Source organism: Kitasatospora sp. NPDC088742, assembly GCF_055584905.1.
In genome coordinates this window covers 1-57671 of sequence record NZ_JBVJLD010000015.1, presented here as the reverse complement: position 1 = coordinate 57671, position 57671 = coordinate 1, and the positions used below count along the sequence as shown (strand labels likewise).

36 protein-coding genes and 1 pseudogene (1 of these 37 running past the window's edge) are annotated in these 57671 nt (G+C 73.7%); 13 read left to right on the top strand and 24 right to left on the bottom strand.

The genetic code is table 11. From position 1 onward, the window contains the following. A protein-coding gene (locus ACZ6ZR_RS14650; protein ID WP_465642457.1) for an FtsX-like permease family protein crosses the window boundary here: on the bottom strand, positions 1-2089 show its 5' portion. It extends 1292 nt beyond the left edge of the window; only the first 2089 of its 3381 coding nucleotides appear in the window; its start codon is at positions 2087-2089; the stop codon falls past the left edge of the window. 372 nt (positions 2090-2461) lie between these two features. Between ACZ6ZR_RS14650 and ACZ6ZR_RS14645 the strand changes: the two genes are divergently transcribed. Next, positions 2462-3391 carry a hypothetical protein gene (locus ACZ6ZR_RS14645; RefSeq protein WP_465642456.1) on the top strand — a complete coding sequence of 310 codons (930 nt, stop codon included), beginning with the start codon at positions 2462-2464 and terminating at the stop codon, positions 3389-3391. 374 nt (positions 3392-3765) lie between these two features. Here ACZ6ZR_RS14645 and ACZ6ZR_RS14640 read toward each other — a convergent pair whose 3' ends face one another. The 6 genes from ACZ6ZR_RS14640 to ACZ6ZR_RS14615 form a co-directional block, all read right to left on the bottom strand. Continuing rightward, positions 3766-4218 carry a hypothetical protein gene (locus tag ACZ6ZR_RS14640; RefSeq protein WP_465642455.1) on the bottom strand — a complete coding sequence of 151 codons (453 nt, stop codon included), beginning with the start codon at positions 4216-4218 and terminating at the stop codon, positions 3766-3768. A gap of 196 nt (positions 4219-4414) precedes the next feature. Then, positions 4415-5788 (bottom strand): hypothetical protein, encoded by a 1374-nt coding sequence (locus tag ACZ6ZR_RS14635; protein WP_465642454.1) that lies wholly within the window; start codon positions 5786-5788, stop codon positions 4415-4417. Next, on the bottom strand, positions 5785-6792 hold the full coding sequence (locus ACZ6ZR_RS14630; RefSeq protein ID WP_465642453.1) for an ATP-grasp domain-containing protein: 1008 nt from the start codon (positions 6790-6792) through the stop codon (positions 5785-5787). The genes ACZ6ZR_RS14635 and ACZ6ZR_RS14630 overlap by 4 nt, the downstream gene beginning before the upstream one ends. 109 nt (positions 6793-6901) lie before the next feature. Then, a complete protein-coding gene (locus ACZ6ZR_RS14625; protein ID WP_465642452.1) occupies positions 6902-9304 on the bottom strand; it encodes an MFS transporter in 2403 nt (800 codons plus the stop codon). Next, on the bottom strand, positions 9301-10524 hold the full coding sequence (locus ACZ6ZR_RS14620; protein WP_465642451.1) for an ATP-grasp domain-containing protein: 1224 nt from the start codon (positions 10522-10524) through the stop codon (positions 9301-9303). The genes ACZ6ZR_RS14625 and ACZ6ZR_RS14620 overlap by 4 nt, the downstream gene beginning before the upstream one ends. Before the next feature lie 53 nt (positions 10525-10577). Then, positions 10578-11618 (bottom strand): pyridoxal-phosphate dependent enzyme, encoded by a 1041-nt coding sequence (locus ACZ6ZR_RS14615; RefSeq protein ID WP_465642450.1) that lies wholly within the window; start codon positions 11616-11618, stop codon positions 10578-10580. 200 nt (positions 11619-11818) lie between these two features. Here ACZ6ZR_RS14615 and ACZ6ZR_RS14610 point away from each other — a divergent pair, with 200 nt between their 5' ends. Continuing rightward, the gene (locus tag ACZ6ZR_RS14610) at positions 11819-13609 is read left to right on the top strand and encodes a non-ribosomal peptide synthetase (RefSeq protein ID WP_465642449.1); all 1791 of its coding nucleotides are present in this window, start codon (positions 11819-11821) and stop codon (positions 13607-13609) included. A gap of 57 nt (positions 13610-13666) precedes the next feature. Continuing rightward, the gene (locus tag ACZ6ZR_RS14605) at positions 13667-15664 is read left to right on the top strand and encodes a cytochrome P450 (RefSeq protein ID WP_465642448.1); all 1998 of its coding nucleotides are present in this window, start codon (positions 13667-13669) and stop codon (positions 15662-15664) included. A gap of 195 nt (positions 15665-15859) precedes the next feature. Here ACZ6ZR_RS14605 and ACZ6ZR_RS14600 read toward each other — a convergent pair whose 3' ends face one another. Beyond that, the gene (locus tag ACZ6ZR_RS14600; protein ID WP_465642447.1) at positions 15860-16528 is read right to left on the bottom strand and encodes a DUF1775 domain-containing protein; all 669 of its coding nucleotides are present in this window, start codon (positions 16526-16528) and stop codon (positions 15860-15862) included. A gap of 199 nt (positions 16529-16727) precedes the next feature. Continuing rightward, entirely contained in the window at positions 16728-17123 is a 396-nt protein-coding gene (locus ACZ6ZR_RS14595) for a hypothetical protein (protein WP_465642446.1), read from the bottom strand. A gap of 197 nt (positions 17124-17320) precedes the next feature. On the opposite strand from ACZ6ZR_RS14595, the gene ACZ6ZR_RS14590 reads away from it, so the two are divergent. After that, complete coding sequence (locus tag ACZ6ZR_RS14590; protein ID WP_465642445.1) at positions 17321-18334, top strand: cation diffusion facilitator family transporter; 1014 nt, start codon at positions 17321-17323, stop codon at positions 18332-18334. A gap of 116 nt (positions 18335-18450) precedes the next feature. Next, positions 18451-20067, top strand: coding sequence for an apolipoprotein N-acyltransferase (lnt, locus tag ACZ6ZR_RS14585; protein WP_465642444.1), 1617 nt, complete (start codon positions 18451-18453; stop codon positions 20065-20067). A gap of 222 nt (positions 20068-20289) precedes the next feature. Here the strand turns inward: lnt and ACZ6ZR_RS14580 are convergent, their stop codons facing one another. Then, a complete protein-coding gene (locus tag ACZ6ZR_RS14580; protein ID WP_465642443.1) occupies positions 20290-23337 on the bottom strand; it encodes an AfsR/SARP family transcriptional regulator in 3048 nt (1015 codons plus the stop codon). Between the two features lie 240 nt (positions 23338-23577). Between ACZ6ZR_RS14580 and ACZ6ZR_RS14575 the strand changes: the two genes are divergently transcribed. The 3 genes from ACZ6ZR_RS14575 to ACZ6ZR_RS14565 all read left to right on the top strand — a co-directional run bounded on the left by ACZ6ZR_RS14575 (position 23578) and on the right by ACZ6ZR_RS14565 (position 26312). Next, positions 23578-24663: an S-(hydroxymethyl)mycothiol dehydrogenase gene (locus ACZ6ZR_RS14575; protein WP_465642442.1), complete on the top strand. Its 1086-nt coding sequence runs from the start codon at positions 23578-23580 to the stop codon at positions 24661-24663. Beyond that, entirely contained in the window at positions 24663-25292 is a 630-nt protein-coding gene (locus ACZ6ZR_RS14570; protein ID WP_465642441.1) for an MBL fold metallo-hydrolase, read from the top strand. The genes ACZ6ZR_RS14575 and ACZ6ZR_RS14570 overlap by 1 nt, the downstream gene beginning before the upstream one ends. A 255-nt stretch (positions 25293-25547) precedes the next feature. After that, complete coding sequence (locus ACZ6ZR_RS14565) at positions 25548-26312, top strand: maleylpyruvate isomerase family mycothiol-dependent enzyme (RefSeq protein WP_465642440.1); 765 nt, start codon at positions 25548-25550, stop codon at positions 26310-26312. Positions 26313-26367: 55 nt separating this feature from the next. Here ACZ6ZR_RS14565 and ACZ6ZR_RS14560 read toward each other — a convergent pair. Further along, a pseudogene (locus ACZ6ZR_RS14560) lies at positions 26368-26706 on the bottom strand (short-chain dehydrogenase); the annotation flags it as partial. Positions 26707-27204: 498 nt separating this feature from the next. On the opposite strand from ACZ6ZR_RS14560, the gene ACZ6ZR_RS14555 reads away from it, so the two are divergent. Beyond that, positions 27205-27519, top strand: a complete 315-nt coding sequence (locus ACZ6ZR_RS14555; RefSeq protein ID WP_465642439.1) for a hypothetical protein — start codon at positions 27205-27207, stop codon at positions 27517-27519. 64 nt (positions 27520-27583) lie between these two features. On the opposite strand, the gene ACZ6ZR_RS14550 is transcribed toward ACZ6ZR_RS14555, so the two are convergent. Together ACZ6ZR_RS14550 and ACZ6ZR_RS14545 are read right to left on the bottom strand one after the other, a co-directional pair. Then, the gene (locus ACZ6ZR_RS14550) at positions 27584-28489 is read right to left on the bottom strand and encodes a GlxA family transcriptional regulator (RefSeq protein ID WP_465642438.1); all 906 of its coding nucleotides are present in this window, start codon (positions 28487-28489) and stop codon (positions 27584-27586) included. Next, positions 28486-29070: a cysteine hydrolase family protein gene (locus ACZ6ZR_RS14545; protein WP_465642437.1), complete on the bottom strand. Its 585-nt coding sequence runs from the start codon at positions 29068-29070 to the stop codon at positions 28486-28488. Before ACZ6ZR_RS14545 ends, ACZ6ZR_RS14550 begins: the two co-directional genes overlap by 4 nt. Positions 29071-29308: 238 nt before the next feature. Here ACZ6ZR_RS14545 and ACZ6ZR_RS14540 point away from each other — a divergent pair, with 238 nt between their 5' ends. Together ACZ6ZR_RS14540 and ACZ6ZR_RS14535 are read left to right on the top strand one after the other, a co-directional pair. Beyond that, positions 29309-30850, top strand: a complete 1542-nt coding sequence (locus ACZ6ZR_RS14540; protein ID WP_465642436.1) for a putative Ig domain-containing protein — start codon at positions 29309-29311, stop codon at positions 30848-30850. Between the two features lie 62 nt (positions 30851-30912). Next, a complete protein-coding gene (locus ACZ6ZR_RS14535; protein WP_465642435.1) occupies positions 30913-31485 on the top strand; it encodes a DUF6245 family protein in 573 nt (190 codons plus the stop codon). A gap of 14 nt (positions 31486-31499) precedes the next feature. Here the strand turns inward: ACZ6ZR_RS14535 and ACZ6ZR_RS14530 are convergent, their stop codons facing one another. The 7 genes from ACZ6ZR_RS14530 to ACZ6ZR_RS14500 all read right to left on the bottom strand — a co-directional run bounded on the left by ACZ6ZR_RS14530 (position 31500) and on the right by ACZ6ZR_RS14500 (position 43953). Continuing rightward, positions 31500-32147, bottom strand: a complete 648-nt coding sequence (locus ACZ6ZR_RS14530) for a 4'-phosphopantetheinyl transferase family protein (protein ID WP_465642434.1) — start codon at positions 32145-32147, stop codon at positions 31500-31502. After that, a complete protein-coding gene (locus tag ACZ6ZR_RS14525; protein ID WP_465642433.1) occupies positions 32144-33013 on the bottom strand; it encodes a metallophosphoesterase family protein in 870 nt (289 codons plus the stop codon). Before ACZ6ZR_RS14525 ends, ACZ6ZR_RS14530 begins: the two co-directional genes overlap by 4 nt. After that, entirely contained in the window at positions 33010-34764 is a 1755-nt protein-coding gene (locus tag ACZ6ZR_RS14520; protein WP_465642432.1) for a dipeptide ABC transporter ATP-binding protein, read from the bottom strand. Before ACZ6ZR_RS14520 ends, ACZ6ZR_RS14525 begins: the two co-directional genes overlap by 4 nt. Further along, a complete protein-coding gene (locus tag ACZ6ZR_RS14515; RefSeq protein ID WP_465642431.1) occupies positions 34761-35582 on the bottom strand; it encodes an ABC transporter permease in 822 nt (273 codons plus the stop codon). Before ACZ6ZR_RS14515 ends, ACZ6ZR_RS14520 begins: the two co-directional genes overlap by 4 nt. 3 nt (positions 35583-35585) lie before the next feature. After that, complete coding sequence (locus ACZ6ZR_RS14510) at positions 35586-36548, bottom strand: ABC transporter permease (RefSeq protein WP_465642430.1); 963 nt, start codon at positions 36546-36548, stop codon at positions 35586-35588. 1 nt (position 36549) lies between these two features. Further along, positions 36550-38220, bottom strand: a complete 1671-nt coding sequence (locus tag ACZ6ZR_RS14505) for an ABC transporter substrate-binding protein (RefSeq protein ID WP_465642429.1) — start codon at positions 38218-38220, stop codon at positions 36550-36552. 165 nt (positions 38221-38385) lie between these two features. Continuing rightward, positions 38386-43953: an FG-GAP-like repeat-containing protein gene (locus ACZ6ZR_RS14500; protein WP_465642428.1), complete on the bottom strand. Its 5568-nt coding sequence runs from the start codon at positions 43951-43953 to the stop codon at positions 38386-38388. 706 nt (positions 43954-44659) lie between these two features. Between ACZ6ZR_RS14500 and ACZ6ZR_RS14495 the strand changes: the two genes are divergently transcribed. Both ACZ6ZR_RS14495 and ACZ6ZR_RS14490 read left to right on the top strand, forming a co-directional pair. Next, a complete protein-coding gene (locus tag ACZ6ZR_RS14495; RefSeq protein WP_465642427.1) occupies positions 44660-51154 on the top strand; it encodes an RHS repeat-associated core domain-containing protein in 6495 nt (2164 codons plus the stop codon). 85 nt (positions 51155-51239) lie between these two features. Next, positions 51240-51599: a hypothetical protein gene (locus ACZ6ZR_RS14490; RefSeq protein ID WP_465642426.1), complete on the top strand. Its 360-nt coding sequence runs from the start codon at positions 51240-51242 to the stop codon at positions 51597-51599. Here the strand turns inward: ACZ6ZR_RS14490 and ACZ6ZR_RS14485 are convergent, their stop codons facing one another. From ACZ6ZR_RS14485 to ACZ6ZR_RS14470, 4 genes are all read right to left on the bottom strand, one after another. Continuing rightward, positions 51600-52001, bottom strand: a complete 402-nt coding sequence (locus ACZ6ZR_RS14485) for a nuclear transport factor 2 family protein (RefSeq protein WP_465642425.1) — start codon at positions 51999-52001, stop codon at positions 51600-51602. Between the two features lie 71 nt (positions 52002-52072). Beyond that, complete coding sequence (locus tag ACZ6ZR_RS14480; protein WP_465642424.1) at positions 52073-52495, bottom strand: ester cyclase; 423 nt, start codon at positions 52493-52495, stop codon at positions 52073-52075. A gap of 32 nt (positions 52496-52527) precedes the next feature. Further along, entirely contained in the window at positions 52528-53313 is a 786-nt protein-coding gene (locus ACZ6ZR_RS14475; protein ID WP_465642423.1) for an SDR family NAD(P)-dependent oxidoreductase, read from the bottom strand. Beyond that, the coding region (locus ACZ6ZR_RS14470; protein ID WP_465642422.1) for an SDR family NAD(P)-dependent oxidoreductase at positions 53295-57671 on the bottom strand (4377 nt) is incomplete at its 5' end. The genes ACZ6ZR_RS14470 and ACZ6ZR_RS14475, both read right to left, overlap by 19 nt.

The following is a 57671-nucleotide window of genomic DNA, read 5'->3' as shown; positions in this document are numbered from 1 at the left end:
GCTCGGTGCCGGAGAACGGGCGGCCCGCGGTGGCCTGGACGGTCACCTCGAGTCCGGTGGGACGACCCGGTAGGGGCAGGCCGCCGACCGACCCAGCCCCACCGGGCGCCGGGATCAGCGGGGCCAGGAGCTCAGCGGCCGGACGGCCGGCCTGGTCGGCGCGGAGCAGCGGCAGCCCGTGGGCCACGGCGGAGGAGGTGTCCACGGCGACGGTCTGCACGACCGTGCCGCCCACGTAGGCCGGCCGCTCCGCGACCGGGGTCACCCCCGTGACGCCCGGGAGCGCGGCCAGCGCCGCCTGACGCTGCGTCACCGGACCGGACACCCCGGTCAGCCGCAGGTCGGCGCCGACCGCGAAGGCGGCCTGGTCCCGGTCCCCGGCGGGCAGCGCGCCCAGCACTCCGGCGGCCAGGCTGCCGCAGGCCACCGCGAGCACCGTGGCCAGCACCGGCACGGCCTGCCGTCCGCTCTCCCGGCTCAACTGCCAGGCGCCGAGCGGCAGGACCAGGCCCCGGCTGCGGCGGGCGGCCCGCTCCAGCAGCCGCCCGGCCAGCGGGAACAGGCGGAGCATCAGGACCGCTCCGGCCACCGCCATCACCATGGGTGCGAAGACCAGCACCGGGTCCACCCCGGCATCGAGGCCGCCCCCCGGCCGGCGGGCCACCAGCCCTTGGTAGTGGCGCAGTTGGAGGAACCCGAGCACCGCCGGGACCAGCAGCGCCAGGTCCACCCCGGCCCTCTGCAGGCCGAGACGGCGCGAGCCGCCCCGCCGCGCGGCCCACCGGCGGGCCGGGCCGGCCAGCTGCACCGCCAGCGGCAGCAGCAGGGCCCCGCCGTGCACCAGCAGCGCGAACCCGGCGGCCCACCAGGCCGTCCGAGCGCCGTCCGCCGCCAGGGCGGCCAGCGCCGCCGCCGGCTCGGCACTCTCGGCGCCGTGCGCCCCGGAGGCGCGCAGCACTGAGGCGCGCAGCACGGCGGAGAGCAGCGGGCCGGCGAGCAGCAGCCCGACGGCCGCGGCCGGGACGGCGGCCAGCGCCCACTCGGCGGCCGAGGTGAGCAGCAGCCGGGCCGCCCCGGCGCCCCGGGAGTGCCGCAGGGCCCGTTCGGCGGCGAGCGAGTCGGCCAGCCGACGGGCCGTCAGGATCAGGACCAGGGCCGCCAGGGCCGCCAGCAGCGCGAGCGGGACGGCGGCCTCGGCCCGGGACTTCAGGGCGGGGACGGCCTCGCGGTCGACGGCGCCGGGGAACTCACTGCGCACCCGGGTCTCGGCCAGCGCGGGGGTGCCGCCCCGGTAGACCGACCGCGCGGTGCTCGATCCGGCGAAGGCGGCCACCCGGTCGCGCAGCCCGGCCAGGCCGGTCAGGGTGAGCCCGCCGGTGTCCGGCTGGGCCAGCCAGACGGCCAGGGTGCGGTCGGCGAAGGCGGGCAGGGTGGTGAGCTGGGCGGGGTCGGCGATCAGGAGTTCCGGGGCATCGCGGTCGGCGCCGCCGAGGTGGTACCAGATCGCGGCGGCCTCCGGGTCGGGCCGGTAGACGCCGGTCACGGTGAGCGGGAGCGGGCCGCCGGAGACCGGGTCGCGGACGGTCGCCGTGCCGCCGGTGTCCAGGCCGAGCCGGTCGGCGGCGCTCTCGGGGAGCGCCACCCGCAGCCCGGCCCCGCCGGCCGCCGAGGGCCAGGCGCCGCTGCGCAGCCGGGCGTGCCGGCCGGGATCGGGGAGGGCGACCGGGAGCCCGGGGAGGGTGGTCTCGGTGGCCTGCCGCCGTCCGGCGGGCGGGAGTTGGAGGTCGAGGGCGCCGACGGCGCGCACCGCGGTCTCGGTGCGGAACGGGGTGCCGCCCATCACCCGGGCCAGCGCGGCCCGCACCGCCCGGTCGGCGGCGGGCAGGCCCTGCGCGTTCCAGCGGGCGTCGACCTCCACCGAGTTGGCGGTGTCCCGGGCGAGCCGCTCGCGCACCCCGACCGTGGCGGCCGCCCCGGCCAGTCCGGTCACCGAGGCCAGCACGGCCACCGCCACCAGAATGCTCACGGCCGCCGAGGCCAGCACCAGACCGTGCTGCGCGACGCGGCGCCCGACCCCCGTCAGTGCCATCCAACTCCCCTCGCCGCCCTCCACGGCGGAGGGGCACGTGCCGGGTGATCCCCCCCTGCACGGAGCTGACGTTCTATCACAGCGATCACCCGGTGGTCTGTACCAATCCGGCCCTTGGGCAGGGCTTCCCGGAGAAGGCGGCAGCATGTCGGCGGGGGCGGTGCCGAACGGCCATCCCACACCTGCCCGAGCGGTCACCGCGGCCCCGTACGCGCGGGAACCTCCGGACCGCACCAGCGGCCCCCACCTCTGCCCATGGGCGCCCCCTCCGCCGCCGGCCGGTCACAACGGCCCATTGACACCGCGAAGTCCGGCGCCGGACGGGCGGAGCTCGGTACCGTCCCAGGTCCGAGCGATCCGTGGGAGGAAGCCGTGTACCGTGACCCCCGACCCGATCCCACCACCAACCTCCAGAGCGTCCTGCGCGGCCTGACGGAGGACCAGAAGGAGTACCTGCGCCGCCCGCCGGCCCAGCCTGGCGCCGCACCGCAGCAGGTCACCGACGCCGAGGCGCTGGCCGAGCTCGCGCTGATCGGCGGCATCGCCCAGCGGGCGCTGATCGAGCTCGGGCAGGACAGGCTCCTCAACGAGGACAGCCTGCCGGACACCCTCCGCCAACACCTCCAGGCGCTCTCCCGGGAGATCCGCCGGGTGACCGAGGGCCACGAGCGGCTGGCGCCGCAGGACGCGCGCACCGCCGTCCGCACCTGGTCCAGGGGCGAGGGGCTGGACGCCGCACGGGCCTACCAGGACCTGCGGCAGCGGCTGGCCGTCGTGCTCGCCGCCCAGGACGCCGCGACGCTGGCGGCCCAGCAGCCGCGGGTGCGCACCGCCCCGCCGCCGCCCGCTCCGCGCACCGACGCCGAGATCCTCCAGGACGAACTGTCGGAGACCCTCGGCCGCAAGGCCCCCAACGGGGACCACGCCGCCGTCAAGGCCATCCTGGTGCTCGGCGGCCGGGCCTACCGCGGCCACAACGACGGGTCCCGGGTCAGCCAGGCCACCTACGACCTGGTGGCGCACCGGGTGGACCGGCTGGAGAAGTGGACCCCCACCGGATGCGCCGAGGTGCACGCGCTGGACGCCTTCGTGGTGGCCCAGGGCTACGCCACCGAGGCCCAGGCGCTCGCCGCCTTCACCGGCAACCAGCCCACCCACCCCGGCGGTTGGATCGCCGCGATGGACGCCCGGGGCCGGACGCCGGACGCCCGCTCCTGGGAGAAGCGCATCCCGTGCGACAACTGCCGGCAGTGGCTGGCCGCCCTGAAGATCCAGGCGGACACCCGGGGCGCCCTCAGCTGACGCCGCTCAACCGGCGGCCGGCCGCCAGACCCTGAGGTGGTCGGCGTTCAGGACGATGGGGGTCGGACCGTCGGGGGCGGGGTGCCAGGCACCGGCGTCGATGGAGAGGTTGAGGATTCTCCGCCGAGTCCCGTACCCCGACGCCCAGTTCGTCCACCGTGAGGCAGCTCGTGGAGCGGACGGTGAGGGTGGCCGCCACCGGCGTGCCGGGGACGGCCCGCTGCGGGGTCAGGCTCTGCTGGCGCACCGGCGGCGCGGCGGCGGCCCCGGTGGCGGGGAGCAGTGGCAGCAGCAGGGTCACGGCGGCCACGGCTGCGCGGCGGGGCAGGGACAACGGTGCTCCGTTCCAGGGGTGTTGAGGGAGGGCGGCGGGCTCAGCCGACGTCGATCGAGAACGCCCGGCTGTGGAGACGGCCGGGCCGGTCGGGGTCGGCCACCGTGACCAGACCGCCCTCCAGCCGCTCGCCGTCACGGACGTCCTCCGCCAGCCGGACGGGGATCAGCACCGTCGCGGTCCGCAGCAGCGGCAGGCCGCCGCGGAAGGAGCGGCTCAGCTCCGCCTGCGCCAGGTGGCAGTTGCGCGGGAAGTACGTACCGGTGGCCAGTGCCCTCAGCGGCACCCGCACGGTGGCTGTGAAGTCCGAACCCACCGCCTCCGGACCGTGGTTGGCGATCAGCGCCCGGACGGTGGTGATCCCGTGCTCGCGGACCCGGTCCACCGAGACGTGCACCACTTCCAGCCCCTCGGGCCGCTCCCCGGCCTGCGGTGCCCCGGCCTCGGCCACCGCCGTCCCGGTCGCCGTCGCGCACACCACGACGGTCGTCACCGCCCGCCACCACCACGCCCGCATCCGCACTCCCCTGCACGACGACCAGTCCGTCCACAGAGCTATCCGCCGCCGGGCCCGGCCCTCCCCGCACACCACACCGTGCGGACCCGCCACCGCACCCGGACGGCGTACGCCCGGGGCCCCGGCCACCAGCCGACCGGGGCCCCGGAGCGGGGGGAGGACTGACGCGCGGTCAGCCCAGGGGTGTGGTGCGGCGGATGGTGAGGGCTCCGGCGGCCTCGGCTCCGCTGGAGGCGTTGATGGCGGAGTCGGGCTTGGGCGGGGCGTGCCGGACGAAGATGCCGGCCGGGCGGCCGCCGAACAGCAGGGGGGCGAGCACGAGTTCGCGTTCGGCGGTGGCGGTGCCCGGCAGGGTGAGGCGGGCCGGGGCCTCGCGGCGCTGGAGGACGTGGCGCTCACCGGGCGCTGCCACGCGGCGGTGCAGCTCCTCTGCCCAGGCGGCGTCGGAGTGGACCAGGCCGAAGGCGATGTCCTTGCCGCCGTAGGCGGCGGTGGGCTTGCAGACCAGCCTGGCCCGCTCGGCCAGCGCCCACTCCAGGGTGGCGGCGTCCAGCACCCTGGTCTCCGGGACGTGGGCCCGGACCAGCTCCCGTTCCTCGGTGGAGAGGAGAGCGGTGAAGCGGGGGTCGAAGAGCAGCGCCAGGTTGGCCTTGTTGTCGTAGAGGGCGGCGGCCGGCGAGCCGATGAAGTCGACCTTCCCGGCGGCGTCCAGCTGCATCAGGCGCCGGGTGAGCGCGGGCGGCACGAAGCGCCGGGTCTCGTCCCAGGTGTAGCCGGTGAAGACGGCGTGCACCCGCTCGCCGCCGAAGCTCACGCCCTCGTCGGAGAGTTCGAGGTCGTGGACCAGGCCGGAGCTGATCCGGTAGCCGGCCGAGCGGATCATGTCGGCGAAGAACCGGCGCCCGCCGGCCAGGTCGGCGGGGTTGGCCGCCGCCTCGAAGACGTGCAGCGGGCCGTCGCCGGTGGTGCGCAGCAGCGAGCCGAAGACCTCCAGCCAGATCCGCGAGGTGTCGGTGCCGTGCAGCCGCAGGCCCTGCCCGGCCAGGTAGCGCGCGTAGCCGGAGTCGGCGGCGGCCGCCGCGTAGGGGGCGCAGGTGCTCAGGCCGCCGAGCGAGACGGCCACGTTGAGCTCGACCAGCTTGAGGCCGTTCTCGCTGACCACCAGGTCGGGCCGCATGAAGGCGGTGGCCACCTTGGCCAGGTGCGGGTGGTCCAGCGCCTCGGCGATCAACTCCGCCTCCACGGACGGCAGTCCGAGGTGGGCGAGCCAGGCGGAGCGGTCCCCGCCGAAGGCCCGCTCGGGGAAGCCGGTGATCAGCTCGGCCAGCCGCAGCGCGGTGGTCTCGGCCGCCGTGACGGCCTCGCCGGTGAGGATCTGCGGCGGGTAGGTGTGCACCCAGCCGGGCCGGTGCAGCCGTTCGGCGAAGACGGCGCCGTCGGCCTCCGCCGCGCCCGTGGCCGCGTACTGCTTCCAGCCGGCCACCGCCCTCGGGTCCAGCCCGTCCCAGGCCACCAGCGGCGCCGATCCGGGCCAGTAGGCGGTCACTTCAGCTTCCCGGAGTCGCGCAGGACCGCCAGCAGGGTGTTGACCGCCTCGGAGGACTTGTCCTCCCCGGTGGCCCGCTTGTGGTAGCTGAGGCCGCCGGGGTTCACCATGTTGACCTCGATGACGTACGGGTAGGCGAGGTCGATGCCGGAGTAGTAGATGCCCTGCTCCATCATCCGGCGGCCCAGCCGGCGGACCAACGCCTCTTCCTCCTCGGTGAGTTCGAGCCGGGAGAACCGCGCGCCGAGGGTGGCGTTGGAGCGGTGGTCGTTCTCCGGGTGGTGGCGGTTGAAGCCGACCACGGGCTGGTCGCCGATGATGATGACGCGCTTCTCGTTCTCCCGGACGTTCGGGATGTACTCCTGGACGGCGGTGTGGCGCTTGGCCATGCCGATCACGTCGCGGCCGTAACGGCCGTACCGGGAGGCCGCGTTGCCGGTGGCGGAGGAGAGCACGGCGGAGCGGTTGCGGTCGGTGCGGTTGACCACGTAGACGTCGGCGCCGCAGCCGTCGCTGGTGGGCTTGACCACCCAGGAGCGCTCGCCGTCGGAGTCGACCAGCTCGTTGAGGTAGTCGAAGTCGTTGGTGACGTAGCTGACCGGGAGGTGCTCCGGCGGCACGATCGCACCCAGGTTGATCTTGGTGTTGAGGTAGAACAGCGCGGTGGCGTCGTTGACGAACGGCACCCGCTGGTTGAGCAGCCAGAGCAGGCGGAAGGAGTCGTCGCCGGACTCGGGGTGGGTACCGGTGAGCACCCAGACCAGGTCGAACTCCTCGGCGGAGGAGTAGGCCCTGGTGAGCGCGGGGAACTCGCCGCCGGCCGCGAACTCCTCGGTGAGCCGCACCCGGTCCACCACGACCACGTTCTCGTGCACGTTCAGGGTGTCGATGTCGCCGACGTGCACCTCGTGGCCCTCGCGGTGCAGCGCGCTGGGGATGATCGAGTGGTTGTTGAGCTCGACGGTGGACGCCTCGGACACCAGGATCAGGATCTTGTAGGACACGGGGTACACGGACCTCTCTGTGCGGGCTGCGGGGCTGCGGTGGAGGGGCTGCGGTGGAGGGGCTGCGGTGGAGGGGCTGCGGGCGGGGAGAGCTGGGGCTGACGGGTGCTCAGGCGCGGGCGCCGGCCACCGCCTTGGCGGTGAGGGTGCGGACGGCGCAGTCCAGCCGCGCCTCCAGCTCGTCCCGGGTGTCGGCGACGGCCAGCACGAAGCCGTGCCGGTCACCGGACTTGAGGATCGGCGAGGGCAGCTGGCCGACCGGGACGGTGATGTGCACCTCCGCCACCCCGGGCAGCGAGGCGACCAGCTCGGTGCTGGTCTCGGGCATCGGGAGGGTGCCGTCGAAGGTGACGTAGCGGATCCCGGCCACCCGGGTCCTGCGGTGCCCGGCGGGCAGCGGCAGGCCGAAGACGGCGGCCATGGCGAGGGCGAACACGTCCTCGCCGAGGGCGAGTTGCTGCATGTCGCTGATCCGGTCGCCACCCGGGCGGCCGTGCGACTCGACCAGCCGGGGGCCGTCACCGGTGAGGATCAGCTCGGTGTGCGAGGGGCCGTAGCGGTAGCCGGCGGCGTCCAGGGTGGCCCGGACCAGGGCGGAGACGGCGGCGTTCTCCGCCTCCGGGAGGCGGACCGGGAGGGTGTGGCCGGTCTCCACGAACTGCGGGGCGCCGGTGGTCCGCTTCTCGGTCACCGCGACGATCCGGTGGCGGCCGGCCACGCTGACCGCCTCCACGCTGTACTCGGGGCCGGTCAGGTACTCCTCGACCAGGTGCGGCCCGGCCCCGGCCTCCCGCGCCTCGCGCAGGAAGGCGGTGGCGTCCTCCCGGTCGGCCAGCAGCCGCACACCGGCGCTGCCGCTGCCGTCCACCGGCTTGACCACGCAGGGCAGGCCGATCCGCTCGATCCCGGCGGCCAGTTCGGCGGGGGTGCGGCCGAGCACGTGCGCCACCGGCTTGCCGGCCCGGTCCCCGACCAGGGCGCGCAGCCGGGCCTTGTCCTTGAACGCGGCCAGCGCCTCGGGCGGGTTGCCCGTCCAGCCGAGCTCCTGGTTGACCTCGGCCGAGACGCCCGAGCCCAGCTCGCCGAACCCGAAGCAGCTGACCGGCCCGGGGAAGGAGAACTCCCGCAGCCTGGCCACCAGTTCGTCCTTGGAGACGGTCCAGGCGGTCTCGATGACCGGCCAGTCGGTGGCCGGGGGCCTCGGCTGGGTGGGGTCGTCCACCACCACGACGGCCAGGCCGAGGGACTCGGCGGCGGCGATCACCGTGTCGCGGGGGCCGAGCAGCACGGCGGTGGGCAGGGTCTCGGGCATCGTCCCGGAGCCTTTCGGTAGGAGGAGGGCGGTGGCCGCGGCCAGGGCCGCCACCGAGCTGACGACGAGCCAGGTCCCGGTGCCCTCGCCCAGGGTCTGCAGCAGCAGCCCGCCGCCGCCGGCGCCGAGCAGGCTGCCCAGCGCGCCCGCCCCGCTCATCGCGCCGAGGGCCAGACCGGTGCGGCGGGCCGAGACGGCCTTGACCGCCTGCTCGTCCAGGCTGGGCGAGACCAGCATCTCGGCCAGGGTGACCGGCAGCACGAAGACCAGCAGCGCGGGCCAGCCGCCGAGCGGGACGAAGACCAGGTAGGCGGCGGCGAAGGAGAGGAAGCCGAGCACCAGCAGGGTGCGGGAGGAGACCCGGCCGAAGACGTGCCGCAGCAGGCCGTACTGGAAGAGCACGCAGAGCACGCCGTTGACGGTGAAGACCGCGGTGATCGCGGCGGGGGTGCCGGTGAGGCGCTCGGCGGTGATCGGCAGCACCACGTTGAGCTGGCTGTAGAGCGCCCAGTAGGCGGTGCCGACCAGCAGCAGCGGCACCCACTGGCGGCGCCGGGCCCGGGCGGCGGCGGGCGTCTCCGGGGTCTCGGCGGCCGCCGCCGGGGCCGGGCCGCCCTTGTGCACCGGCTGCTGGTCACGGGCCGTCAGGTAGAGGCCGAGCAGCAGGTGCGAGGTGATGCAGGCGGCCAGGATCCAGCCGAAGCCGAGCGGGTAGACCGCCGCACCGAGCGCCGGGCCGGCCACCACGCCGACGTTGACGACGGTGGAGCGCAGCGCCAGCATCTCGCGCGGGGCCTCGCCCGCCTCGCGGACCAGCCGGGTCTTGATCGACAGGCCGAGCAGCGAGCCGCCGACGCCGACCGAGACGATCCCGGCCAGCAGGGCGGGCAGCACCGTCCGGCCGCCCGGTCCGACCAGCCCGAGGCCGAGCAGCAGGTACCCGGCGATCCGCAGGGTGAAGCCGGCGCCGAGCACCGTCCGCGGCCGCAGCCGGTCCACCACCGCGCCGCTGACCAGGGAGAAGCCCTGGCTGCTGAAGGACAGCAGGCCGACCAGGAAGCCGATCTGACCGGTCGGCAGACCCTGGGCGGCCAGCCGGACGGCCAGCAGCGGGAGGAACATGAAGGTGGTCAGCCCGGTCAGCAGGACCGTCAGCAGCAGGGCGCGGCCGGTCGCGGAGGTGCGGCGCCAGGTGGTCACGGGCCGGTCACCTCCGGGGCGGGCTCGTCCGACGGCCCGTCAGCGGGCTCGACCAGGTTGGCCATCAGCCAGGCCTCGGTCTCCAGCACCCGCTGCTCGACCTCGGCGAGGTCGGCGCCGCGCACGATGGCGAAGCACAGGTGCGAGGTGCTGTTGGCGGGCTTGGCGCCGGGGGCGAGCGCCGCGTTCACCTCGTAGTGGTCGATCCACTCGAAGGGCGGGCGGGGCGGGGCGCCGACCGGGCGGCCCTGCGGGACCACCGAGACCGAGCCGCGCACGTACTCGGGCGCCGACGCCGGGGCGGGGGGCACCGGCAGGCCGACCGACTGGCGCAACCAGGTGCGGTGCAGGTCCACCCCGTAGGTGGCCTTGGTGAGGAACGGGATGCGGTTGCCTCCGACCCGGGAGGCGATCTCGCAGAGCACCAGCCGGTCGTCGGGGGTGTGGAAGACCTCCAGGTGGTAAGCGCTTGCCTCGGGCGTCTCGAAGGCGTCCAGCACCTGGTCGAGGAACTCCTCCAGCCGGGCCGCGAACTCCTCCTCGGGGTGCAGCTGGAGCGAGCCGTTGTTCTCCCCGGAGAGCACGCCCAGGCAGCTGCGCAGGTAGCGGGAGGAGGCGACGAAGCGGTAGCCGGGCGCGATGACCGCGTCCACGTGGTACATCGGGCCCTCGACGAACTGCTCCACCATCAGGTCGTCGCGCCAGTGCCGCCGGGTGAACCCGACCAGCTCCTCGTCGCCGTACAAGGTGACGATGTCGCGCGAACCTCCCTGCTTCACCGGCTTGACCACCACCGGGTACCCGGTGGCACCGATGAAGTCGGTCAGGTCGGTGACCGTCTCCAGGCGGGCGTAGCGGGCCACCGGCACGGTCTTCTCCGCCGTGCGCTTCATCACCTCCTTGTCGCGGAAGGACAGCGCGCTCTCCGGGGACTGGCCCGGGATGCCCAGGTCGTGGCGGATCCGGGCGGTGCGCTCCAGGTCGTACTCGTTGTCGGTGATCACGTGGGTGAACGGAGCGCCGCCGTCCCCGGCGGAGCGACGGATCATCAGCTCCGGGTACGGGACGAACTCGCAGTCCGGCACGTACTCGTAGTGGGCGAAGCCCTCGGTGCCGGCCAGCTCGTGGTGGCTGTAGACGTGCAGCGCGCCGGCCACCTCGGGGAGCATGGCGGCGTAGTCGCTCTTCGGGCCGTAGTTGATGACGGCGATCTTGGTCATGGTGTGCTGGCCTCTCGGCATGAGGGTGTGTCAGGTGGACCGGGAAAGCGCTTTCAGCGGGCCGGGACGTACGGCGGCAGCTCGTCGCGCACCTCGTACGGGCGGCGGGCCCAGTCCATCGCGCTCCACGGGCCGGTCAGCGCGGCCAGGTCCTCGATCACGGCCGGCGCGTACTGCGGGTCCTGCTCGACCGGGCCCTCCGGCGGGAAGACCTTCTCCACGTACCGGTGCCCCGGGTCGGGCGCCAGGAAGACGATCGGGGCGCCGCCCGGCGAGCGCTCGCGCAGGTACTTGGAGACCTGCCAGCCCGCGCCCGAGGAGAGCCCGGCGAAGACGCCGGTGGTGGACAGCAGGCTCCGGCAGCCGGCCGCCGCGACGTCGAAGTTCAGCCAGTGGACCTCGTCGTAGGCCTCGTGGTGGATGTTCCCGAAGCGGATGCCGCTGCCGATGCCCGCGATGATGAAGCCGTCCAGCGGTATCGCCTCGGCGCCGAAGGAGCGGCTGCCGAAGGGCTGGATGCCGACCATCCGGAAGTCGGCCACCGCGCCGCGCAGGAAGCCGCTCATCGCGGTCGTGGAGGCGCCGGTGCCGACCCCGCCGACCAGCGTGAGGGCGGCCGAGCCGAGCTCCTTCACCAGCATCGCGGCCACCCGCTCGTAGCCGACGAAGTGCACGTCGTCGTGGTACTGCTGCATCCAGTAGGCGTCCGGGTGCTCCTTCATGTACTCGTGCACCAGCCGGACCCGGCTCTCCTGGTCGTGCTGGAGGCCGCCGTCCCCGCCGGAGGCCACCTGGGTCCAGGTGGCACCGAGGTACTTGAGCTGGGTGCGGATCGCGGCGTCCACCGCGACCGAGGCGAAGACGTGGGCCTTGAGCCCCAGTTCGCGGCAGACCAGCGCCAGCGCGTGGCCGTAGATGCCGCTCGAACTGTCCACCAGGGTCTGCCCCGGCCGGATCACGCCCCGGTCCAGCAGATCCTTCACTGCGGCGTAGACGGAGGTGACCTTCATGACCTCGAAGCGCAGCACGAAGATGCCGTCGCCCAGGTCGATCAGGTCCGGCTCGGACAGCTTCTCGGCGAAAGACTTGTACACCGTTTCCCTTCCCGTCAGCTCGGCTTGCTCCTACGCGGCCCCGCCCCCTCGTCTCCCGCTCGTCCCGTACGTGCTGCGGGAACGGCGTCCGGAGCCGGTGCCATGGGGAGGTTGGTTCCCCGGGGTACCGGCGGGTTCCCGTTCCGTTCCCGGAGCGGGCCGGGAGCGGGACGGGAAAGCGGCGCGGATGCTCTGCTGCCATGACGACTCATCAGCCCTTCGTGCTCGCCGCCGGACCGGCCCTGCCCGAGAACACCGAACGCGTCCCCGCCACGGTGCTGAGCCGGGCCGAGCGCCACGCCGGCCGCCCGGCCGTCATCTGCGGTGACCGGACGCTCGACTACGGCGCCCTGGCGCGGGCCGCCCGGGAGACCGCCGCCGCCGTCGAGGCCCACCCGGCCGGGCCGGGCAGCCGCCGGATCGGCGTCCAGGCCTCCCGCAGCGAGCGGACCGTCGCCCAGCTGCTCGGCGTCTGGCTGAGCGGCCGCTCCGCCGTCCTGGTCAACCCGCAGGCCCCGGAGCAGGCCCTGGCCCACATCCGCTCCTCCACCGGACTGCTGCTCACCACCGACCCGGCCACCGACACCCTGCTCCACCACCCGCTGCCGGCGGGCACCCCGGTCCCCGAGCCCACGCCCTCCCAGGAGGCCTACGTCCTGCACACCTCGGGCTCCACCGGCCGCCCCAAGGGCGTCAAGGTCTCCCATCCCAACCTGACCGCCTCCAACTCCGCCCGCCTGGCGGTCTACCAGCAGTTCGGCACCCCGGTCTTCCTACTGCTCTCGCCCTTCCACTTCGACTCCTCGGTGGCCGGGGTCTGGGGCACCCTGACGGCCGGCGGCACCTTGGTGGTGGCGGGCGAGGAGGAGCGCCGGGACCCGGGCGCCCTGCTCGGCCTGATCGCCCGTCACGGCGTCACCCACCTGCTCACCGTGCCGGGCTTCCACGCCGAACTGCTCGCCTCCTGGGGGCAACACCCGGACGCCGTCCAGCTGTTGGCCACCCTGCGGGTCCTGGTCAGCGCGGGCGAGGCGCTGCCGCAGTCGGTGATCGAGCAGCACTTCGCCCTGCTGCCCGGAGTGGCGCTGGCCAACGAGTACGGCCCCACCGAGTGCACCGTCTGGTCCACCTACCGGATCTACCGCGCCCCGGCCCGCTCCACCATCGGCTTCCCGATCCCCGGCACCGAACTGCACCTGCTGGACGACCAGCTGCGGCCGGTCGGCCCCGGCGAGACCGGCCAGATCGCCGTCTCCGGCCCGGGCGTGGCCTGCGGCTACGTCGGCGACCGCCGCCGCACCGCCGAGGTCTTCGTCGAACTGGCCGCCCCGTGCGGGCGGGTGACCCGCGCCTACCTCACCGGCGACCTGGGCCGCTGGACGGACCAGGAGGGCCTGGAGTTCCTCGGCCGGGTGGACAACGAGGTGAAGGTCCGCGGCGTGCGGATCACCATCGAGGCCGTCGAGGAGGCGCTCGCCACCCACCCCGGGGTCCAGGCGGTCGCCGCCGCCTACGACGCCGCCACCGCCACCCTGGCCGCCTTCGTGGTGCCGCTGCCGGGCAAGGCCCCTGACGCCGCGTCGGTCCGCCGCACCGGCGCGCTCGCCCTCGGCCCGGCCGGGATCCCGGACCGGGTGCGGTTCGTGACGGCCCTTCCGCGCACCGCCCACGACAAGGTGGACCGGGCCGCGCTGCTCGCCTCGCTCCCGGCCGAGACCGAGACCGAGGCCCCGGCGGCGTCCTCGCCGTCCTCGCCGTCCACCGTGGGGGACGGCCTGGCCGGGCAGGTGGCCCGGGTCTGGGCCGAGCTGCTCGGCACGGGTGTCGCCGAGGACTGCCCGCAGACCTTCTTCGAGCTCGGCGGCAACTCGCTCACCGTGCTCCGGCTCACCCGCGCGCTCGGCAAGCTCGCCGGCCACCCGGTCGGTGTCGCCGACGTGTACCGCTGCGCCACCCTCGACCAGCAGGTCGAGCTGCTCTCCCGGGTCTGACACCCGCTCCGCCTCCCGGGCGCCCGCCACCCCTTCCGCGCTACCGATGGGCCCGACGTGACGTCAACCACCTCCCCCACCCGCGCCGTTCGGCGGATCACCTCCGACACCGCCTCCGGCGAGCCTGCCGGGCAGGCCGTGCTCTGCTTCCCGCACGCCGGCGGCTCCGCGTCCTTCTTCCGTCCCTGGCAGTCCCTCTTCGAGGGCGCCCGGGTGCACGCCGTCCAGTACCCCGGCCGCGAGGACCGGATCGCCGACCCCACCCCGGACGGCCTCACCGAACTCGCCGACCAGATCGCCACCGAGGTGCTGGCCGGGCCGGTCCGCTACTCGGTGCTGTTCGGCCACAGCATGGGCGCCTACCTGGCCTTCGAGGTCACCCGCCGGCTGGAGTCGGCCGGCGTGCCGGTGCCGCTGCTGGTGGTCTCCTCGGCCGCCGCCCCCGGGCTGCGCCCGCCGGTCCCGTTCCACTCCACCGAGGACGTGCTCGCCTACCTGGAGGGTTACGAACCGCTCAGCCCCGAGATCCGCGAGGACGCCGAGCTGCTCGAACTGCTGCTCGGCTACATCAAGGAGGACCTGCGGCTGGTCGCCCACTACCGCGAGCACGTGGGCCGCACCGTCCGGGCCCCGGTGATCGCGGTCTCCGGCCGCGAGGACGTGCCCGGCATCCGCCGGGGGCAGTCCGCCTGGCGCGAGCACACCTCCGGCCGCTTCACCGCCGTCACCGCCGAAGGCGGCCACTTCTACCTGCGCACCGCTCCCCCGGTCACGCTGCTGGCCGACGCGCTGGGCACGGCGGTCCCGGAAAGCGCATTCCCGGGCGCGTCCGCCGCCACCGTCCCCGCCGCCGCTGCCTCCTCCGGCTGCCCGATGGGCTTCGGACCGGACGCCCTCACCGACGGCCTGACCTACCGTCAGGGCAACCCGTACGAGACCTGGGCCCGGATGCGCGAGCAGGAGCCGGTGCGCTGGCACGAGCCCGGCCTCTTCCCCGGCTTCTGGTCGCTCACCCGGTACGAGGACATCCGCGAGGTGCTCCGGGACGCGGAGACCTTCAGCTCGGCCTCCGGCATCCTGCTCCGCCCCCTGGCACAGGGTCAGGACCCGGGCAGCGACCGCACCCTGGCCCTCTCCGACCCGCCCCGGCACTCCCTGCTGCGCGGCGCCATCGCCGACCGCTTCGCCCCGCGCCACCTGCGCACCCTGGGCGGCTTCCTGGACGTCTCGGCCAAGGCCGCGGTCGGCGCCGCGCTCGCCGCCGGGCAGGCCGACTTCGTCACCGAGGTGGCCGCCCGGGTCCCGCTGGACGTGGTCTGCGCCTTCCTCGACATCCCGGACCGGGACCGTCCCTCGATCGTCGCCTGGTCCACCGACGCGTTCTGCGCCGGCAGCGCCGAGGAGCGCAGCCTCGCCCACCTCCAGATCCTCGACTACTTCACCGACCTGGTGGAGCAGCGCCGGGCCGAGCCCGGCGACGACCTGGTCAGCGTGCTCGCCACGCTCCGGCGGGACGGCGAACTGCTGCCCCTGGAGGACGTGGTGCTCAACTGCGACAACCTGCTGGTCGGCGGCACCGAGAACGTCCGGTTGGCGATGTCCGGCGGGATGCTCGCCCTGCTGGAGCACCCCGAGCAGTGGGCCGCGCTGCGCACCGACTTCGACGCCCTCGCCCCGGCCGCCGTGGAGGAGATCCTGCGCTGGACCTCCAGCGCCACCCACCTGCTGCGCCGCGCCACCCGGGACGTCCAACTCGGCGGACGGACCGTCCGGGCCGGGGAGTTGGTGGTCTGCTGGCTGACCTCGGCCGCCCGGGACGGCGCCCAGTTCGACGCCCCCGACACCTTCGACCTGCGGCGCACCCCGAACCGTCACCTGGCGCTCGGCGCCGGTCCGCACTACTGCGTCGGCACCCAGCTGGCCAAGCTGGAGATCCTCGCGGTGCTGCGGGAGTTCTGCGCCCAGGTGGAGTCGGCCGAGCTGGCCGGGGAGCCCGAGTACCTGGACTCCATCGTGGTCAACGGCCTGCGCCGCCTCCCGCTCCGGCTGAGCTGACGGCATGGCTCACGACCTGACGTCGTGCCGCCCGCGACCTGACCGGACCTGACAGAGCGTCGGAGAGCCGGATGACAGCGGCCCTGGCCCGGCGGATCGTGGAGACGGAAGCGTTCCTGACGCCGACGGCCTGGCGGTCGGCTCCCCTACTGGCACGGGGAGCACCCGCCAGGCCGTCGGCGTACCGCAGCGCGGTCAGGAACCGCCCGCGCCCCGCCGCCTGGCCCACCACAGACCGCCGCCGATCACCACCGCCGCCGCGACGACTCCCACCACGACCGTTCCCGTGCTCACCCCGTCCTCCTTCGCCGGTGCCGCGACCGGAGTCGGCGTCGGGGGCGGGGTCACGACCGGGCTCGGGGTGGCGGTCGACGTCGGCGTCGGGGTCGGGGTCGGGGTCGGGGTCGGTGCGACGACGGGCGCTGCGGGCACCGGCGTGGCCCCGGGGGCGGCGGCCTGGAGCTTCAGCACCGGCGCGGGGTTGTCGGACTTGGCCGCGTCGGCCGGAAGGGCGATCCAGCGGGAGACCTTGCCGTCGCCGTAGGTCTCGATGGTCTTGAACACCAGCGCGTCCGAGTCCGGCAGTTGGCGGACCACGATGCTGTGCTCGGCGTCGGTACCGATCTCCAGCGCGGGCCCGGCGACGGTGTAGCCGTTCTCCGTCGCCGTCAGGGCCCAGCCGGTCGGAGCCGCCTTCAGGCTGACGCTCTGCGCGGGGATGCCCTCGGGCAGGACCACCTGGAGGCTGGTCACCCCGGCCGTCGTGGACTCGGCCTCGGACTTGAACCTCACGGTGACGTTCTCGGCCAGCCGCCGGGGGTCGGAGGCACTGACCCCGGCATGGGCGGACGCCGGTCCGGCCACGGCCAGCAGGAGAGCCCCGGCCGCAAGGACGGCCGCTACTCCACGGCGCACGACAGGAGACGGGGAAGGGTTGCGCTTGACGGTCATTCAGCTGCTCGCTCTCACACGCACGGTGGGATGCGGCGGCCCGGTCGGTCCGGGGCGCCGCGCGGTCACGCATGCCGAGGGACCGTCCGTCGGACGGCGCTCCCCCGGCCCCCTAGGCCGGCGGCCCCCGGCGCACCAGGGCGTGGACGAGCATCAGCCGCCGCGTCCGGCCGCCGCTCGGCGCCCGCCGGGGGCACCCGGCCGGGCCGGGCCACGGGCGCGGCGGATCGGTCACGGGCCGCAGCACCGTCCGCCAGATCCGGCGGCCGAGCCTGCGCAGCGCCGGGCCCCGGGAGTCGAGCGCGTGCAGCAGCCCGGCGAGCACGGTGGTGACCACGGCGTGCGCGGCGAGCACCACCGCCGGGGCCGCCCGTACACCGTGCCCGGCGGTGGCGACGTGGTGCGCGATCAGCGTCGGCACCGCGGCGGCGAAGGCTAGCAGCACGGCCCGGCGGCAGGCCCCGGCGAACCGTCCGCCGACGTCGGGAGGCCCTCCGGGTGTGCGCACCCGCACGACGGTACAGGGGCGGAGGGGGTTCCGTCACGAGACCTGTCACCTTGCACGAACTCTGATATATCCGCAGGTCAGAGACGTCTTAACGGAGGTGAAAACCGTCATCAGCGCAGCCTTTGCACAACCCCCCGGGGGTACGTTTCACTTCCTCCGACCGACCACACCGAACACGAGGACGAGGGGGCACGGACATGACGAAGGGTCATGAGCACGACCACGGCCACAGCCATGGCGCTGGGCACGGCGCGCACTCGCACGGGGTCTCCGCCGACGCGGACCGCCGCTGGCTGGGCATCGCGCTCGCCCTGATCACCGTGTTCCTGGTGGTCGAGACGGCGATCGGCCTGATATCCGGCTCGCTCGCCCTGCTGTCGGACGCGGCGCACATGCTCACCGACGCGTTCTCGATCGTGCTGGCCCTGGTGGCGATGCGACTGGCCGCCCGGCCGGCCCGGGGCGGTTTCACCTACGGGCTCAAGCGGGCCGAGATCCTCTCCGCCCAGGTCAACGGGTTGACGCTGATCCTGCTCGGCGCCTGGCTCGCCTACGAGGCGGTCTCCCGGCTGATCAGCCCGCCGGAGGTCGAGGGCGGACTGGTGGTGGTCACCGCGCTGGCCGGGATCGTGGTCAACATCGCCGCCGCCTGGTGCATCTCCAAGGCCAACCGGAGCTCGCTCAACGTCGAGGGTGCCTACCAGCACATCCTCAACGACCTCTACGGCTTCATCGCCACCGCCGTCTCCGGCGTCATCGTGCTCACCACCGGCTGGGCCCGGGCCGACTCGATCGTGACGCTGATCGTGGTCACGCTGATGTTCAAGGCCGGCTGGGGCCTGCTGCGCGAGTCGGGCCGGATCTTCCTGGAGGCCGCCCCGGCCGGGGTGGAGCCGGACCGGATCGGCGACGCGCTCGCCTCCCACCGCGGCGTCAGCGAGGTGCACGACCTCCACGTCTGGGCCATCACCTCCGGCCAACCCGCCCTCTCCGCCCACGTGTTGGTCGCCCCGGACCAGGACTGCCACGCCGTCCGCCGTGACCTGGAGCACGAACTCGCCCACGACCACGGCATCACCCACACCACCCTCCAGGTGGACCACGCGTCCGAGCGGGTCCTCAGCCTGACGGCCGCGGCCCCCGGCCCCTCGGCCGGCCACTGCGCCGACCCGCACGGCCCCGTCCACCACGACGGACCCCACGAGCACTGACCGGTCGTCCACGTGCGATGCTGCGTCACGGCGCAGCGGGACGTCCCCATCTGACCGTCGCGTGCCCGGCGGGCGGTGTCCCCGTCCGCCCCGACGCGCGAGGAGAACCACCCACCATGGCCACCGCCGCCACCGCCGCCACCGCCGAGCACTTGACCGTGGCCCCCGCCGCCCCTCCCGGGAGGCGCGGGCCACGGGCAGCGGCACGGCTGCGGCTCCTGCTCGCGCCGCTCGGCGGACTCCTCACCGCCGCCGCCTTCCCCCCGCTCGGCCTCTGGCCCCTCGCGGTACTCGGCCCTGCCCTGCTGCTGACCTCCGTCCGGGGCGTCCGGGCACGGACGGCCTTCCTCGCGGGCACCGCCTACGGGCTGGCCTTCTTCGGGCCGATGCTGCTCTGGCTGCGCAACCTCGGCGCCGCGCCCTGGCTCGGCCTGACGCTGGCTCAGGCGCTGCTCTGGGGACTGCTCTCGGTCGGCCTGCCCGCCCTGTGGCGGCTGCGCGGCGCCCCGTTCTGGCTGGCCTGCTGGTGGGTGGCGGCCGAGGCGGTGCGCTCGCGCTTCCCGCTCGGCGGGTTCCCGTGGGGGCGGCTGGCCTTCAGCCAGGCCGACGCCCCGACCCTCGGCTGGGTGTCCGTCCTCGGCGCCCCGGGCCTCGGCGGGCTGCTCGCGTTCACCGCGGCCTGCCTGGCCCTGCTGCTCACCGCCCGCCACCTCCGTCGCTCCCTGCTCCGCGCGGCGGCCGGCCTCGGCGCCACCGTGGCCACCGCCCTCGCCGGGGTCCTCCTTCTCCCCTCCGCCACCGGCGGTCCGAGCGCCACCGTGGCGGCCGTCCAGGGCAACGTCCCGCGCGAGCGCAGCCTCGCCGAGCAGGCCCGGGTCCGACAGGTGACGGCCAATCACGTCGAGGCCACCGACCGCCTCACCGAGGACATCCGCTCCGGCCGGCTCCCCCAGCCCGACCTGGTGATCTGGCCGGAGAACTCCACCGACACCGACCCCCGCCCGGACCGCCTCCTCTCCTCCCAGATCGGCCGCGCCGTCGACCGCCTCGGCGTCCCGGTCCTGGTCGGCGCCATCCTCGACGGCCCGGACGGCCGGATCCGCAACGCCGGCCTGCTCTGGCGCCCCGTCAGCGGCCCGGGCGAGTGGTACGCCAAGCAGCACCTGGTGCCGTTCGGCGAGTACATCCCGCTCCGCGACACCCTCGGCGGCCTCGGCGACCTCCAGCTGATCCCCCGTGACTTCGTCCCCGGCACCGGCCCCGCCCTCTTCCGGGTCGGGCCCGTCACCCTCGCCGACTCCATCTGCTACGAGGTCGGCTACGACTCCCAGGTCCGCGCCGCGGTCGGCGCGGGCGCCAACCTGCTCGCCGTCCAGACCAACAACGCCACCTACATGCGCGACGGCTCCCTCGGCGAACCCCTGCAACAACTCGCCATCGCCCGCGTCCGCGCCGTCGAACACGACCGCTCCGTGGTCCTCGCCTCCACCACCGGCATCAGCGCCACCATCACCCCCGACGGCCGCACCACCGCCCGCACCACCCCCTGGTCCCAGTCCTTCCTCCTCGACCGTCTCCCCCTCCGCACCACGACCACCCCCGCCGCCTACCTCGACCCCTGGCCCGAGGCCCTACTCACCCTCCTCACCGCCGGCGCCCTCCTCCTCCCGCCCCTGCGCCGCACCGCAGCCCTCCTGCGCCGCGGCACCGGCCGGGGTGGCGGCGCGGCCTGACGGACCGTCCCGGTGTGCCGTGGCCCGTTCCCGGCACCAGGTCACGGGCACACCGGGCGTCGGACTCTCTGACGAGGTGGACCGTCCGCTCCGCCGGGGTGAGGTCGCGGCCCGAGACCTCCCCGGGCAGCCTCCGGTGCCGCGACCACTCGACGCCCTCCGCCAGGACGCTTCCGGCGGGCAGGTCCTGGGCGTCGCACTTCGTGTTCCGTATGGTGCCCCTCAAGCGGCCCGGCGGTGTTCGGGGACCGACATGGTGTCGAAGAGGGCGTTGGCGATGCGGAGTTGGGCGGTGGCGCGGGTGGGTTCGCCGAGGGCGCGCCAGGCGGCGGCGAGGCCGGCGCGGGCGTTGGCGGCTTCGAGGCGGTAGCCGATGGCCTCGGCGCGGGTGAGGGCGCTGCGGTGGAGGGCGAGGGCGCGGCGGGGGGAGCCGATGCGGCGTTCGACCGCGCCGAGGAGGTTCTCTACGGTGGTGCGGCGGACGTCGGCGCCGTGTTCGCGGATCAGCTGGGCGGCCCGGTCCGCGCAGGCGGCCGCGTGGGCGGTGCGGCCGAGGCGTTGGTGGACGTCGGCGGCGACGGCGTGGGCGAGGGCGAGGTCCTCGGGGCGGTGGCGTTCGTCGCCGCGGTCCAGGGCGCGGTCGACCGCCTGCCGGGCGGCGGCCAGTTCGCCGCCGGCCAGCCGGGCGAGGGCGAGGTCGGTGAGTGCGGTGACCTCCTCGCCGTCCGGGCCGAAGCCGCGGCCGAGCCGGACGGCGCGTTCGGCGGCCGCGACCGCGCCGGGGTGGTCGCCGAGCCAGAGCCGCACCGTGCTGAGGGTGCCGCAGGCAAGCCGCTCCTGCCGTTCCAGGTGCTCCCGCCGTTCCTGACGACCCGTCGTGGCCAGGTCGCCGAAGAGCCGCACGGAACGCTCCAGCCCGGCGAGCGCCTCCGTCAGCCGCCCCTCGCCACTCCGCATCAACCCGAGGAGGTGCAGCGCGGCCGCTTCACCTTCCTGGTCGGCGAGTTCACCGGCCAGCACCAGCGCCTCGGCGGAGGCCCGCTCCCCTTCGGCGAAGCGGCCGAGCCGCCAGAGCACCGCCGCCAGGTCGGACAGTCCGGCCCGCAGCCCGTGCCGGTCGCCGGAGAGCCGGGCCGCCTCGACCGCCAGACCGGCGACCAGGTGGTGGTCGGCATGGCGGCTGCGGGAGTCGAGGTGGACCAGCAGGCTGCGGGCCAGCCGGGCGGCGTGCCGGTGGCGGCCGAGCCGCAGGGCCAGCCCCGCCGCCGGGAGCAGGGCGTTCTGCTCGCGGTCGAGGTACTCCTCCGCCTGGTCGGGGTCGGTCAGTCCGGGTAGGTGGACGACGGGATCACCGTCCCGTGCATCCACCCCGAGCGCCGTCGGATGCCCGGGGTGGCGGGTGCGGCAGGCGGCCTCGGCGGCAGCCACGTAGTAGTCCAGCAGCCGCTCGACGGCGGCCTCCTCGTCCTCGGTGCCCGCCGCCTCGGGCGAGGCCAGCCGCTGCGCGAACTGCCGCACCAGGTCGTGCAGCGCATACCTCCCGAGCTCGTGCTGCTCGACCAGATGACTGTCCATCAGCTGCTCCAGCAGGTCCTCCGCCTGGTGCGGCCCGAGCCCGAACAGCGCCGCCGCCCCGTGGACGTCGATCCCGCCGCCGGGGCAGCGGCCGAGCAGACGCAGGGCGCGCCGGTGCCGCTCCCCCATCGCCTCGTAGGAGAGCCGGACGGCGAGCTCCACGCTGCGGTCGCCCGAACGGAGTTCGTCCAGCCGCCGGGACTCGTCGGCCAGGCGATCGGCGAGGTGCCGGACCGTCCACAGCGGGCGGTTGCGCAGCCGGGCGGCGGCGATCCGCAGGGCCAGCGGCAGGTGTCCGCAGCGCTCGGCCAACTCCCGTACGGCGTCCGGGTCCTGGCCGGTACGGGCGGCGCCGAGGGTGGCGGTGAGCAGGCCGGCGCTCTGGCCGGGGGTGAGCAGGCCGAGGGAGACCGCGTCCGCCCCGTCCAGGCCGACCAGGCGCCGGCGGCTGGCGACCAGGACCCGGCAGCCGGCCGAGGCGGGGAGCAGCGGGCGGACCTGGGCCGCGTCGGCGGCGTTGTCCAGCACCAGCAGCACCCGACGGCCCGTCAGGGCCGAGCGCCAGAGCGCGGAGCGGGCGGCCACGCCCTCCGGCAGCTGCTCGCCGGGCACGCCGAGGCAGCGCAGCAGGGTGCCGAGCACCGCCGCCGGGTCGCAGGGCCGCTCGCCGGGGCTGAACCCGCGCAGGTCGGAGTAGAACTGTCCGTCGGGGAAGGACGGTGCCAGCCGGTGCGCGGCCCGCACCACCAGGGCGGTCTTGCCGCTGCCGCCCATGCCGTCCACGGTGACGATGCGGACGGCACCCTCGGAACGGCCCGCTCCCTCGGTCAGGCGGGCGAGTTCGGCCTCGCGGCCGGTGAAGTCGGCGAGATCGTACGGCAGGGTGCACGGCGCCGGGGCGGCTGCGCTCACCGGCGCGGACGGCTGCGGGTGCTGCGGCGGCGGGGCGGCCACCGGCTCCACCGGCCTTCTGCCGACCGTCAGTTCGGGGCTGCCGCGCAGGATGGACTGGTGCAGCCGGCTCAGCTGCTGGCCGGGCTCCACGCCGAGCTCCTCGACCAGCAGGGTCCGGGTGGCCGCGTACTCGGAGAGGGCCTCGGCCCGACGGCCGGAGCGGTGCAGGGCCAGCATCAGGTGGCCGCGGAAGGTCTCGCGGAGCGGGTGTTCGGCGCACAACTCACGTAATTCGCCGACCAGTTGCTCGGACTCGCCGAGGGTGAGCCGCAGGTCGAGCAGCTGGCCCACGGCGGCCAACCGCCGCTCCTCCAGGACGGCCGAGGCGGCCGCGATCACCGAGCCGCCGTGCCCGGCCATCACCGGGCCGCGCCAGAGCGCCAGCGCCTCCCGCAGGCGGTCGGCGGTCTCCGGGAGCCGGTCGGCGTCGAGCGCCTCGCGGGCCTGCCGCAGCAGGTGGGTGAACATGCTGAGGTCCAACTGCTCCTGCCCGACCCGCGCCTGGTAGCCGGGACCGTCGGTCAGCAGCAGGGTGGGGCCGTCCGGGATCCGCTGGCGCAGCTCGGCCACGGCCTTGCGGATCTGGTGCGCGGCGGTCGCGGGCGGGGCCTCCTCCCAGGCGGCCGCCACCAGCCGGCTGACGGGGACCATCCGGCCCGGCGACAGCAGCAGCATCGTCAACACCCGGGCCGGGATCGGCCCGCCGACCCGCAGCCCGGCTCCGCCGAACCGGATCTCCAACGGTCCCAGCACTCCGAAAGCCGGTCGCTCACCCATCATCGGGCCCCGTCCCTTCCGGTACGCTCCGCTCCGGTCCGCCTGCCAACTCCGCATCGTGACACCCCGTCGACAACCCTCGCGAGCACCCCGAACAGACTTCCCGAGGTCCGAGCCCGGCAGCCGGTTCAATCCCGGCGCCGGGCGGCGGAGCTGCGTAGGCTGGCGGTGCTGTCACTCGTCCGTCGTAAGGAGACACAGAGCATGCCGCAGCAGGTGCAGGGCGTCATCGCGCGCGCCAAGGGTGAGCCGGTCCGTCTGGAGACCATCGTGGTACCGGACCCGGGGCCGGGCGAGGCGGTGGTGAAGATCCAGGCCTGCGGGGTCTGCCACACCGACCTGCACTACCGGGAGGGCGGGATCGGCGACGAGTTCCCGTACCTGCTCGGGCACGAGGCGGCCGGCGTCGTCGAGTCGGTCGGCGAGGGTGTCACCGAGGTGGCCCCGGGTGACTTCGTGGTGCTCAACTGGCGTGCGGTCTGCGGTCAGTGTCGCGCCTGCAAGCGCGGCCGCCCGTGGTACTGCTTCGCCACCCACAACGCCAAGCAGAAGATGACCCTGCTGGACGGCACCGAGCTCTCCCCCGCCCTGGGCATCGGCGCCTTCGCCGAGAAGACCCTGGTGGCGGCCGGGCAGTGCACCAAGGTGGACCCGGCCGCCTCCCCGGCCGCCGCCGGCCTGCTCGGCTGCGGCGTGATGGCCGGGCTCGGCGCGGCCGTCAACACCGGTGCGGTGGGCCGCGGCGACACCGTCGCGGTGATCGGCTGCGGCGGGGTGGGCTGCGCGGCCGTCGCCGGCTCGCGGCTGGCCGGGGCGTCCCGGATCATCGCGGTGGACGTGGACGACCGCAAGCTGGAGCTGGCCAAGGGCCTGGGCGCCACCCACACCGTCAACTCCCGTACGACGGACGCCGTGGAGGCGATCCGCGAACTGACCGGCGGCTTCGGCGCGGACGTGGTGATCGACGCGGTTGGCCGCCCCGAGACGTACCAGCAGGCCTTCTACGCCCGGGACTTGGCCGGCACCGTGGTCCTGGTCGGGGTGCCGACGCCGGAGATGCGGCTCGAACTGCCGCTGCTCGACGTGTTCGGCCGGGGCGGGGCGCTCAAGTCCAGCTGGTACGGGGACTGCCTGCCGGAGCGGGACTTCCCGCTGCTGGTCGACCTCTACCTCCAGGGCCGCCTGGACCTGGACGCCTTCGTCAGCGAGACCATCCCGTTGGACGGCGTCGAGGGCGCCTTCGACCGGATGCACCGCGGCGAGGTGCTGCGTTCGGTGGTGGTCTTCTGATGACCGCGCGCATCGAACGCCTGGTGACCTCGGGGACCTTCTCGCTCGACGGCGGCACCTGGGAGGTGGACAACAACGTCTGGCTGGTCGGCGACGACCAGGAGGTGCTGGTCATCGACGCCGCCCACGACGCCGAGGCCATCGCCGCCGCGGTCGGCGAGCGCCGGCTGGTGGCCGTCGTCTGCACCCACGCCCACGACGATCACGTCGGCGCCGCCCCCGCCCTGGCCGACCGGACCGGAGCCCCGATCCTGCTCCACCCGGCCGACCTCCCGCTCTGGCGGCTCACCCACCCCGACCGCTCCCCCGACGGCGAACTGGCCGACGGCCAGGTCCTCTCCGTCGCGGGCACCGAACTGACGGTCCTGCACACCCCGGGCCACGCCCCCGGCGCGGTCTGCCTGCACGCCCCGGACCTCGCCACCGTCTTCACCGGCGACACCCTCTTCGCCGGCGGCCCGGGCGCCACCGGCCGCTCCTTCTCGGACTTCCCCACCATCATCACCTCCATCTCCGACAGCCTCCTCAAGCTGCCCTCGGAGACAGTGGTGCGCACCGGCCACGGCGACACCAGCACCATCGGCGCCGAGTCCCCGCACCTCGCGGAGTGGATCGCCCGGGGCCACTGATCTCTCTCCCCGCACCGTCAGGAGGGCGGCCCGGCCGCCCTCCTGACGGAGGCACTCCTGATCGAAGGCGTCGAGCAGGCCGAACTCGCAGCGGCCCAGGTCTACCGGCAGATCAAGGGGGGTGGCTCGACCAACGGCATCGGCTCGGAGCTGATAGCGCCTCATCTGCCCTGACCAGCAGAGCATCCGGCATTGGGCGTGCTGGGCGGTTTTAATCGAGTGCGAGGTTCTCGGTCCGGGTGATACAAGGTCTGCGTGCCTGAGAATCTCAACTTCCCCACCCTGCTGCGGATGATCGACGAGCGGTCCGCCGCATTCCGCGCCGCCGTCGCCGCGGCCCCCAGCCTCGACGCCGACGTCCCGTCCTGCCCGGGCTGGACGCTGTACGACCTGGCGAACCACCTCAGCGAGGGGGACCGCTTCTGGGCCCACATCGTGCTGAACACGGCGCCGGGCGACGAGCGGCCGAGCAAAGACGGGCTGGCAGCGCCCAGGGAGCCCGAGGCCCTCGTCACCTGGCTGGCCGACTCGACGGAGCAGCTGCTCACCGCTCTGCGCGAGGCCGGCCCGGACCGGGGCTGCTGGGCCTGGTGGGAGCCGCTGGCCTCGCCGCACACCGTGGCCGCCGTGGCCCGCCGCCGCGTCCCGGAGTCGCTGATCCACACCTACGACGCCCAGCTGGCCTCCGGCACCCCGCGGGAGCTGCCGACGACCGAGGCGGGCGACGCCATCGAGGAGTTCCTCGCCACCGTCTGCACCGGCACCGTCCCGTGGCCGGGCGAGCCCGCCACCATCGACTACCACGCGGCCGAGACCGGCTCCTGGCGCCAGACGGTGGACGCCACCGGTTCCCGCTACACCCGCCTCACCCCGGCCCAGGCCACCGAGAGCAAGCCCACCACCGCCGTCCACGGCACCGCAAGCGAAGTGGCCCTGCTCATGTACATGCGCATCCCGGCCGACTCGCTCCGGATCGAGGGCAACGCCGACCTGATCCAGCAGCTCCAGGACTGGGGCTGAGACCGACCGGCACATGGATCACTGGAGGCGTCGGGCAGTGGGACTGCCGGGCGCTCTAAAACGGGTCGCCCAACGGGCCGTACTCCGGCTCGAGTTCGGCGGCCCAGTGGGCGGCGAAGTCGGGCTGTGAGCCGTCCGCGTCGGTGAAGCCGTACTCCTCGTACAGACCCCAAGTGGCCAGCGCGCGGCCGGACTTCGCCATGATCTTCGGGTCGGCGGCGAGGGCCGCCACCGCGCGGCCGAGGTAGGCCGGGGTCTCGGAGTGGGCGAAGTTCGGGTCCTTGGCGACGGCGTCGCGCCAGTTGTCCTCGGTGACGCCGAAATGGTCCAGGAGGGCCTCCGAGCGCAGGAAGCCCGGGGTGAGGGCCACCGCTGCGACGCCGTGCGGCTTGAGCATCGCCAGGTGGTTGGCGAAGCGCTCGGGGGTGTCCATCGGCGCCATCCAGTCCGTCACCAGGGCGGTCAACGCCCCCAGCAGGTCCCCGTGTTCCAGCCGCACCGGAAACGGTCGCCTGACGTCCCGTCAAGGCCACCGGCCCGTTCCCGCAGACGGCGGTCCCGACCGCGGCCGACCCGCCCGGCAGCAGGCCGAGCACGGTCAGGGCGACGGCCACGGATGCCGCCACCGTCAGCGTCGGCCGTCGTGACGGCCTCGGCCTTGAACCTGCTCTCACGGGTCATCTCCAGGGTGAGCTCTCCGAACCCACCCTCCGCACCCCATTGACGTCAGCTCATATGGCAAATCCGCCGCTCGTCACCGACTCGGACGCACCCTGGCAGTCCTACCGCGGAGCGTCCTCCGCGCACTGGCAAGCCGGCGCGGCCGCTACCGCGGAGACGGACTCAACGTCCTCTGAGCCCGCCGGAGAGGCCACGGCACTAGGATGCGGCCATGTCCAACTCCCTTTCGCTGCACTCCCGGAGCTCCATCCTCTCGATCGGCTCGGTGGGTTCCGTCCTCTCGATCGGGTCGGTCGGCTCGGTGCTCTCCGTCGGCTCCGTCGGCAGCTTCCTCTCCGTCGGCTCGGCAGGCTCCGCCATGTCCGCCCTCTCCGCCGCCTCCTGGCTGAGCGTCGGCTCCCTCCTCTCCGCCCGCTCCCGGTGCTCGGTGCTCTCCTGGCGCTCCCACCGCCGCGCGCTGGCCACCGGAACCGCCCTCGCCGCCACCGCCGCACTCGCCCTGGCCTACCGCCAGGGCCGGGCCTGACCCTCGCGGCCGGACTGCGGGTCCCGAGAGTGACCGAGCGGCTCGACAACGGCAGCCCGGCGGCTCAGGTGCGGGCGCGCAGACGGCGGAGCATGCGGGCGTCCTGGAAGCCGACCTCGCGGGCCGCCGCCTCGACGGTGGTGCCGTGGGCGATGAGGTGCGAGGCGCGTTCGAGGCGGAGCTCCTGCTGGTAGCGGAGCGGGGTGAGGCCGGTGGCTTCGGTGAAGCGGCGGGTGAGGGTGCGTTCGCTGAGGCCGGCGGTGGTGGCGAGGTCGGTGAGGGTGAGGCGGTCGGCGAAGCGGGTGTCGATCTGGTCCTGGACGCGGTGGACGGAGTCGCTGAGGTGGGAGCGGTGCCGGAGCACCGCGCTGGCCTGGGGCTCGTCGCCGTTGCGGCGGGCGTAGACGACCATGTCGCGGGCGACCCGGGCAGCCGCCGCCGGGCCGTGGCGGACGGCCAGCAGGTGGAGGGCGAGGTCGATCCCGCTGGCGATGCCGGCCGAGGTGATCACCCGGTCGTCCTCGACGTAGAGGACGTCGCGGACCACGGTGGCCGCCGGGTGGCGGTGGGCGAGCTCCTCCTGGAGGTCGTGGTGGGTGGTGCAGCGGCGGCCGTCCAGCAGGCCGGCCCGGCCGAGGGCGTCGGCACCCGCGCAGACGCTGGCGACGCTGCCGCCGGCCGCGTGATGGGCCGTCAGACGGTCCAGGGTGTCGCGGCGCAGCGGCACCTCCGCGGAGAGGGAACGGGAGCGCCAGCCGGGGACCACCACCAGGTCGCCCGCCCCGAGGGCGGGCCACTCGGTGGAGGCCCGCAGGGTGAGGCCCTGGGCGCTGGGCACGTCTTCCCGCTCGGCCACGTAGCCGGTCCGGTAGCCGAGGCCGAAGTCGGCCGCGGTGGAGAACACCTGGGCCGGCCCCGCGAGGTCCAGCAGGTGCAGGCCGGGGACGAGCAGGAAGACCACCAGGGTCACGATCCGGTCAGCTCCTTCACGGTGGTGACCCGCGCGAAGCGGCCGGCCAGGGCGTACTCGGTGCGGGCGATGATCTCGTCGGTGGACAGGGTACGCGGGTCGGCCAGCACCTCGGCCAGGCTGCGCCCGGCGGGGGCGTCGCGGTGGCCGATCGGGTGGGTCGCGGTCGCGTCGACGACGAAAGCCACCTCGTAGCCGAGGTCGGCGGCGACCCTGGTGGTGGTCTCGCAGCACTGCTCGGTGCGGATGCCGCAGACCGTCAGCCCACGGATGCCCCGGAGGGTGAGCAGCTGCTGGAGGTTGGTGGTGGTGAAGGCGTTGTGGCTGGTCTTGACGAGGGTCGGCTCGCCCTCGGCGGGGACGAGGCCGTCGATCAGGCGGACGAAGCCGTTGGCCGGGTCGAAGACGCTGCCGGTGTCCGGGTCGCTGTGCAGCACCCAGACCACCAGGTCGCCCTGCTCCCGGGCGTGGGTCACCAGCGTGTCCACCTTGCCGGCGATGTCCGGGTCGGAGACGGCGGCCCAGTCCTCCCGCTGCCGGAAGGACTCCTGGACGTCGATCACGATCAGTGCGTTGGTCATGCCTCCATCCTGGCGGCCGGGGAGCGGCGGTTGAAGGCACCATCGGGGCCGGATGCGGAACGATCCGGTCAGCGGATGGGGCCGCCCCCGACGGGATACGGAGCGGATCACTCCGGATCGTGGCGCCAACGGCCAGTCCTGCCGGGGGTGTTGACGCGTTGAGGCGGGCATGGCATTTTTCAGCGGCCTGAGTGTGCGCATCCGTTCGTGCGCTCGGCGTTCCCCCACAAGGAGACCCATGTTCAAGGGACTTACCGCCGGGCTCGGCACGGCCGCGATCGTCGCGGGCCTGCTGACCTCGGCCGTCACGCCGGCGCAGGCCGTCCAGGCGGGCGACCTCACCTCCACCATCGCCCTGAGCAACTGCTCGGCCTCGCTGGTGCGTTACCCCTCCTCGGTGTCCACCGACCGCGCGCTGATGCTGACCAACGGCCACTGCCTGCCGAGCATGCCCTCGGCCGGCCAGGTCATCCAGAACCAGAGCGCCAGCCGCTCCGGCACCCTGCTCAACGCGGCCGGCTCCTCGCTCGGCACCGTGAACGCCGACAAGGTCCTGTACGCGACCATGACCGGCACCGACGTGGCGCTCTACCAGCTGACCGACACCTACGCGTCGATCACCTCCAAGTTCAGCGCCACCGCGCTGACCATCGCCGACACCCACCCGGTCAACGGCTCCTCGATGTTCATACCGTCGGGTTACTGGAAGCAGACCTGGAACTGCTCGATCAACGGCTTCGTGGGCACCCTCCGCGAGGACCAGTGGACCTGGCAGGACTCGATCCGCTACAGCGCCGGGTGCAACACCACCCACGGCACCTCGGGTTCGCCGATCGTCGACGCCACCAGCAAGCAGGTCGTCGGCATCAACAACACCGGCAACGACGACGGCGCCATGTGCACCCTGAACAACCCCTGCGAGGTGAACGCGGACGGCACCACCACCGCGACCAAGGGGCAGAGCTACGGCCAGGAGGTGTACTGGTTCACCACCTGCCTGGGCACCAACCGCGCCATCGACCTGAGCGTCAGCGGCTGCCTGCTCACCAAGCCGGCCGGCACCTCCCCGACCGTCACCAACCCGGGCAGCCAGACCACCGCCCTCAACGGTGCCGTGGACCTCCAGATCAGCGCGACCGGCGGCACCGCCCCGCTGACCTTCTCGGCCACCGGCCTGCCGGCCGGCCTGACCATCTCCTCCTCGGGCCGCATCACCGGCACCGTCACCACGGCCGGCAGCTCCAACGTCACCGTGACGGCCAAGGACGCGGGCAACCGCACCGGCTCCGCCAGCTTCTCCTGGACCGTCAACGGCGGTGGCGGCGGCACCTGCACCCCGGCGCAGCTGCTCGCCAACGCGGGCTTCGAGTCCGGCAACTCGGCCTGGACCATCACCTCGGGCGTGATCGACAGCGGCACCAGCAAGCCCGCCCGCACCGGCTCCTACAAGGCCTGGCTGAACGGTTACGGCTCCGCCCACACCGACAGCGCCAGCCAGACCGTCACCATCCCGACCGGCTGCAAGGCCACCCTCGGCTTCTACCTGCGCATCGACACCGCCGAGACCGGCACCACCCAGTACGACAAGCTCACCGTCACGGTGAACGGCACCGCGCTGAAGACCTACTCCAACGTGGACGCCGTCTCCAGCTACCAGCTCCGCACCTTCGACCTCTCGGCCTACGCCGGCCAGAGCGTCACCCTCAAGTTCAACGGTGTCGAGGACGCGTCGCTCGCGACCAGCTTCCTGATCGACGACACCTCCGTCACCACCAGCTGACGCACCGACAGTTCCCGGGCCCGGCCGCCGATTTCGTCGGTCGGGCCCGGTAGCGTGCGCGCATGACGAACGTGAAGAACGACGGCCCTCCCGTGACGATCGAGCAGACAGCCGCGGCCCTGGCCGCGCTGGGCTACTTCCAGGGCGAGAACACCCCGGAGGCGCACGCCTACTACGCGGCCCGCCACCGGAGCGCCGAGCACTACCGGATGGGCCTGCTCAACGCCCTGCTCGGCGCCGTGCAGGGCGAGACGATGACCGCCGACTTCGACTGCCCGGACGACGAGGAGATGCAGTCGGTCTGGCCAGCGCAGCTGATCTCCGCCGGTGTCGCCGAGAACGACCTGCTGCAGGCGAACTTCATCGCCTGGCAGCTCTGGCGGGCGTCCTTCCCGCTCTCGGTCTTCGCCCGCAGCGACGCCGCCGGGCCGGTCGCCGTCGCCGCCGCGTACTCCGCCGAGTCCTCGCAGCTGCTGGCCACCGCGATGGCCGCCGCGTTCGACGGCATCCAGAGCGGTGAGGCCGACGCGGTCGTCCCCGCCCAGCAGCAGATGCTGGCGCTGGCCCAGCAGAAGCTGAGGGGCGCCCTGGAGCACGTGGACGCCTACCTCGCGGAGCTCGAACAGCGGCCGTAGCGGCCGATGGCGGGTCAGAAGCCGGGCTGGGCCGTCGCGGTGAGCAGGTGGGTGCCGGTGGCGGCCCAGCGGCCGGTGAAGGAGCGGGGGGCTCCGGGGGCGGCGGGCAGGCGCAGGTGGGCGTACCAGGTGCCGTCCGGGGCGAGGGTGACGTCGGCCTCCTCGAAGCCGAGCGGGCGGTGGGTGAGCGGGTACCAGGCCTTGAAGACGCTCTCCTTGACGGAGAACAGCAGTCTGTCCCACGGGACTTCGGGGTCGCGGCGGTGCAGGGTGGCCAGCCGGGTCCGTTCGGCGGGCAGCGAGACCGCCTCCAGCAGGCCGGGGCCGAGCGGGGCGCGCGGTTCGGCGTCGATGCCGAGGGTGGGCAGGTCGGTGCGGCGGGCCACGGCGGCGGCCCGGTAGCCGGCGCAGTGGGTCATCGAGCCCACCAGGTGGGCCGGCCAGCGCGGTTCGCCCCGGGGGCCGGGGACGATCGCGGCGGCCGGCTCGCCGAGCCGGGCCAGGGCCCGGCGGGCGCAGACCCGGACGGCGGTGAACTCGCGCAGCCGTCCGGGGACCATCCGCTCCGTCAGGGCGGCCTCCGCCGGGAGGAGTTGTGCGCCCTCCTCGTCGGTGGTGGACTCGGCCCAGGCCACGCCGTCCGGCAGCAGGCCGCCGATCACCGGAACCCGCCGCCCGCCGGAGGGACGCCGGGCGATCCGCCCTCGGGGAAGACCCGGCGCAGGCCACTCGGGCCGCCGCGCGGCTTCCACTCGCGGGGGTAACCGAGCGAGACCTCCTCGAAGCGGACGCCGTCGTGGACGGTGGTGCGCGGGATGTGCAGGTGGCCGTAGACCACCACGGCGGCGCCGTACCGCAGGTGCCAGTCTGCGGTGTGCTCGGTGCCGCACCAGAGCGCGAACTCGGGGTGGCGCAGGATGCGGGTCGGTTCGCGGCGCAGCGGGAAGTGGTTGACCAGGACGGTCGGCAGGGCCGGGTCGCGGGCCGCGAGCAGGCGGTCGGTCTCGGCGAGGCGGGCCGCGCACCAGGCGTCCAGGCCCGGGTACGGGTCGGGGTGCAGGACGATCTCGTCGGTGCCGACCACCCCGGCGGCGCGGGCGACGGCGAGGGCCTGCTCCTTGGTGGTGGTGCCGCGCGGGCGGAAGGTGTAGTCGTAGAGCACGAAGAGCGGGGCGACGGTGACCGGCCCGCCCTCGCCGTGCCAGACGGCGTAGGGGTCCTCGGGGGTCAACACGTCGAGCTCACGGCAGAGTTCGACCAAGGCGCGGTAGCGGGCCTCGCCGCGCAGCCGCACCGGGTCGTCGGGGGTGGTCCAGAGCTCGTGGTTGCCCGGGGCCCAGATCACCTTGGCGAAGCGCGCGCGCAGCAGGGCGAGGGTGCGGCCGATCTCCGCGAAGGTCTCGGAGACGTCCCCGGCCACGATCAGCCAGTCCTCCGGCGAGGTGGGGAGCAGCCGCTCGGCCACTTCGCGGTTCTCGGGGTAGCCGACGTGCAGGTCGCTGACGGCGTACAGGGTGCCCCCGGTCATGCCGGTACCTCCAGGGTGGTGACGGCCGCGAGCAGGCGCCGGGTGTAGGCCGCGGCCGGGCGGGCGAACACCTCGGTGACCTCGCCGGTCTCCACCAGCCGGCCGTCGGTCATCACCGCGACGCGGTCGGCCAGGTGGTGGACCACGCCGAGGTCGTGCGAGATGAAGAGCATCGCGAGGCCGAGGTGCTCCCGCAAGTCCCCCAGGAGGTCGAGGATCTGGGCCTGGACGGAGACGTCGAGGGCGGAGACCGGTTCGTCGCAGACCAGCACCTCGGGGGCGGGGGCCAGGGCGCGGGCGATGGCGACGCGTTGGCGCTGGCCGCCGGAGAGTTCGGCGGGGCGGCGGGGCAGCAGGGAGGCGGACAGGCCGACCTGGTCGAGGAGTTCGGCGACCCGCGCCCGGCGGGCCCGGCCCCGGGGGACGCCGGTCCGGGCCACGGCGGCGCCGACCACCCGCTCCACGGTGTGGCGGGGGTCGAAGGAGCCGAGCGGGTCCTGCGGCACCGACTGCAGGCGCAGCCGCCGGGCGCGGCGCCGGTGTTCGGGCAGTTCGCTCCAGGGGGCGCCGCCGAGGCGGACGGTTCCGGAGTCCGGCTGCTCAAGACCGAGCACCAGCCGGGCCACGGTGGTCTTGCCGGAGCCGGACTCGCCGACCAGGCCGAGCACCTCCCCGGCGGCCAGGCCGAGCGAGACGCCGCGGACCACCGGGCGGCCGCCGAAGGCCTTGGTGACCTGGTCGACCTCGACCACGAGGGGAGCGGCGGCTCGGACGGACGGGGCGTCAGGGGCCGGGCTGGGACCGGCAGTTGTGGCGGAGACTCCCAGGACCGGCTTCCAGCAGCGGGTGCCGTGGTGGTCGATGGCGGGGAGTGCCTCCAGGCAGGTCCGGTCGGCACGGTCGCAGCGGGCGGCGTACGGGCAGCCGTCAAGGGTGGCACGGGGACGGTCGAGGAGCGGGGCGGAGAGGCGGCGGCCGCGGGTGGCGGGGCCGGGGACGGCGGCGAGCAGGGCGCGGGTGTAGGGGTGGCGGGGCTCGGCGAGCAGGCGGGCGGTGGGGCCGGTCTCGACGATGCGGCCGCCGTACATCACCGCGACCCGGTCGGCGGTCCGGGCCACCACCGAGAGGTCGTGGCTGATCAGCAGCAACGCCGTTCCCCCGCGCCGCAGTTCGGCCAGCAGGTCGAGCACCTGGGCCTGCACGGTGACGTCCAGCGCGGTGGTCGGCTCGTCGGCGATCAGCAGGTCCGGCGAGCCCGCCAGCGCGGAGGCGATCAGGGCGCGCTGGCGCAGCCCGCCGGAGAGCTGGTGCGGGTACTGCGCGGCGCGGCGCTCCGGTTCGGGTACGCCCGCCCGGCCGAGCAACGCGCTTGCCAGGGACGGGCGTTCGGCGCGGGGTGCGAGCCGGTGGACCCGGAGCGGTTCGGCCACCTCGGCGCCGACGGTGTGCAGCGGGTCGAGGGAGGTGAGCGCGTCCTGGAGCACCAGGCCGATCCGCCGTCCGCGCACCCCGCGCCAGCCGGCCTCGCCGAGCGTGGTCAGGTCGGTGCCGTCGAACTCCAGCCGACGGGCCGTCACCGCGGAGCCGGGGCCGGTGAGGCCGACCAGGCTGCGGGCGGTGACGCTCTTGCCGGAGCCGGATTCGCCGACCACGGCCAGGCACTCGCCCCGGTCCAGCGCGAAGGACACCTCCCGGACGGCGCGGGCGGCCCCGAAGCGCACGTCCAGTCCTTCGACGGTGAGCAGCGTCATGCGGGGGTCCTCCGGGTGAAGCGGCGCTGCGCGCGGCGGCCGACGGCGTTGACCGCGAGCGCGGTGAGGGTGATGGCGGAGCCCGGGAAGACGCCGATCCACCAGGCGGTCTGGAGGAAGCTGCGGCCCTGGGAGAGCATCGCGCCCCACTCCGGGGAGGGCGGCTGCGGCCCGAGGCCGAGGAAGCTCAGCCCGGAGGCGGCGATCAGGGCGGCGCCGAAGCCGACGGTGGCCAGCACCAGCATCGGCCCGACGGCGTTGGGCAGGACGTGACGCAGGATCAGCTCCGGCCTGCGGATGCCCAGCAGCCGGGCGGCCTCCACGTAGCCGGAGCGCTGGACCACCTTGGTCTCGGCCCGGACGATCCGGGCGTAGCCGGGGACGAAGGCGATCGCGATGGCGGCCATCACGTTGCCCGAGCCGGTGCCGAGCACGGTGACGGCGAGCAGGGCGAGCAGGATCGGCGGCAGCGAGAGCAGGATGTCGGCGGTGCGCATCAGCAGTTGGTCGGTGGCCCGGCCGCCGAGGGCGGAGGCCAGGCCGAGGGCCGCTCCACCGGCCACCGCGAGCACGGTGGCGCCGAGGCCGAGCAGCACCGAGGGGCGGGCGCCGTGGAGCACCCGGGAGAACAGGTCGCGGCCCAACTGGTCGGTGCCGAACCAGTGCTGGGCGCTGGGTGCGGCCAGGGCGTGGATCGGGTCGGTCTCCACCGGGGAGGCGGAGGTGAACAGGCCCGGGGCGATGGCGACGGCCGCGATCAGTGCCAGCAGGGCGGAGGCCAGGACCAGGGTGGTCCGGCCGGAGGCGGGCTTGGCCATGGGTCAGCGGCTCCTCAGGCGGGGGTCTGCGGCGAGGTGGAGCAGGTCCACCAGGGTGGAGATGGCCACGAAGACCAGGGCGGAGAGCAGCACCAGGCCGATCACCAGCGGCATGTCCTTGTTGACCGCGCCCTGGAGGCTGAGCGCCCCGATGCCGGGGCGGCCGAAGACCGTCTCGACCAGGACCGCGCCGCCCAGCAGCGAGCCGGTCAGCCAGCCGGTCAGGGTGGCCACCGGGCCGGCGGTGTGCCGCAGGGCGTGCCGCAGCAGCACGGCAGCGGGGGCCAGACCGCGGGAGCGGGCGGTGAGCACGAAGGGCTGGCCGAGGGTGGACTCCAGGCCCTCGCGGAGCACCTGGGTGAGCACCCCGGTGAGCGGCAGGGCCAGGGTGAGGGCGGGCAGCACCAGGGCGGAGAGGTCCTGGTCCCCGGCCACCGGGAAGATCCGCAGTTGGAAGGAGAAGGCGGTGAGCAGCAGGATGCCGATCCAGTAGGAGGGACTGGAGACCGCGAGCAGCTCCAACAGCGAGCTCAGCGCCCGCAGGGCGGGCCGGCGGCCGGCCGTCGCCGTGGCGGTGAGCAGCGCCAGGGCGACGGCCAGCACCAGGGCCGCCAGCGCGAGCTGGACGGTGGGGCCGAGCTGATCGGCGATCAGCCCGGCCACCGGCCGCTGGAGTTGGTAGGACTCCCCCAGGTCCCCGGTGAGCAGCCGGCCCAGGTAGTGCAGGTACTGCACCGCGACCGGCTGGTCCAGCCCGTAGGCGGCCCGGATCTCCGCCTTCACCTCGGGGGTGGCGGCGGTGCCGGGGCCGAGCATCACGGTGACGGGGTCACCGGGGACCAGCTGGAGCGCCGCGAAGGCGACCGTGGCGGCCCCGACCAGGACCGCGAGGGCGCCCAGCAGCCGGACCCCCGCGCGGACCAGCAGCCGCCGCAGCGGTACGGGCACCGGGACTGGAAGGGTCATCTCACTTACCGAGCCAGGCGTCGTGGAAGCGGAGCCAGGTGTTGGGGTCGGCGGTCAGGCCGTGCACCTGGGCGGACTGGCCGACGGTGGCGGTGCGCACGTACAGCGGCACGATCAGGCCCAGCTCGACGGCGCGCCGCTGGGTCTTGCCGTAGACCTCCTGACGCAGCGTCTTGTCGAAGGTCTCCTTGCCCTTGGTGGTCCACTCGTCCAGCTGGGCGTCCTGGTAGAAGGTCGCGTTCTGGCCGCCCTTGGCGGGCTGGCTGGCGCTGTGGAAGTAGAGCCGCAGCACGTCCGGGTCGAACCGGGCCCAGCTGTAGTCCGCGATGTGCACCTTGCCGCCGTAGACCTGGGCGATGTAGGTGCCGATGTCCAGCCGGGGGCGGGTGACCTCGACGCCGATCTTCTTGAGGTCGGCCTGGATCGCCTGGCCGAGGGTGTCGCGCTGCTCTCGGACGAACTCGGTGGGCGGCAGCGGCCACTCGATGGTGAGCCGCTGTCCGTTCTTGGTGCGGTAGCCGTCGGCGTCCTTGGCGGTCCAGCCGGCCTCGTCCAGGGACTTCTCGGCGAGCGCCCGGTCGTAGGCCCAGCTGTTCTCGAGGGACTTGTCGTAGTACGGGGTGGTGGGCGAGACGGGGCTCCAGGCCCGCTTGTTGACGCCGAAGTAGACGCTCTTCACGTCGGTGTCGACGTCGATGCCGCGCTGCACGGCCTTGCGCACCAGCGGGTCGTCCAGCGGGGCCTTGGAGGTGTTGAGGACGAGGGAGTACACGGCGCCGGGGGCGTCGGTGGAGACGGTCCGCAGCTTGGCGTCCGCCTGGACGGTCTTCACGCCGGACGGCGGGATCGGGTCGGCGACCTGGACCTGACCGCTGTTCAGCGCGCCGAGCCGGACGGAGTCCTCGGTGAGGAAACGGACCGTCAGCTTGTCGAGGTACGCCGGGCCCTGGTGGGCTGCGCCGGCCGGGGCCCAGTTGTAGTCCGGGTTCCTGGTGAAGACGGCGCTCTGGCCCTTGGTGTAGCTGGTGAAGACGAACGGGCCGGTACCGACGTCGGCGGGGCCGCCGGCGCCGAGCTTGGAGCCGTTCTCCTTGATGGTCTTCGGCGAGTAGAAGCCGAGGTAGGGGGTGGAGGCGGCCTGGAGGAAGGGGGCGAAGGGCTCGGAGAAGCTCACCTTCACGGTCTTCGGGTCGATCACCTCGGTGCCGCTGTACGGGCCGAGCAGGCTGGCCGCGTACTGCGACTTGGTCTCCTTGGCCACGATCCGGTCGAAGTTGACCTTCACGGCCTCCGCGTCGAAGGGCGTGCCGTCGGTGAACTTCACGCCCTCGCGCAGCTGGAAGGTGAAGCTCTTCAGGTCCGCCGCGGCCTCCCACTTGACGGCCAGCCAGGGCTGGAACTCGCCCTTGGCGTCCTGCTGGACGAGCGAGTCGAAGACGTTGCGCTGAATGGCGCCGGTGACGTCCTGCTGGCTGACGTGGACGTCGAAGGAGATCGGCTCCACATCGGTGGCGTAGGTGAGCGAGCCGCCGGCGACGGGCTTGGCCGCATCGCCACCCTGCGCCGCCGGGGCCGCCGCACCGGTGGCGCCGGAGCCGCAGCCGGTGAGCAGCAGGGTGCCCGCGGCGAGGGCGGCGAGCAGCGGGACGGGACGGGGCCCGGTTCTGGGCATCAGGGTGCTCCGTTTGTTGCGAGAGGAAAGTAACAGGGGCGCTGAGCTGCTGGGAAGTCTGCCGGGACGGCCCACCCGCCGGACCCCTACCCAACCCCTAGCCCACCCCTGGGGGCCCGTCGGCCGGAGCTGACGGGCCCTCAGGGGCACGGCACTAGGCGGCGGTCACCATTTGCCGACCTCGCTGGTCCAGCCGGTGAGGCTCGCGCCGATGGTCCCGTCCGGGTTGGCGGGCAGCACCGTGAGGTTGAACCGGCTGTCGCCGTAGTTGTAGAGGAACGTCAGGTCGGCCCGGTTGTCGGCGTTGTACCGGCCGGCCGTCAGGGTGACGGCGTTCCAGTCCCAGTTGCCGGGCGCGATGTCCAGGCCGGCGGCCGGCCCGTTGTAGCTGCCGTCGGGCTTGGCGGTGAAGGTGAAGAACCGCACGCCGCCGCCGGGGTAGCCGTAGTCGGCGCCGATGTCGTCGCGGCCGTCACCGTTGAAGTCGCCGGTGACGTACCTGGCTCGCTCGGGCCACCACTCGTTGGTGGCACCGGTCCAGGCGACGGCTCCGGGGTTGAAGGTGCCGTCGGCCTTGGCCGCGAAGGTCCAGATCCGGGCGTTGCCGCCGCCGTAGTTGTAGACCGCCGCGAGATCGGTGCGGCCGTCACCGGTGATGTCGGCTGGCAGCAGGGTGGTGCTGCCCGCGCACCAGTTGCCGCCGCCGGAGCGGTAGCTGCCGGTCATCCGGCCGACCCCGCCGTCGGGTTGGCCGTAGAGGGTGAACAGGCCCATGTCGCAGTTGCCGAAGTCGTACATCATGGCGACGTCGTCGCGGCCGTCCTTGTCGAAGTCGCCGGCGGCCAGCGTGATGGCGTTGAACGACCAGTTCCCGGCGGCCACGAACAGGCTGTCGACCTCCGTGAAGCGGCCGTCGGCCCGGCCGGTGAAGGTGAAGAACCGCACACTGCCGTCGCCGTAGCCGTACATCGCCACGATGTCGTCGCGGCCGTCACCGTTGACGTCGCCCGTGACGTACTTGGCGGCGGTGACGCACCACGAGTCCCTCGGCCAACTCCCGCGTTCGACAGGCGCGTTCACGGTGCCGTCGGGCTTGGTGGTGGCGACCCAGAGGCCGGTCGAGCAGGCGGTGTAGTCGATGAAGGTGGCGACGTCCGCGCGGCCGTCGCCGTCGAAGTCGCCCGACACGTTGACGTGCGCCCCGGGCTGCGGGCCCTGGCCCGCCCGGTAGGCGGTGGAGCCGCCGACGGAGCGGGTCCAGCGGATGTAGGTGCCGTTCTCGAAGTCGGTCCGGCGTCCGCCCGCCACCTCGTACTCGTCGGAGGTGGGGAAGCCCAGCCAGCTGTTCTCCCAGCTCAGGTTGGACCAGGTCTCCCGGATGTTGCCCATCACCTGGTGGGCGCCGGTGGCCGGGCTCCAGTAGATGGACTCGTTGTCGACGGACGACCCGGGGGTGCGGAAGTGGTTGTAGCGACCGGTCTTCACCGGGGTGGCCGACTCGTCGGTGGACGGGTAGCCGGCGACCGCGGGGCCGCCCAGGGCCTTGAACCGGGCGTAGATCGCTCCGTGCACCTCGTGGCTGCCGGTCGCGTCGGAGTGGGTGATCGCACCGGGCGCGGCACCCTGCCCTCCCGCGAAGGTGGAGACGTAGCCGGGGTTCGCGGCGCCGACGGCCTGCTCGTCGCTGTCGGGGTAGCCCAGGAAGCCGGTCTCCCAGCCCAGGTCGGCCCACTTGGTGCGGATCGCGCCGTGCACCCAGTGCGCGCCGGTGGCCGGGGACCAGTAGACGGAGCCGTTGGAGTTGAGGTCCGTGGTGCCCTGGCCCTGGAAGTGCGCGAACCGGCCGGTGCCGTCCGGGGGTGTCCGCACGTCGGTGACCGGGTAGCGCAGGACACTGGTCGGCCCGCCCATGGCGAGGTACTTGGCGGCGACCTCACCGTGCAGTTCGTGGGCCCCGGTCTCGCCGTTCCAGATCACCAGGGCCGGGCCGGTCTGTCCGGCGGCTCCCGAGAACCCGCTCGTCCGGCCGGTGTTGTCGCTCGCCGGGCGCTCGTCCGTGACGGGGTACGCCAATATGCCCGAAGTGCCGCCCAGCGCCAGCCACTTGGTGCGGATGTCGCCGCCGACCGACCAGGCTCCGGTGGCCGGGCTCCAGTAGACCGACCAGCCACCGGCGAAGTCCGCGTACCTGCCGGTGCCGTCGGCGGTGGCGGTGACCTCGGTGGTGAGCTCCTTGAAGGCGGCGGGCTTGCCCAGCGCGAGGTACTTCGCCAGCAGCGGCCCGCAGAGCTGGTGGCCGTTGAACGCCTGGCACTCGGTCCAGGCGGTGGAGGCGTAGGCGAGGACCGCGGGGCTGCCGAAGGCGGAGCCGTTCGCCAGGGCGCGACCGGGGAGTTCGGTCACGCGTCCGTCGGCGGAGAGGGACCACAGGTCGGCGAACCCGTCGCCGTCCAGGTCACCGTCGGAGACCAGGTCGGGGTGGGCGGCGGCCGTCAGGCCGGTGGCGATCTTCTGGCCGTTGCGGCCCAGGCAGGTGCGGTCCGCGGCGCCGTTCACGTCCCTGCAGCTGACGAACTGCCAGAGGTCGCCGCTGGCGCGGTCCCTGGCCCAGAGGTCGGGCAGGCCGTCGCCCGTGGTGTCCCCGGGAGCGATCAGGTCCATGCCCGCCCAGCCGGTGGCGGCGAGGCTGACGGGAGCACCGAAGCGGTTGGCTGTGAGGGCCGGGTAGAGCCAGAGCGCGCCGGCGGTGTCGACGGCGACCAGGTCGGGCTTGTTGACGATCAGTCCGTCGCTGACCGGGTTGCCGTTGAGGGTGTTGCCGACCGGGAGGACCTGGGTGATCCGGGACCAGTCGCCGCTGCTGAGGAGCGCGGGCTTCTTGCCGGTGGCGGGGAACCTGCCGGTGCCGTCGTTGCTGTAGAGGTACAGCGCCGCGTCACCGGGCCTGTGGGCGATCAGGTCGTCGGTGTTGCGTCCGCTCATCGAACCGCGGTGGCCGGTCCGATAGCCGGCCCAGCTCGTCCCGTCCGGCGCGTCGAGCGCGCGGCTCGCGGTGCCGGTCGCCGAGGTCCAGGCGGCGGGGTCGGCGCCGCCCGCGTACAGGCGCAGGTTCCCGGCCGTGTCGGTGACCAGCAGGTCGGGCTTCCTCCTGGCGTCGCCGTTCAGGTCGCCCAGCACCGGGTTCGCGCCGCTCGTGGAGTCGGCGACGTAGAAGAAGTAGGTGGTGGCGGCGGACCGGTTGCCGGCGTTGTCGACCGCCCGCACCGTGACGTAGGTGGTGCCCCAGCGAGGCGGGGTGACGGTGACGGTCGCCGAGCCGCCGGGCGCCGGCACGGCCGGCTGGTCGACGCCGTTGACGGCGACCTCGAAGGCGGCCGGTCCGCTGGCGGCATCGGTGGTGGTGACGGTGAGGCCGCCGCTCTCGCCCGGGTGCTTGGTGGAGGCGGTGGCGCTTCCGGACTCCGGGAAGTCCGTGCTGGTGACGGCCGGTGCGGCCGGCGCGGTGGCGTCGACGGTGAAGCTGGTGCCCTGGACGGCCTCTGACGCGTCGTCGAACGGGCCGACCGAGGCGGCGTACCAGTCGTAGCGGTGCCCGGGGGTCAGAGTGCCCACGTTGACGCTGACCTCGCTGCCGCGGCTGACGGCCGCGGTGGTCCGGTCGACGATCCGGGGCTGGTCGGGCAGCGAGACGTCGTACAGGTGGAAGCGGCCCCGGTAGAGCTGGCCGTTGTCGGGGCCGCTGACGGTGGCCTTGAGGGTGACCCCGCCGGGGGCGGCGCCGATCCAGCCGCTGCCGACGGTGGCGGGGGCGGTCGCGGGGCCGGTCGGCTTCGCGGGCGTCCTGAGCACCTTGAAGTGGCAGACGGACGCGGTGGCCGACCTGCGGGTGCCGTCGTCGGAGGCCATGAACCAGCCGTAGTCGTGACCGTCCGTCAAGGTGCCGACGGCGTAGGAGGCGGTGCTGCCGGAGGGGCCCATGGGGCTCCAGCCCTGGCTGATCACGTTGCCGCCCGTGGTGTTGTCCCAGAGCGAGAACCAGCCCGCCACGTCGTGGCCGGTGGGGCTGGAGACGGTGCCCTGGAGCTTGACGCCCCCGGTGGCCGGGTCGGTCGCGCCGACGAAGCCGTACGGTCCGCTGTTGTTGCACCCCGGGTCGTTGGGCGACACCGAGCCCGGTGCGGTGTTCATCCCGGTGGGCACGTTCGGCGTCCGGTCGTACGTGACCTCCATGGTCGGGTTGATCGCGAACCGCTTGCGGGCCGCGGAGTCCTTCTCGCTCGCGGCCGTCATCACGAAGGCCCAGGAGTTCCAGCCGTTCCCGGCCGCCTGCTGCATCGCGGAGGTGATGTCGAAGTCGACGTAGGCCGGGTTGCTCCCGCTCGCGACCCCGACCGGCTTGCTGTCCACCACCCAGGTGCAGTTGGCCAGTTCCTTCCCGCAGGGCTGGTTGGTCCAGTTCACGCCCGCGTAGAAGACGTTCGAGTCGCGGAGCTGGACGGTGGAGGCGCTGCTGCCCGAGGCCGCCAGCGAGGCGTGGTGCAGCTTCGCGCTGATGTTGTAGGCGCCGTGGATCTCGGGGCTGACCTTGACCTGGAAGTACGAGCGCTCCCGGCCCTTTCCGACGCAGTCGGAGAAGCCGCAGTAGCCGACCGCGGGGGCGCCCGCGTACTGGGTGGAGTTGTAGTTCGACGTTCCCGGGGAGCCCTCCTGGACCTCGGCGAACGCCATGGTGTCGCCGCTGACCCAGCCCGGGTCGATGTAGACCGGGTAACGGGTGTCCGGCGAGGCCAGCAGGTCCTTGCCGGGCGCGAGCCGGACCTCCCCCGGGACCACCGTCGTCGGGATGTCGGCGGTCCGCGCGCTCGGGCCGGGGCCGTCGGCGCTGGAGGCGGCGGCCGGAGCCGGAGTTGACGGTCCGTCGGCGGACTCGGTCGGCGCGGCGCGGCCCTTGGCCGGGGCGGATCCCGTCGTGCCGGCGTCCCACATGCGGGGTGTCGGCGCGTGGAAGCGCACCTTGCCCGAGGGGTCCTTGGCGTCGAGGTTCCCGCCGGTGTCCGAACTGACCGCCAGGTTCTTCGTACGCGTCCCGAGCGTGAGGGCGGCAAGCCGCGGATTCGCCGCGGCGGCGGCGTTCCTGACGATCAGGACCTGCGTGAATCCGCCCCACTCGGAGGCCCGCATGCGCAGGTCGACCCCGGGAAGGACCTCCGGATACAGCGCGGAATCCCCCGAGACGACGGGGGTGGGGAGCGGCCCGGGAAACGTCAGCGCCAATTCGGCGCCGTCGGTGTCCGTCATGGTGACCAGCGGTCCCGTGCCGCCGCCGGACAGCGTCAGGCCGGAGGACGCCGCGCGGGGGGCGAGAGTTCCGTCGGCGTTCTTCCGCAGGGTCGCGTCGGTGCCCGTCCAGACGCCGTTCTGCTTGACGCGCACCGGCAGCACACTGGTCCTGGTGGTGAACGTTCCGTCCGCGTTGGCGAAGGTCTGACTCGTTCCGTTCGTCAGCGATTCGATGAGGACGGGCGCCCCGTTCGCCTTGGCTTCGGAGAGCGCCCGCAGCCGTTCCGCCTGCAGTGGATCCGGGGCGGCCACCGCGGCGGGGGCGCCTACCGGTGCCGCCGCGACCGGGGTGGCGGAGAACCCGGGCAGCGCCGTCGCGGCGATCGCCGCGACGGCGATCAGGGCGGCTGTCCGCCGGCCGCGGCGCGGAGCCGGTGGTGACGGTGCTCGCATGGATCCCCCTCGGAAGCTGGTGCGTGGTCGTATCGGCGGGAACTTAGAGGCACCGAACCGGGCCACGCAATGCTGCCTCCACGAGACCTGACGTCGTGCCGGAAGCCGCTCCCCGCGCGACTTGACGGAATGCCGGCCCGGTGATTTCCGAATGCCCTCGAACGCTGGACATGCCAAGCCGTCAACTGGTCTAGTGCCGCCCTGTCGTGTCTGCTCGACGTCTTCTCGTGGTGGGGTGGCAATGTCACGCAAGGCTGGACTTCGTGGATGGCGGCAGAGCGCGGCCGGACGGGCGCTGATCGCCTCGGCCACCGTTCTCGCGGTCGGCTCCACGCTGATTTCGTCAACTCCGGTCGCGCGCTTGGCGAAACCCAGGATCTGGTCACCGAGCCCGACGGTGCGGGAGCGCTCCGTCCCGGTCACCAGAGCGGCGCTCTCCCCGCACCCGGCCACCGACGCCGCCAAGCCCTGGAAGGCGCGTCCCGCCTCCTGGCCGGCCGCCTCCGCCTCGGACCTGGACCTGGCGCCTCTGCGGCCGGCCGCCGCCGCGGCGCCGGGCGCGGCCACGGATGCCGTCCAGGTCCCGAGAACTCCGGTGTGGATCGGGCACTCTGACGGCCCGTCCGTCGCAGCGGTACCGGGCCTGGGTCCGGGTCCGGGTCCGGGTCCGGGTCCGGGTCCCGCCACGCTGCCCACCGGCCTCAGGGTGTCGGTCGCGGACCGGGACGCCGCCCGGCGCGCGGGGGCCGACGGCCTGCTCGTGACCGTACGGTCGCGGGACGCCGGTGCCGGCGGCCGGGTCAAGGTCGGCATCGACTACACCGGGATCGCCCCGGCGTTCTCCGGGGACTGGGCCTCCCGGGTCCGGATCGTGGCCCTGCCCGGCTGCGCGCTCACCACCCCCGACCTGCCGCAGTGCCGCACCCAGACCGTCCTCCCCTCGCTCAACGACCCGGGGACGGGCCGGATCAGCGCCGACCTGGAACTGCCGGGCTCAGGCGGCTCCGGCACCCCTGCCCTCGGTGCTTCCAGTGGCCCGGCGGTGCTGGCCGCGACCGCCGGCCCGTCCGGCCCGTCCGGGTCCTACACCGCCACCTCGCTCGGCGCCTCGGGCTCCTGGAGCGCGGGCGGGCAGTCCGGCGCCTTCTCCTGGTCCCAGCCGGTGACCGTCCCCGCCGCGCTCGGCGGACGGGCTCCCGCGGTCGAACTCTCCTACAGCTCCAACGCGGTGGACGGCCGCACCGCGGCCACCAACGGCCAGTCCTCCTGGATCGGCGACGGCTGGGACTACCACCCCGGTTTCATCGAACGCTCCTACCAGCCCTGCGGCCTGGCCGGCGTCGCCACCTCCGGCGACCAGTGCTGGGACAAGCCGAACGCCACCGTCGCGCTGCCCGGCCACTCCGGCCAGCTGGTCCGCGACGACACCACCGGCGCCTGGCGCCTGGCCGGCGAGGACGGCTCCAAGGTCGAGCTGCTCACCGGCGCGAACAACGGCGCCTGGAGCGGCGAATACTGGCGGATCACCACGACCGACGGCGACCAGTACTACTTCGGGGCCAACCACCTGCCTGGCGGGAACGGACAGGACCCGGCCAGCAACGCCGCCTGGACCACCCCGGTCTACGGCGCGAAGGCGGGCGACCCGTGCCGGGGCGCGACCTTCAACACCTCCATGTGCCTGGCCGCGTACCGGTGGAACCTCGACTACGTCGTCGACCCGCACGGGAACCTGACCACCTACACCTACCTGCCGGAGACCGGCTACTACTCCTCGGGCGACACCGCCGTCTCCACCACCACCCGGGCGTACACCCGCGGCGGCGTACCGGCCACCGTCTCCTACGGCTGGCGGACCGGCGACCTCACGGCCGGGGCCAAGCCCGCCGCGCAGATCGTCTTCGACACCGTCGAACGCTGCACCCCCGACAAGTCGTTCAGCTGCGCGCCGGCCCAGATGACCGCGGCCAACGCCGCCAAGTGGCCGGACGTCCCGGTCGACCAGGCCTGCCCGGCCACCGGGGCCTGCACCACCTACACCCCGACCTTCTGGTCCACCAGGCGGCTGAGCACCATCACCACCAGGGTCCTGGTCGACGGCGGCTACCAGGACGTCGACCGGTACGCGCTGACCCAGGACTTCTCCGACCCCGGCGGCGGCACCGGCCCGCTGCTCTGGCTCAAGTCGATCCAGCACCTCGGCCTGGACGGCGGGACGACCACCCCCATGCCCCCGGTGACCTTCACCGCGGCGCAGCTGCCCAACCGCGTCGCCGGGGCCTCCGGCATCGCCGCGCCCGACGTGACCCGCTACCGGCTCTCCTCCGTCACCAACGAGTCCGGCGGCACGATCAACGTCAGCTACTCGCCGACCGACTGCACCAAGACCGACCTTCCGCAGCAGGACACCAACTCCCGCCGCTGCTACCCGGTGTACTGGACCCCGGCCGGCTACTCCAAGCCCCAACTGGACTGGTTCCACAAGTACGTGGTCACCGCCGTCACCGAGGCCGACCAGACCACCGGCTCACCGGTGAAGACCACCAGCTACGAGTACCTCGGCGGCGCCGCGTGGCACCGCGACGACAGCGAGAACACCCCTGCGGACAGGCGGACTTGGAGCCAGTTCCGCGGCTACGGCCAGGTCGCCACCCGGGTCGGCGACCCGGGTGGCGACCGGACCCAGACCGTCGCCACCTTCCTGCGCGGCATGGACGGCGACGCCACGGCGGCCGGCGGCACCAGGACCGTCACGGTCGACTCCCGAGGAGGCGCCCTCAAGGACGCCCCCGAACTCGCCGGATTCACCCGCCAGACCGAGCAGTTCACCGCCGAGGGCGGCACCGTGGTCAGCGCCACCGTCAACGACCCGTGGGTCGGCCCGGTCACCGCCACGCACGTCCGGGCGGCCGGCTTCGCCCCGCTCCAGGCCCGCACCGTCGCCACCGGCACGGTGCGGACCTGGGGGCTGAAAGCGGACGGCAGTTGGCGCACCGGCCGCACCGACACCACCTACGACGGCGCGAGCGGCGGCCGGGTCACCCAGGTCGACGACCAGGGCGACACCTCCGACCCCTCGCAGCGCCGCTGCACCACTACCGCGTACGCGACCTCGGCCAACCCGACGGTCCTTGACCTGGTGAGCCGCGTCCTCACCGTCGCGGGCCCGTGCGGCACCACCCCCACCACCGCCACCACGGTCACCGACAACCGCATCCTCTACGACGGCGCCACCGCCCCCGGGACCGCGACCGGCCCCGGCGACGTCACCGGCGTGCAGCGGCTCGACCGCTACGACGGGGCCGGCCAGCCGCAGTACCTGACCGTCTCCGCCACCACCTTCGACGCGTACGGACGCGGCACCGCCACCACCGACACCGTGCTGGGCGCGACCGTCTCCACCAGGTTCACCCCCGCCACCGGCGCGCTGCCGACCCGGATCGACACCACCACCGCGGCGGGCTGGACCCCGTACGTCCTGGTCAGCCCCGGGCGCGGGCTCACCACCGAGTCGGTCGACGTCAACGGCCTACGGACCAGCTACGCCTACGACGGCCTGGGCCGGCTCACCGCGGCCTGGGCCCCGGGCCGCGCCAAGGGCACCCAGAGCGCCACGGCCACCTTCGCCTACAGCCTGAACGGCACCGCCGGCCCGGCCGTGGTCACCAGCCGGAGCCTGCGCGAGGACCAGAGCTACGCCGAGAGCTACGCCATCTACGACGGCTTCCTGAAGCCGCGTCAGACCCAGAGCACCCCACCCGACGAGGCGGTCGGACGCATCGTCAGCGACACCGAGTACGACGCCCAGGGCCGGGCCGTCAGGACCAACGCCCCCTACTACAACGACGGCACCCGCCCCGGGCCGGTCCGGGTGACCGCCGACCCCGGCGCCGTGCCCTCCCAGAGCCTCCTCGAATTCGACGGCCAGGGGCGGCCGGTGACGAGCACCTTCGTCTCCAGGGGCCGGACCCAGTGGCAGAGCCGGACCGCCTACCCCGGCGTCGACCGCACCGACGTCACCCCGCCCAAGGGCGGCTCCCCCACCACCACCTGGAAGGACCTCCGGGGCGGCACCAGCGCGCTCTGGACGTACCGGACCGCGACGCCCACCGGGAACGCCGCCGACGCGGACCGGATCAGCTACCACTACAGCACCGTCGGTCCGATGGACTCGGTCACCGACCAGGGCGGCAACACCTGGACCTACGAATACGACCTCCAAGGTCGCAAGACCAAGACCGTCGACCCCGACTCGGGCACCTCCACGTACGCCTACGACCAGGCCGGCCGGATGACCTCCAGCACCGACGGCCGGGGCGCCACGCTCTCCTACACCTACGACGGCCTCTCCCGCCCCACCGGCCGCTACGAGGGCACCTCCACCACGGACCCGGCCAGGCTCCGGGCCGCCTGGAGCTACGACACCCTGCCAGGCGGCAAGGGCAAGCCGACCGCCTCCACCAGCTACACCGCCGGCGCCTCGGGGCCCGCGTACACCACGGCCGTCGCCGGCTACGACGCGCTGGGGCGTCCCACCGGCACCCGGCTGGTCATCCCCGCCGCCGAGGGCGCGCTGGCCGGCAGCTACCTGACGACCAGTCACTACACCCCCAACACCGGGCTGCTGGACTCCGTCGACCGGCCCGCGATCGGCGGGCTGCCGGCCGAGACCCTCTACTACTCCTACAACGCCAACGGCCTCCCGACCTCACTCGGCAGCGGCCTCGCCGACTACCTGACCTCCGTCGAGTACACCCACACCGGCCTGCTCGCCCGCGCCACCCTCGGCGACATGCCGCGCCAGTTCGTCCAGACCAACACCTACGAGGACGGCACCGGCCAGCTCACCGAGACCCGGCTCGACAAGGAGGACAGCCCCGTCCCCGTCGACCGCACCAGGTACCTGCGCGACCCGGCCGGCAACCTCACCACCATCAGCACCGCGCGCGGCGACGGCACCACCGACACCCAGTGCTTCGGCTACGACGGGGCCCGCCACCTCAAGGAGGCCTGGACCGACCGCAACGGCCTCGCCCCGGCCCCCAGCCCCTCGGTCACCGGCATCGGCACCTGCGCCACCACCTCCCCGAGCGCCGCCACCGTCGGCGGCCCCGCCCCGTACTGGCAGTCCTTCAGCTACGACGCGGTCGGCAACCGCACCCGGCTGGTCAACCACGACCCGGCCGGGGACGTCACGGTCGACGAGACCTTCCCCCTCCCCGGCCAGCCCCGCCCGCACGCGGTGACCGGCACCACCACGACCTCCGCCGCCGGCCGGCAGGGCGCCGCCTTCACCTACGACACGGGCGGCAACACCCTCACCCGCACCGGCACTTCGGGCACCCAGACACTCACCTGGACCCCCGAGGGCCGGATCTCCACCATCAGCGCCACCGAGACGGCGGGCACCACCGCCTTCGTCTACGACGCCGACGGCAACCAACTCCTGCGCCGCAACCCCGGCACCTCCACCGTCACCCTGACCGCGGGAGGCGACGAAGTCACCCTCGACACCAGGACCGGCACCACCACGGCCCTGCGCTCCTACGGCCTCGCCGGCACCCCCACCGCCACCCGCGCCGACGACGGCACCCTCACCTACCTCGCCGCCGACCCGCACGGCACCAACAGCGTCGCGGTCGACGCCCGCACCCTCGCCGTCACCCGCCGCGACGCCAAGCCCTTCGGCGAGGACCGCGGCCCCACGCCCGCTTCCTGGCCCGGCACCCGAGGCTTCGTCGGCGGCACCACCGACACCCTCACCGGCCTCACCACCCTCGGCGCCCGCCAGTACGACCCACAGCTCGGCCGCTTCCTCACCGTCGACCCGCTGCTCGACCTCACCGACGTCCAGCAGATCAACGGCTACGCCTACGCCAACAACAACCCCACCACCTTCACCGACCCCGACGGCCTCCGCCCCCTGGACTGCGGCGGCCCGATCATCTGCGTCTACGGCGGCAACGGCGCCTGGGGAATGAGCGACGAGCTCCCCCAGGAGAGCGAGCAGCGCATGCGCTACGACGAGCTCAACGGCATCAGCAACAAGTACGTCGACGCCGCCAAGAAGGCGGTCAAGAGCGGCCGTTGCAGCAAGATCGGCGGCTACGACTGCGTCTCCGGCGGCACCACCCGCACACGCGACGCCTTCCACACCCAGCGCACCGGCGGCGGCAAAGGCGGCGTCCACTACGTCAACCCCAACAACCGTCCCAACTCATGGGACCCGCTCGGCACTGTCGCCAAGTTCGCCTACGAGCAGAGCGGCCTCAAGGACCTCGTCGAGTGCGCCAAGGACCCCGGCCTCAACATGAAGTGCGGCATGGCGACGATCGACGTCATCAGCTATGCCATCCCCGCCGCGAAGGCGGCGAAGGCTGCCAAGGAAGCCGCAGCTGCGGCCAAGACCGAACGCAGGGCGACTGACGCCGCCTCATGTGTACGGCGCAGCTTCCCGGCCGGCACCCTCGTGCTCCTCTCCGACGGAACCAGCAAGCCGATCAACGAGATCGCCGTCGGCGACACCGTCAAGGCCACCGATCCCGTCACCCGTGAAACCAGCGACGAACCGGTGACGGCCGTCATCACCACCTACGACGACAAGACCCTCACCGACCTCGTTCTCGCTGCGGACGATGGCCGACAGGCCACGCTCACCTCCACTGACCACCACGCCTACTGGAGCGAGAACAGGCAGGTCTGGGCGGAAGCCTCACAGCTCCGGCCCGGTGAACACCTCCGTCAGCCAGACGGTTCCGTGGTCACGATCATCTCCACGAAGACCTACGACCTCCGCATCACCACGTACAACCTCACCGTCACGCTCGTTCACACGTACTACGTGCTGGCGGGTGAGGCCCCGGTCCTGGTCCACAACTGCGACCCGGAGGGATACACGTCCACTCCCGCACGCGAGGGAGATCCGTACCACCCGGACGAGGTCGGCAAGCGCAGCGACCAGAACAAACTGCTCTACCCCGAGGACTTGAAGGACATCGCGGCTTCCCTGGGATACAACAAGCGAATCCCGGCCCAGAAGGCGCCGTTCGACTCACATGGACAGGTGGTATTCTCCGACGGAAAGACCTTCATCACCCCTGATGTCGATGCCCATAATGTGGCGAACGGCTGGAAGATGTTCGACCGGAAGGGCAAGCGAATCGGCACCTACGACTCGGATTTGAACTATGTCAAGAAGTAGCGCTTTCGCCATCGCCGCTCGCCAACCGGACGACGAAGGGACTACGGGCAGGATAACGGTCGGTTCATTCACGGAGACATTTCAGATGGACCTCTCCTACTGGAATACGAGCGACTATATTCAGAGCTGGATCCACTCCCTTGAGACGCTCTGCGCGACGGAGGAATGTGATTCGTGCCTCGTCACGTCGATCACCGAACCAACGTCGGCCAATTTCATCACCTGCTGGCCCCTGTACCGGCGGGGCCAGCAGGTCTTCGTCCAGAATTCACTCATTTTTCTGGATGACCTCGAAGTCGATTTCAATCCGGCGAAGCCCTGGCTCTCCGTCGAACCACGACAGACGGTCACTGAAGACGGAATCCAGATCTCCGAGTGGAGGACTACCGTCTCGGAAATCCGAGAATTCCTCCGCTCGAACCCCGGCTTTCACAATCCCCGATGATCAGCCGCGGGGCAGCGGGTAGCGGGGGACGGAACGACGGCTGGCGATGCGCCAGCCGTCCGGGGTGTTGACGTAGACGTCGAGGTACTCGCCGTTGTGGACCTTGCCGTCGGCCAGCAGCACCAGGTAGCGGCTGCGGCCGCGGACGGTGCCGTCGTCGGCGACGGCGAAGGCGGAGTCGAGGGTCTGGTGGTCCGGGGACTCCGGGCCGAGGTCGCGGCTGAAGGCCCGGATCGCCTCCAGGCCCTTGAACACCGCGCCGGTGCGGGCCAGTTCGATGACCCCGTCCTCGGCGAAGACGGTGGCGAGGGCCTCGGCGTCGGCGTTGTCGAAGGCGTGGGAGAAGCGGGCCAGCAGCTGGCGCAGCTGCTCGGCGTCGTCGAGGGTCAGACGGTCGGTCACGGTGGGCTCCTGACGGAGGGACGGGCCCGGCCGGGCGGTGTGCCGGCCGGGCCCGAGGCGGGGTGGGTAGGTCAGACGGCGACGGGGCTCAGCTGCTGGATGATGCCGAGGCGGTCGGGGAGGACGCTGTAGCGGACCACCTTGCCGTCACGCACCGTCAGGCGGCTGACGCTGTGTCCGACGAACGGCCGGCCGGTGGCCGGGACTCCGAAGATCGGGCCGACGTGGACGCCCTCGATGCGCCAGTAGGCGATCACCAGGTCGCCCTCGGCGACCAGGTCCTCGACGGTGGCCTTGACGTCCTGGACGTTGTTCCAGAGCCAGCGCAGGTGCTCGCGGAAGTCCTCCTGGCTGCCGGGGCCGTCGGGGCCGACCCGGCTCTCGTCCACGGCGTCCTCGGCGATCAGCTCCTCGACCAGGTCGAGCCGCTGGCCGGTGACCAGCTCGTGGTAGTAGCGCAGGACGACGGCCTTGTTGTCCTCGAGGGTGCTCATTGTTCGTTCGCTCCTTGGGAGTTGAAGGGAAATCAGGGGGTTCGGCGGGTGGCCGCAGGCGGCAGCAGGATGCCGCCGTTGGCGCTCAGGCCGCCGTCGACCGGCACCGTGACGCCGGTGACGTACGAGGCGGCGGGCGAGGTCAGGAACCAGACCACCTCGGCCTGCTCCCGGGCCTCGGCCCAGCGCTGGGCGGGGATGCGGCGGGTGATGAAGGCGGAGAACTCGGGGTCGGCGACCTGGGCCGCCGTCAGGCCGGTGACGGTGCCGCCGGGGGCGATGGCGTTGATGCGGATGTTCTCGGCCGCGTAGTCGATGGCGGTGGCCCGGACCAGGTTGATGACGGCGGCCTTGGTGGCGTTGTAGGCCCAGGTGCCGGGGTCGCCGCGCAGGCCGGAGACCGAGGAGGTGGCGACGATCGCGCCGCCACCGGCGGCCCGCAGGGCGGGGACGGCGGAGCGGATGCCGAGCACCACGCTGCGCACGTTCACCGCGAACAGCCGGTCGAAGCGCTCCACCGCGCCGGCCGACTCCAGCGGACCGCCGCCGCCCGTACCGGCGTTGAGCACCGCGGCGTCCAGCCGGCCGAACCGCTCGACGGCCAGCTCCACCGCCCGCCGGTTGGTCTCCTCCTCGGCCACGTCACCGGCCAGGGTGACGACCCCGTCCAGCTCGGCGAAGGCGTCCAGGCCGTGCTTGTCCAGGTCCACCGCGACCACCCGGTGGCCGCGTTCGGCGTAGAGCCGCACCGCCGCCTCGCCGATCCCGGAGGCCGCTCCGGTCACCAGGACCACCGGTACTACCGGGTTGCTGCCCATGCCCGCTCCTTCATCTCGATCCACTGCCGGACGGCGTCCGCCGTCGTCGGGGTGTGCTGTTCCAGCACGGTGAAGTGGTCACCGGTGATGTCCCGCACCTCGTGCGGCACCGGCCAGTAGGCGCGCCAGTCGTGACGGCCCGTCGGGTCGACCACGGTGCCGCGCAGGGGGGTGTCGGCGCGCAGCGCCAGGACCGGCGCCTGCACCGGGCCTGGCTGCCAGCCGGCGAAGACGGAGTTGTAGCCGCCCATCGCGGTGAGGCTGGCGTCGCTCCAGACCATGTCGTACTGCCGGATCCGGTCGACCATGCCGGTGAGCATCGCGGTCAGCCACCACTCGCCCATGCCCTCGCGAACGGCGCTGTCGATCGGGTACGAGTCCACCAGGCCGAGCCCGGCCACCCGCCGCCCGGCCGCCTCCAGCCGTTCGGTGACGGCGTGCGCGACGCAGCCGCCCATCGAGCGGCCGAGCACCACGAACGGCCGGTCGGGGCCGACCAGTCGGAGCACCGCCTCGGTGTGCAGGGTGAGGAAGGTGTCCAGGGTGTCGGGCAGCAGGTCGGTCGGGGTCCAGCCGGGTGAGGGGAGCACGAAGAAGTCGCGCTCGCCCTGGAAGGCGTGGCCCAGCCGGGCGTACTCGTGCGGGCCGGAGATGGCGGACAGCGCGGGGAAGGCGACGACGGCCGTCTCGCCCTCCCCCGAGGCCAACTGGATCGGGTCCAGCGCGTGTTCGGCCCGTTCGGCGAGGGTGAAGCGGGAGCGCAGCGAGGAGGCCACGCCGATCAGCGCGGAGGCGTCGGCGAAGCTGCCCTGGGCGGCGAGCCGCCGGTAGAGGGTGGAGAGCGGGTGCCGCGGGTCCTCGCCGTCGCCCGCCGTGGCGACCGCGACGGCGCCCGGGGTGGGGGCATCGTCCACCAACTCGGCCAGATGGGCAGCCAGTTGCACCGGATCCGGGTGGTCGAAGGTGAGGGTCGGGGCCAGTCGCAGGCCGGTCACGGCGGTGAGGCGGTTGCGCAGTTCGACGGCGGTCAGCGAGTCGAGGCCGAGGTCATTGAACGGGCGCTCCTCGCCGACGGCCGCGGTCTCGGTGCCGAGCACCCCCGCCACCTCGGTGCGCACCAGCTCCAGCAGGGCGGCGGTGCGCTCCTCCCCGGTGAGCGCGAGCAGCTTCGGCAGCAGGGCCGGGCCGGTGGCGGCCGCGGTGCGGGCGGCCGACCGGCGGGTGGCCGGGACCAGTGCGGTGAGCAGGGCGGGCAGGACGGGCTGGGTACGCAGGGCGGCCAGGTCGAGCGGGGCCGCGACCAGGTAGGGGTCACCGGTGCGGACCGCCGCCTCGAACAGCCGGGCGCCCTGCTCGGTGCCGATCGCCCGCAGGCCCGCACGGGCGGCCCGGCGGCGGTCGGCCTCGGTGAGGTGCGCCGTGACGGCGCTGGCCTCGGCCCACTGGCCCCAGGCCAGCGACTGGGCCGGCAGGCCGATCGAGCGCCGGTGGGCGGCCAGGGCGTCCAGGTAGGTGTTGGCGGCGGAGTAGGCGGCCTGGCCCGGGCCGCCGAGGACGGCGGCGACGGAGGAGTAGAGCACGAAGGCGGCCAGGTCGTGACCCCTGGTCAGTTCGTGGAGGTGGCGGGCGCCGTCGGCCTTGGGGGCCCAGACGGTCCGCAGCCGCTCGGGGGTGAGGGAGGCGAGGAGGCCGTCGTCCACCACGCCGGCGGTGTGCACCACGGCGGTGAGCGGGTGGGCCTTCGGTATCGCGGCGATGGCGGTGGCCAACGCCTCGCGGTCGGCCGCGTCGACGGCCGCGATGGTGACCTCCGCGCCCAACTCGACCAGCTCGTCGCGGAGTTCCGCCGCGCCGAAGGCCTCGGCGCCGCTGCGGGAGAGCAGCAGCAGGTGCCGCACGCCCCGCTCGGCGACCAGGTGACGGGCCAGCAGCCCGCCCAGCACGCCGGTGCCGCCGGTGATCAGCACCGTGCCGTCCGGGTCCCAGGACCGGGCGGAGCCGACCTCCGGGGCGGTGGCGCGGACCAGCCGGGGGACGTGTACCCGGCCCGCACGCAGCGCGAGTTGGGGCTCCTCGGTGGCCAGGGCGGCCGGGATCAGGTACTCCGAGTCGTGGTCGGTGTCCACCAGGACGATCCGGCCGGGGTGCTCGGACTGCGCGGAGCGCAGCAGGCCCCAGACGGGCGCGACCACCGGGTCGGGCGCTTCGCCGGAGACCGGGACGGCGCCGCTGGTCACCACGGCCAGCCGCGCCCCCTCGGTCGCCTCGTTCGCCTCGTCCGCGAGCCAGTCCTGAACGGCCGTCAGCACCTCGGCCAACACGCCCTCGTGGCCGGTGACCCGCAGCTCGGTCCAACTGCTGCTGCCCGCCGGCTCGGCCGCCGGGACCTCCGGCCACTCCAGCCGGAAGAGCGCGTCGCGGTCGGCGCCGCCCGCCGGGGCGAGCTGCTCGGCGGAGACCAGCCGGGCCCGCAGGGCGGCGACGGAGGCGACCGGGGCGCCGGTCTCGTCGGCGACGTCGACCGAGATGGCCTCCGGTTCGGTGTAGCGCAGGCGGACCCGCAGGGCGCTCGCGCCGGTGGCGTGCAGCCGCACGCCGGTGTAGGCGAAGGGCAGGCGGCTGGTCCCGGGCGGGGTGTCGGTCAGGCCGTGGTGGGCGGTGACGTGCACGGCGGCGTCCAGCAGGGCCGGGTGGAGGCCGAACTCCCCGGCGCTCTCCCGGACTTCCGCCGGCAGGGCCACCTCGGCCCAGAAGGTGTCGCCGTCCCGCCAGGCCGCCCGCAGGCCGCGGAAGGCCGGTCCGTAGGCGAGCCCGGCGGCGGCCAGCTCCGGGTAGACCTCCTCGGTCGGGAGTTCGGTGGCGCCCGCCGGGGGCCAGTCGCGCAGGGCCTCGCCCGGGGCTCCGGGGCCGGCCAGCAGCAGGCCGGAGGCGTGCCGGCTCCACTCCTCCGTCCCGGCCGGGCGGGAGTGCACGGTGACCTCGCGGGCCCCCGTCCCGTCCACGCCGCCGACGGCGACCTGGACGTGGACGGCGCCGTGCTCGGGCAGCACCAGCGGGGCCTCCACCACCAGCTCGTCCAGCGTGCCGGCGCCCAGTTCGTCCCCGGCGCGGACCGCGAGCTCCAGCAGCGCGGTGCCGGGGACGATCACCGTGCCCTGGACGGCGTGGTCGGCCAGCCAAGGGTGGGTGCGCAGCGAGAGGCTGCCGGTGAGCACCACGCCCTCCCCGTCCGGGAGTCGGACGGTGGCGCCGAGCAGCGGGTGGGCGGCCTCGGTGAGGCCGAGCCCGGTGGCGTCGGCGTTCCGGTGGACGGGCTCCAGCCAGTAGCGGCGGCGCTGGAACGGGTAGGTGGGCAGGGTGAGCCCGGCCGGGTTGGCCGGACGGCCGAGCAGGGCCGTCCAGTTCACCCGGTGGCCCTGGACGTGGATTCGGGCCAGGGCGGTGACGGCGGTCTCGGCCTCACCGCGGTCGCGGCGCAGCGCGGCGGCCGTGACGGGTGCGTCGAGGGCGGCGCCGACCAGGCCGGTGAGCGTGCCGTCCGGACCGAGCTCGACGAAGCTGGTGACGCCCTCGGCGGCCAACTCCGCCACCACGTCGGCGAAGCGGACCGCCTCGCGGACCTGGCGGACCCAGTAGTGCGGGTCGGTGAGCTCGGCGGCGGTGGCGATCCGGCCGGTGAGGTTGGAGACCACCGGGATCTGCGGCGCGTGGAAGGTCAGGCCGGTGGCGACCCGCCCGAAGTCAGCGAGCATGCCGTCCAGGTGGGCGGAGTGGAAGGCGTGACTGACCTTCAGCTGCTTGGTCCGCCGGTCGGCGAAGACCTCCCGGACCGCCGCCACGGCCTCGGCATCGCCGGAGACCACGACCGAGCGCGGGCCGTTGACGGCCGCGACCTCGGCGCCAACAACGAGGGCCTCGCGGACCTCCTCCTCGGTCGCCTCGATCGCCACCATGGCCCCGCCACCCGGCAGTTCCTGCATCAAACGGGCCCGGGCCGCGACGAGCGCGGCCGCGTCCGCGAGCGACAGCACACCGGCGACATGGGCGGCGGCCAGCTCACCGATCGAGTGCCCGGCCAGCAGATCCGGCCGCACACCCCAGGACTCGTAGAGCCGGAACAGCGCGACCTCCACCGCGAACAGCGCCGGCTGCGTCCAGCCCGTCTCGTCCAGTCCCTCACCACTGTCGATCACCTCCGCCACCGGCAGGCCCAACGCCTCGGCCACCGCATCGAAGGCCTCCGCGTAGACCGGGAAGGCGGCATACAACTCCCGCCCCATGCCCACCCGCTGGCTCCCCTGCCCGGAGAACAGGAACGCCAGGCCACCGGACCCGGCCGTCCCCCGCACCACACCCGG

Excerpts from the sequence above, each read along its gene's own strand:
- ACZ6ZR_RS14510 (WP_465642430.1), bottom strand. The coding sequence starts at position 36,548 with ATGACCCTTCCAGTCCCGGTGCCCGTACCGCTGCGGCGGCTGCTGGTC.
- ACZ6ZR_RS14570 (WP_465642441.1), top strand. The coding sequence starts at position 24,663 with ATGACCGCGCGCATCGAACGCCTGGTGACCTCGGGGACCTTCTCGCTC.
- ACZ6ZR_RS14620 (WP_465642451.1), bottom strand. The coding sequence starts at position 10,524 with ATGACCAAGATCGCCGTCATCAACTACGGCCCGAAGAGCGACTACGCC.
- ACZ6ZR_RS14490 (WP_465642426.1), top strand. The coding sequence starts at position 51,240 with ATGGACCTCTCCTACTGGAATACGAGCGACTATATTCAGAGCTGGATC.
- ACZ6ZR_RS14480 (WP_465642424.1), bottom strand. The coding sequence starts at position 52,495 with ATGAGCACCCTCGAGGACAACAAGGCCGTCGTCCTGCGCTACTACCAC.
- ACZ6ZR_RS14500 (WP_465642428.1), bottom strand. The coding sequence starts at position 43,953 with ATGCGAGCACCGTCACCACCGGCTCCGCGCCGCGGCCGGCGGACAGCC.
- ACZ6ZR_RS14610 (WP_465642449.1), top strand. The coding sequence starts at position 11,819 with ATGACGACTCATCAGCCCTTCGTGCTCGCCGCCGGACCGGCCCTGCCC.
- ACZ6ZR_RS14540 (WP_465642436.1), top strand. The coding sequence starts at position 29,309 with ATGTTCAAGGGACTTACCGCCGGGCTCGGCACGGCCGCGATCGTCGCG.
- ACZ6ZR_RS14535 (WP_465642435.1), top strand. The coding sequence starts at position 30,913 with ATGACGAACGTGAAGAACGACGGCCCTCCCGTGACGATCGAGCAGACA.
- ACZ6ZR_RS14505 (WP_465642429.1), bottom strand. The coding sequence starts at position 38,220 with ATGCCCAGAACCGGGCCCCGTCCCGTCCCGCTGCTCGCCGCCCTCGCC.
- ACZ6ZR_RS14520 (WP_465642432.1), bottom strand. The coding sequence starts at position 34,764 with ATGACGCTGCTCACCGTCGAAGGACTGGACGTGCGCTTCGGGGCCGCC.
- ACZ6ZR_RS14590 (WP_465642445.1), top strand. The coding sequence starts at position 17,321 with ATGACGAAGGGTCATGAGCACGACCACGGCCACAGCCATGGCGCTGGG.
- ACZ6ZR_RS14555 (WP_465642439.1), top strand. The coding sequence starts at position 27,205 with ATGTCCAACTCCCTTTCGCTGCACTCCCGGAGCTCCATCCTCTCGATC.
- ACZ6ZR_RS14545 (WP_465642437.1), bottom strand. The coding sequence starts at position 29,070 with ATGACCAACGCACTGATCGTGATCGACGTCCAGGAGTCCTTCCGGCAG.
- ACZ6ZR_RS14525 (WP_465642433.1), bottom strand. The coding sequence starts at position 33,013 with ATGACCGGGGGCACCCTGTACGCCGTCAGCGACCTGCACGTCGGCTAC.
- lnt (WP_465642444.1), top strand. The coding sequence starts at position 18,451 with ATGGCCACCGCCGCCACCGCCGCCACCGCCGAGCACTTGACCGTGGCC.
- ACZ6ZR_RS14475 (WP_465642423.1), bottom strand. The coding sequence starts at position 53,313 with ATGGGCAGCAACCCGGTAGTACCGGTGGTCCTGGTGACCGGAGCGGCC.
- ACZ6ZR_RS14575 (WP_465642442.1), top strand. The coding sequence starts at position 23,578 with ATGCCGCAGCAGGTGCAGGGCGTCATCGCGCGCGCCAAGGGTGAGCCG.
- ACZ6ZR_RS14515 (WP_465642431.1), bottom strand. The coding sequence starts at position 35,582 with ATGGCCAAGCCCGCCTCCGGCCGGACCACCCTGGTCCTGGCCTCCGCC.